The following is a 55,438-nucleotide window of genomic DNA, read 5'->3' as shown; positions in this document are numbered from 1 at the left end:
GAAATGGAGGTGATTCAGTTCCACTCCCTCCGCTAGAGGCCTTAGCGCGAGAGATGCGCTTTAGAGATTCACTGATTGTCCGCAAATACACGGCTCTGTTGTCGACACAGGATGTCGCCATTCAGCGATTCGGTCATGCACAAGTTGAAAAGTTTTATAACAGCGGCCGCCTGCCACAGGTAAACCGGCGAGGCTCCGGCGCCACTGTGCGGCAAGCCTACAGTGCATTGTTTAACGCCAAGTTGCTGGTTGAAGGCATTGGCTTGTTAAACACTCAATCCGCAAGGGTCAGGGAGGTCATTACCGTCGTACAAGCGCAAGAGACTGCGCGAATTGCCCAGGAGCAGGCGCGGTTGGCGGCGGAACACGCCCAGCAGCTTGCTCAGGAACAGGTCCGTGCAGCACAGGATCAAGCGCGCCGGATGGCGGAAGAGTTAGCGCGTATTGCCGCCGCCGATGAAATCAAGCGAGTGGCAGAAGAGCAAGCCCGTTTGGCGGCGCACGCCCGGGAGCAGAAGCTCGCCGAGGAACGGGCAGCGCTTGAGGCGGAAGCTGAAGCACACAGGCTCGCAGAGGAAAAGCGCCGACTGGAAGAAGTCGAACAGGCCAATCGCTCGCTTGAAGACCAGCGACCAAGTCTGGGTCATGGCATACCCCTGCGCCTTCAGGGCAATGTCGCCAACGCCCAGTTGGTCTTTGCGACATCCCGTGGCGCGGTGGCCATTGCTGACAACCTGATGGCGGGATTAGCTGCCGCCATTCGCTCGGCGGTTGGGGAGTTGGCTGGACTGGCTGCAGGAGCGGCGTCTGGCCTGATGGTGGGTGTGGGTGCGTTCATCTACTCACCGACACTGGGCAATGGTGAGTTGCCCGAGCGCTTCTTGCTTAGCCATCCGTTATCGGACCTGCTACCCGGGCCTATGCCGGATCTGCACAGGCTGGCAAGCGAAAGGGCATTGCTGGATTTACCAGTACGTTTAAGTCCCCGGCCATTGACAGGCAATCTGGCGGAACTGCTGGTTGTTCCGGTAGGCGGCAAAAGACTCTTTTCCGGTGTGCGGGTGATTGCAGCGGGCTATAACCCCGGGGATAACACTTACGACACCACGCTTACTGACCTTCCGCCAACAACCGTGGTCTGGACGCCAATAGTTGCGCCGACCGACAGCTCAACGCAGTTGCCCGCCGAGGAGTCAGCTCCACCACGATACTTCGGCGGCAATCTCGTCCCGATTGAAGGGCGGATCGATACCTATCCCGTCCCGGGCAACATTCACTTCGACGACTTCATTCTCGTCTTCCCGCCGGAGTCGGGGCTGCCACCGCAGTACGTCATGTTCCGGGATCGTCGGAATGACGCGGGAGTGGCCAGCGGCTATGGCGAGCCGGTTGTGGGTCGATGGCTTGAGGCGGCTGCGCAAGGTGAGGGGGCGGCCATTCCATCGGAGATCGCTGAGAAGTTGAGAGGGAGGCAGTTCAAAAGCTTCAGGGCTTTTAGAGAGAGATTGTGGAAGGCTGTTTTCCACGAGGAAAGGTTAGCTGAGTTGTTTAATGCGGCGAGTTTAAGCGAAATGAAAAAAGGAAAAGCTCCGGTAGTAAGGGAGAGTGATTCTGTGGGAGCAAGAGTGAAGTACGAACTGCATCATAAGTTGGGGTTGGCAGAGGGTGGAGATTTATATAATGCTGACAATATAAGTATTGTCAGCCCTAAGGCGCATATTGAAATTCATAAAGGGCTTTGATGTGAAATCGATACAGGAAATGAGTGAAGAAAGTTTTCTTGAGTTTGTCAGAAAAATCTATAACTCAGGGTTTCGTACAGAAAAACAGCAAATTGCTGCCATTCTTGAGTTTAAGCGGCTGGTTGAGCATCCTTCTGGCTCAGATTTGATCTACTACCCGGAAGAAGGTAAGGATGGGCCTGAGAAAGTTGTAGTCGAGGTGAAGAAGTGGCGCTCCGCTAACGGTAAACCTGGTTTCAAAGATCAATAGAAACTCCCCCCCTATTGGCACTACCAGCCAATAGGGGCACGCTCAGGTTCAGTTTTCCTTTTTGTGCTCCGCGCCCGGCGTGATCACCTGCACGCTCATCCGTGGCGTCGCCAGATCCAGTCCTGCCTCATCCAGATGGCGCTTGAGCGACAGGTTGAACGCCCGCGAAACTTCCCACTGTTTGATCGGCGCAGTCTTGAACCGCGCGCGCAGAATCGCGCTGCCGGACTCGAAGCTTTCCACGCCCTGGATCTCCAGCGGCGACCAGATGTTGCGCCGCTGCAGCGGGTCGGTGCGCATTTTCTGACCGACTTCGCGCATCAGTTTGATCGCGTCATCGATTTCCATGTTGTACGGCACCGCCACGCGGAAGATCGCGTAGCCGAATTCCCTGGAGTAGTTCTTGATGCTTTTGATTTCGCTGAACGGGATGGTGTGGACGATGCCGTCGATGTCGCGCAGGCGCACGGTGCGGATGGTCAGGCCTTCGACGGTGCCGAGGTGGCCGCCGACGTCGACGTAATCGTCGATCGCCAGCGAGTCTTCGATGATGATGAACAGGCCGGTGATCAGGTCCGCCACCAGCGACTGTGCACCGAAACCGATGGCCAGACCGATCACACCGGCACCGGCCAGCAGCGGGGTGACGTTCATGCCCATGTTCGCCAGGGCGACGATCAGCGCAATGATGAAAATCGCCACGAACAGCACGTTGCGGATCAGCGGCATCATCGTTTGTGCGCGGGCATTGGCCAGGCCTTTGCGCGAGCGGGTAAGGGCGTGATGCACGGCGGTGTCGGCGAGGATCCAGATCAGCCAGGAGAAAATCAGCGTGCCGATCAGGCTGAACAGTTTGACGCTGACGTCGTGCCCTTCGCCCTCGGCAAAACCGATCAGCGACTTGCCCCACACGCGCAGGCCGAGTTCGATGAAGGTCAGCCACACCAACAGGTGGGCGAGGGTGTAGAAGAAGCTTTTCAGGCGTTCCGAATACAGCGCATGACGCTTCGGCCCGCGCTGCGGTTTGAGCGAGTGACGGCGGACGAGGCCGTTGATCACCATGCACATCACCAGCAGCACCGTGCAGATCAGCGACTGACGCAGGGCGGTGCTGGTGTCGCCGGCGGAGACGAAGGTGGCGAACAGCGAGATGCCGACCAGCACCAGCGCCGGCACGTACCAGAAGGTGCCGAGGATATCGATGGTGTCGCTGAGGGCGCGGCGGGTCAGGCGACGGGACAATGGCTGGTTGCGGATCAGGTGCGCGATCGGCCGGCGGAAACGCAGGATGAACAGACCGGTGAACAGCGCCGCGAGGACATTGGTGATGGTTGCGGTGGTGTGCGCCAGGTGCACGCCGAGGCTCTCGACCAGGCGCGGGTCGTTCAGCGCCTCACCGAACGCGGCGAAGCTGCCGATCAGCCACAACGGGCGGAAGGCTTGATGGCGCAGGATATACAGCGCCCGGTGCCGGTGCGGGCCGTCGAGCAGCGAAAAGGCGATCACGCAAATCGCCGAGAAACAGGTGCCGACCACCAGCGCGTAAGCCAGCACCATCGCCAGGCTTTTACCCAGCGACGAGGGCAGCGCGTAGCTCATATAGACGGTGATGACCAACGCAATCAGCCATGGGCCGAGTTTGCGCAGGGCGAAGCGCAGCATATCGAGGGCCTTGGGGTGTTGCGGCAGTTCTTCGGTCAGGCCGAAGCGCATGCGCACCCGGTGCCCGAGCCAGATCAGCGCGGCGGCGAGCAGGCTCCAGACCATCAGGATTACCGCGAAGCCGAAGATGATCGGCAGCCATTCGCTGGCCGGCAGCATCAGGGCGTCGAGTTCGTCCTTGGCCAGATCGAATTCATTGGACCAGCGGGTGAGCGGGCTGTCGGCACCGGAGAACTGCTGTTCGAAACTGGCCAGGGTACCGCCGATCAGGCCCAGCACACCTTCTCCCGGTGAGGCCTGGGCTTTCTTGGTGACGTCGCGCAGCTTTTTAAGATCGGTCAGCAACTGGGCGCGTTGCTTGTCGTTTTCCAGCGACTTGATGACTTCATCCAGCGATTGACCCAGCGGCTCTTGCGCTTCTGGCTGGGTCTTGGTGGTGTTGAGCAGGCCCGGCAAACCGGCCGCATGGGCAGGGGCCAGCGGCAGCAGCGTCATCAGGCAGACAAGGAACAGGCAGGGCAGAGCAAACAGACGAGCGAACACTAGGCGGTCAACCTCGCAAAGGGGCGAATTGAGCGAGTGTACGAGGCAGCCAGAATCAATGCGAGCCGGGCGCGGATTTATTCGTTGAGTTTGGCGAGGATCTTGTAGACCACGGTCGCCAGGATCATCAGCATGCCGATCCACATGGCAAAGACGCCGGCGTTCTTGTCGCGGAAGTTGAAGCCGATCGCCAGCAGGATCATCCCGCTCAGGATCGGAATGAGCATGGCGTGGAAGGAGGACATCGAAATCATGGTGACTGCCTTGTCGAAATGAATGATGTAAGTCTAGGTCGCTTTTGGCGGAGCGGTTCTGATGTGTATCAGAATTGAGTCAGTCCAATGATGAAATTGTGTTGTCTGGACTGCCGCTTTCGCGAGCAAGCCCGCTCCCACAGGTTGAAATGCATTCCAATGTGGGAGCGGGCTTGCTCGCGAAGCTTTTCAGCTTTTACGGCAATTCGCGACTGGCGTAGAACGCGCTCAGCACTTTGACCAGGTGCGCCAGATCGTGGCTGCCGCACAGTTCGCGGATCGAGTGCATGGCGAAGGTCGGCAGGCCTATATCCACGGTGCGCACGCCCAGGTGGCTGGCGGTGATCGGGCCGATGGTCGAGCCGCAGCCCATGTCACTGCGCACCACGAAGCTCTGCACCGGCACTTCTTCGGCCATGCACAGGTGGCGGAAGAACCCGGCGGTTTCGCTGTTGGTGGCGTAGCGCTGGTTGCTGTTGACCTTGATCACCGGGCCGGCGTTGAGTTTCGGGCCGTGGTTGGCGTCGTGCTTCTCGGCGTAGTTCGGGTGCACGCCGTGGGCATTGTCGGCCGAGACCAGCAGCGATTTCTGGATGGTGCGGACGAACTCGTCACCTTCTGGCAGCAGACGGCGCAGGGTCTGTTCGAGCATCGGGCCATCGGCACCGCAGGCCGAGCAGGAGCCGACTTCTTCGTGGTCGTTGCACACCAGCACGCAGGTTTCTTCGGTGTCGGCGGTGAGCAGGGCTTGCAGGCCGGCGTAGCACGACAGCAGGTTGTCCAGGCGCGCACCGGCGATGAAGTCGCCGTGCAGGCCGATGATCGCAGCGCTTTGGGTGTCGTAGAAGCTCAGTTCGTAATCCAGCACCACGTCGGCGTTCAGGCCATGTTCGCGGGCCAGTTGATCGGTCAGTACGGCGCGGAAGTCGACGCGCTCGTCACCGGCGAACTGCGCGAGGATCGGTGGCAGCTCGGTCTGCGCGTTGATTGCCCAACCCTGATTGGCTTCACGGTTGAGGTGAATCGCCAGGTTGGGAATGATCGCGATCGGTGCCTTGAAGTCGATCAGCTGGCTTTCGACCTTGCCGTCGCGACGGAAGGTGACGCGGCCGGCCAGCGACAGGTCGCGGTCGAACCACGGCGCGAGCAGCGCGCCGCCGTAGACTTCAACGCCCAGTTGCCAGAAACCCTGACGTTGCAGTTCCGGTTGTGGCTTGACCCGCAGGCAGGGGCTGTCGGTGTGGGCGCCGACCAGACGGATACCGTCGTGCAGCGGCGAGTTGCGGCCCATTTTGATCGCGACGATCGAGGAGTCGTTACGGGTGACGTAGTAGCGGCCGTTGGCCTCGGTAGTCCACGGCTCGCGCTCGTCGAGGCGCACATAACCGGCGGCCTCCAGACGCTGGACAAGGCTGGCAGTGGCGTGGAACGGGGTAGGGGAGGCCTTGAGAAAGTCGATCAGGCCTTGGTTCAACTCTTCGCGCATAAGAAGCTCCAGACAGCAATGGGCGCGAGTTTAACGCATCGGCCCGGGAATTGAATCCGGACAGGATCGGGGTGGGAGCGGGCTTGCTCGCGAAAGCGGTGGGTCAGATGCAGATTTTTTGGATGACACACCGCTTTCGCGAGCAAGCCCGCTCCCACAGGGAGTGATGTGGATCAGCGGGCGGCTACGCGTTTTTTCAAATAGTTCATGATGACTTTTTCATCTTCCGGTTTATCCGGACGCGGCAACTGTTGCGGCCAGGACTTCTGGCTCAGCAGTTTTTTCTGCTGGCTCTCGTCCCAACGCAGAATTTCCCGGGAAGCACATTCCCACCATTCGTGCCGGCAAACGCTGTAGTACGGATCTTCCGGCGCAGCGCTGCCGTACAGCAGATCGCGACCGACCTTGCGCAACGCACCTTTCTGATTGCGCAGCTTCCATTTGATTTTCAATCGGCGCCAGGCCGACGGGAACGGTTTGACCCGTGGCACGTCGGTACACAGATCCACCAGGCGCTGGCTGAACTGCTCGCCGTGCTGGGAGAAGAAGTACGACTGCATCGCGTGGAAGAAACGTTTTTCCGCGAAGTAGTGGTAGACGTGTTTGCGCGCCTCTACCACCTGACGCTTGCGCATGGCGTACGACAGCGCGATCTGCTCAATGGTATGGATTTCGAAGCCGCCGAGTGTCCATTCATCGATCAGCCGGATCGATTCCTCGAATAGAGCAGAATCACTGTCGGTCACGCCGCACAAACCGCTGTTGTAGAGCTTGAAACCGTTATCCGGCGTCACACCGTGCACGCGCAGATCGCGGCCGAGTTTCTGATAGTCGCTGCGCTGGTGCACATCTTTCCAGTTGTACTCGAAGCGATCCATCACCGAACGGTTAGGCTCGATGAACTTGAACAGACAGTTCGGGTGGCGGGTGAACAGGGTGTCGGTGTCGACGAACAGGGTCTTTTCCGCCCATTGCATACCGGCGGCGATGGCGCAGGCCTTGCGTCGGTGGTGATAGCCATGAGTGCCTTGCCAGCGGGTCTGGGTCGCTTCGTCCAGCAACACCGTGTCGACCGGCCAGCCGGCGTAGTCTTCGGGGCGATCGGTGAGAATCCTGATGGCCGGCCGGTCGCCGTTTTTGGCTTGGGACAGCGCGGTCAGGATGCTGAACTTGGCTTCGCGCCGGTATACATCCTGATTGCCGTAAACCAGGTAAAGCAGTTGATGACGAACTTTCCTGTGGGGTGTTACCAGGGAATCAATACAACTCATCCGAAACTAAATCCTTGTCTTAACTACAGTATTGCCGCTCAGGCAGTACTTAAAACGGTGCCGGGCATTCGAAACGCAGACGCTCGCCGGTTTGCGGGTGGGTGAAGCTCAGCATGCTCGCGTGCAGACACAGGCGAGGCCACGCCGCCAGGGCCTGTTCGTGGGCGTAGAGGCCGTCGCCCAGCAGCGGGTGACCGATGGACAGCATGTGTACGCGCAACTGGTGCGAGCGACCGGTAATCGGCGTCAGTTCCACGCGGCACCAATCGCCACAACGCTCAAGCACGCGCCAGAAGGTCAGTGCATGCTTGCCGAATTCGTGGTCGACCACGTGCCGCGGTTTGGTCGGCGGATCGTAGCGCAGGGGCAGGTCAATGCTGCCGCTGTCCAGTTCCGGCTGACCCCAAGCGAGGGCGGTGTAGGCCTTTTCGGTTTCACGATCGTGAAACTGGCGGGACAGTTCGCGATGGGTATCGGGGTCTCGGGCCAGCAGAATGATGCCGGAGGTTTCCCAGTCCAGGCGATGGACGATGCGCGCTTCCGGGTAGCCGTTTTCCTGCAGGCGAGTGATCAGGCAATCCTTGTTGTCGTCGGCGCGACCGGGCACCGAGAGCAGCAACGTCGGTTTGTCGACCACCAGTACGGCGGCGTCCTGATGAATGATGCGGATGTTGGACAGCGGCATTAAAACAGCCTCGTAACAAATGCCAACGGCGGCTCAGGGCCATTCCGCAAGGGGAATGGCCCTGAGCCGCCGCCGTTCCTGCCGGATCGACTCAGCGATCTGGCAGGGTGATGTTGAGTTCCAGAATCGAGCAACTGCCCTGGCTTTCCAGTGCAACATGTACGTCGTCGTTGCCGATGTTGACGTACTTGCGGATCACGTCGACCAGTTCCTTCTGCAAGGCTGGCAAGTAATCCGGCGTGCTGCGCTGGCCGCGCTCATGCGCCACGATGATCTGTAGACGCTCTTTCGCTACCGAGGCGGTACTTGGCTTTTTGTTGGCACGAAAGAAGTCAAAAAGGTTCATTACCTACCTCCAAACAGGCGCTCGAAGAATCCCTTCTTCGTAACATCGAGGAAACGATGTTCTTTTTCTTTGCCCAGCAGACGATCAACGGCATCGCTGTACGCCTGACCGGCATCGCTCTGGTCGTCGAGAATCACCGGGACGCCCGAGTTGGAAGCTTTCAGGACCGCTTGCGACTCAGGGATGACGCCCAGCAGGGTCACGGCCAGAATTTCCTTCACGTCTTCGACGCCCAGCATCTCGCCATCGCTGACGCGCTGTGGGTTGTAACGGGTCAGCAGGAGGTGTTCCTTGATCGGCTCTTCGCCGTTTTCGGCGCGACGCGATTTGCTGGCCAGCAGGCCCAGCATGCGGTCGGAGTCACGTACCGAGGACACTTCCGGGTTGGTCACGATGATCGCTTCGTCGGCGAAGTACATGGCCAGGTGCGCACCTTTCTCGATGCCCGCCGGGGAGTCGCAAACGACGAAGTCGAAGTCTTCCTTGAGCGCCATCAGGACTTTTTCCACGCCTTCGACGGTCAGCGCGTCTTTGTCGCGGGTCTGGCTGGCGGCCAGCACGTAGAGGTTTTCCAGGCGCTTGTCTTTGATCAGGGCCTGCTGCAGGTTGGCTTCGCCGTTGACCACGTTGACGAAGTCGTACACCACGCGACGCTCGCAACCCATGATCAGGTCGAGGTTACGCAAGCCCACGTCGAAGTCGACGATCACTGTTTTGTGGCCGCGCAGAGCGAGGCCGGTACCGATAGCGGCGCTGGTGGTGGTCTTACCCACACCACCCTTGCCGGATGTAACCACGAGAATCTTGGCCAAGGTGTTTCACCCCTAAGGAAGAAGGACTTTTTAGCCCCTGAAAAACATCTCTTGAAAACTACTGCAGTCGGACAGCCTTGGCTGGAGTTCGGCGCAAGTCGCACTTGCCGGGGGCAAACGCTCCTTGATCCTTTTTCCTACTTCGTTTGAGCCGTTTTCGCTACGTTTTAGAGATGCTTGGAAAATGCGGCAGTATCCGTTAAAGCCGAATGATGTTCAACACGTCGGCCGACAGGCTGACCTGTACACCGGAGCCCCACAGTGGATCGCGGCGCAAATCTTCGGAAACCTTGTAATGCCCGGCGATGGAGATCAGTTCAGCGCTCAATTGCTGACAGAAAATCCGCGCCTTGGTGTCGCCCTTGACACCAGCCAGTGCACGACCGCGCATCGGGCCGTATACATGGATGTTGCCATCGGCAAGAAGTTCCGCCCCCGGACTGACCGAGGAAACCACGACCAAATCGCCACCCTGGGCGTATATCTGTTGGCCACCACGTACTGGCGTGGTGATCACACGGGTCGGTTTGACGGTCGGCTCCGGCGGCTTTTCCGGCTTCTTTTTGACTTCCGGTTCCGGGGCTTCCAGCGGTCGTTCCCGGGCGCCGGACGGCGGCAGCACCGGGATGTCGATGGCGATGGCGGCGGCGATGTCTTCGATACGACTGGCGCGGATCGCCAGGGTGCGCAAGCCATGCTGGCGGCACACGCGCATCAGACCGGGCAGATCGACCGCGCCTTCGCCCGGCGGCAGTTTGTCCAGCGCCAGGACCAGCGGGGCATTGCTGAAGAAGTTCGGGGCCTGGGCGACTTTGGCGGCCAGTTGCCGATCGAGGCTGTCGAGGTCGTTACGGGACAACTCCAGCACCGTAATGGCCAGCATGCTGCCCTTCAACTGGAACACAGGATCTTGATCTGGCGATTCGTTTTGGCTCATATCGGCATACAACGGCTTGTCACTAAAAGTGCCGAGACTTATAACGAGAACGCCCGCGAGCCGCAAGCCGGGTCGAACAATGTAGAATGCGCGGCCACTGAATTTACGGAAGCTTTAATGGATCGCCCGCGTTTTCGAAGAGCCTTTCTTTCTCCCCGCTTCTGGCCGCTCTGGTGCGGTCTGGGGCTGTTGTGGCTGGTCGTGCAGTTGCCGTATGCGGTTTTACTGACGATCGGTCGTATTCTGGGCGCATTGATGTATCGCGTGGCCGGCGACCGGCGGCGCATCGCCAAGCGCAATCTTGAACTGTGCTTCCCGGAAAAATCCGCCGCCGAGCGCAAACGCCTGCTCAAGGAAAACTTCGCCTCCACCGGCATTGCGTTTTTTGAAATGGCGATGAGTTGGTGGTGGTCCCGTGAGCGTCTGGCGAAGCTGGCCCACGTCGAAGGGCTGGAGCATCTGCAACAGGCCCAGCGTGAAGGCAAAGGCGTGATCCTCATGGCCGCGCACTTCACCACCCTGGAAATCGGTGCGGCGCTGCTCGGTCAGCAGCACACCATCGACGGCATGTACCGCGAGCACAAGAACCCGTTGTTCGACTTCGTCCAGCGTCGTGGCCGCGAGCGGCACAACCTCGATTCGCTGGCGGTGGAGCGTGACGATGTGCGCGGCATGCTCAAGCTGCTGCGTTCGGGCCGGGCGATCTGGTACGCACCGGATCAGGACTACGGCGCCAAACAAAGCATCTTCGTGCCGTTGTTCGGCATTCAGGCGGCGACCGTGACCGCCACCACCAAGTTTGCCCGGTTGGGCAAGGCGCTGGTGGTGCCGTTCACTCAGGAACGTCTGGCCGACGGCAGCGGTTACAAACTGGTGATCCATCCGCCGCTGGAGGACTTCCCGGGTGAAACCGAGGAGGCCGACTGCATCCGCATCAACCAGTGGGTGGAAAGTGCATTGCGCGCCTGCCCTGAGCAATACTTGTGGGCGCATCGCCGGTTCAAGAGCCGTCCACCGGGCGAGCCGAAGCTTTACCCGAAACGGCGCGGCTGATTCACTTACCCTTTCAAGCACCATGGAGTGTTGCGATGAGCCCAGCTGAACCGGTCACAGGTTTGATTCTTTCCGGCGGCGGGGCTCGGGCGGCGTATCAGGTGGGGGTGCTGGCGGCGATTGCCGAATTGCTGCCACTGGGTGCGGACAATCCGTTTCCGGTGATCGTCGGCACCTCGGCCGGGGCGATCAACGCGGTCAGCCTGGCCAGTGGCGCCACCGATTTTCGCGCGGCGATCGAACGCCTGACGCTGTTCTGGCAGGGCTTTCGCAGCCATCGGGTGCTGCGCAGCGACTGGCCGGGGGTGATCCGTCAGGCCAGCCGCTTCGTCAGTCACAGCCTGCTGGGTATGGGCCGACACCTGCCGGTGGCGCTGCTCAACAGCTCGCCCTTACGCGATTTACTCAACGAAAAACTGCACATGCCCGGTATCGCCGAATCCATCGCGCGCAAGCAATTGCATGCGGTGGCGGTGACCGCGTTCGGTTATGAGTCGGGGCAAGCGGTCACGTTCTATCAGGGCGGCGGCAAGATCGATGCATGGTTGCGGCATCGCCGTATCGGTGTGCCGACGCAGTTGTCGGTGGACCACTTGCTGGCCAGTTCAGCAATCCCGCTGTTGTTCGCCCCGGTGAAAATCGGCGAGGAATATTTCGGTGACGGCGCAGTGCGGCAATCGGCGCCGATCAGCCCGGCGCTGCACCTGGGTGCGAGCCGGGTGCTGGTGGTGGGCGTCAGCGGCAACCCGCGCGGTTTCGATCCTCAGCAACCGCTGGAGCGCTCCTACACCGGTCAGCAGCCCACCCTGGCGCAGATCGGCGGGCACCTGCTCAACAGCACGTTCATCGACAGCCTGGAGAGCGACATCGAGTTGCTGCAGCGTCTGAACCAGTTCAGCCACCTGATGCCCGAGGGCGTGCCGACTCGGGAGCTGGGGGTGGCGCCGGTGGAGGTGCTGGTGATTGCGCCGAGTCAGCCGATCGATGAAATCGCGGCGCGGCATCGCCAGGAGTTGCCGGCGGCGTTGCGCCTGTTCCTGCGCGGCCCGGGTGCGACCAAGACCAGTGGGGCGGGGGTGTTGAGCTATCTGCTGTTCGAGGCGGGGTATTGCAGCGAGCTGATCGACCTGGGACGGCGCGATGCGTTGGCCAAGCGTGAAGAGTTGTGCCGGTTTCTGGGTATCAGCGAAGCGGTGGTGCCGGCCTGAGATTTGCGGTGCGGCCATTCGCGAGCAAGCCCGCTCCCACATGGGTTCTGTGTCGGTCACAAAACCAGTGTGGGAGCGGGCTTGCTCGCGAAGGCGTCCTTGCAGACGCCACTGATACCAGGATCAGAAGTGGAACTTCACCAGGAAGCTGGTCACGTTCTGATTGGTGGTAAAGCCACGGGAGTCTTCGATCCCGTACTTGTCTTTCCAGTAGTCGTACTCAACACCGACGTACAGCTGCTTCTCGCCAAAATGCAGGGCCTTGCCCAGGTCGTATTTGACCTGCGGGTTGAAGTGCAGGTTGGCGTGATACTCGCCCTTGTTGTTGACGTCGTTGTCGACCACCCAGTCCATGTAGCCGTCGATCAGCACGTTCGAGCTGCCGACCGGAATGGTGTAGGACCAGACCGGAGTGATCTGCCAGACGTTGTCACCCGGACGCGAGCTGTCGGTGTGGCGCTGGTAGAAGTTCAACTGGAAATAGTCGAAACCCGGGATCGCCAGATCGAAGCCAGGACCGATCAGGTACGACTCGACGTCGCCTTCACCGAACTCGTAAGTCATCGCCAGCAACACGTCCTTGATCGGGCCGAATTCGATCTTCTGGTCCAGGACTTTGCCCAGCGAGATGCGTGGCTGGAACTCACCGTAGTAGGTGTTGTTGCCGACGCCGCCATCTGGCTTGCCGTTGTAGAAGATCTTGTCGACGAACAGGAAGTTATCCCCGTATTTCCAGGCGTCGGCGTGTTCGAAGGTGACGGTCTGCTGGATCGCCGGGTTGACCTTGAAGTCTTTGCCGTAGAGGTAGGTCAGGCTGTTGTTCTGCCATTGCAGCAGGCCATCGGCCATGGCCTGACCCCCGGCCAACATCGATCCCGCGAGCATCAGGCTGGTGCACATACGTTTCATTCGGTTGCTCCCAAAGTAGGTGTTCCACGTTTATTTTTTTAAGATCGGCGCTCTGGTGTGGCGCCTTTTTTCGTTGCTGCAAAAGTCATCCGATCGGTCAGCTTCGCTGGTGATAGCAAGAGCTGGGCCAACGCTTTCAGAAAGCAAAAAAACGCCCGTTCGGCTGCTGAAAAACAGTCGATTGCGCGTGTTTTCGGGATGCCTCGGTACTGACCGGGGCCGGGATAAGTTGGCTTTTCGGTCAGGAATTAAATCCGGGCTTTTTTTTAGACCGAATTCAAGAGGCCGCGGAGAATACTGACTCCTCGGCCAGCTCTCAAGTGCCCCGCAACAGAGCACCGACGACAGGTATGGGGCACGGTTGCGGGCCATCTCAGAAGTGCACCTTCACCAGCAGGCTGGCGGTGTTCTGGTTGGTGTCGAGGTTATGGCTGCTTTCGACTCCGTACTTGTTCTTCCAGTAGCTGTATTCGGTGCCGACGTACAGCTGCTTCTGGCTCCAGCCCAGGGCTTTGCCCAGGTCGTATTTGATCTGCGGATTGATGTGCAGGTTGGCGTGGTAGGTGCCGCGCGAGTTCTGGTCGTTGTCGACGACCCAGTCCAGATAGCCGTCGATCAGCAGATCGGAATTGCCTACGGGAACGCTGTACGACCAGCCCGGGGTGATCTGCCACACACCGTCTCCAGGGCGCGGGCCTTCGGTGTGGCGGCGGAAGATGTTCAGGGTCACGTAGTTGAAGCCGGGCACCTTGAGATCGAAGCCGGGGCCGATCAGGTAGGCCTCGCTGTCGCCTTCGCCGTACTCGTAGGTCATCGCCAGCAGCACGTCCTTGATCGGGCCGAACTCGAGTTTCTGGTCGAAGATCTTGCCGAACGAGAAGCGCGGAGTGAATTCGCCGTAGTAGGTGTGCGGGCCTTTGTTGCGGTCGTCCTGGCCGTTGTAGAAGATCTTGTCGACGAACAGGAAGTTGTCGCCGTACTTCCACTTGTCGGCGTGCTCGAACGTCACCGTCTGCTGGATCGACGGGTTGATCGCGAAGTTCTTGCCGTACAGGTAGCTCAGGCTATTGGTCTGCCACAGCAGTAAATCGCCGGCCATGGCCTGACTCGCGGCCAGCAGGCCGCCACTCAACAGAACGTTGGTTTGCGTGCGAATCATCTGTTGCTCCCTCTTGTTTTTATTTTTAAGGCGCAGAGCTGTTTACCTGTCCCTGTGGGAGCGGGCTTGCTCGCGAAAGCGGTGTGTCATTCAACAGGGTTGGTGACTGACACGGCCTCTTCGCGAGCAAGCCCGCTCCCACAAGGTTTTGTGGTGACTTGGTTAATGCTGATGCGCGTGGCAGTCGTTGATCGCTGCGCGTTCGGCGCCGCCGAGGATGTTGAACAGCAGGTTCAGCGTCAGCGCGCTGAGCGTGGCCATGGCGATGCCGCTGTGGGTAATCGGGCTCATCCACATCGGCAGGTGCGCGAAGAACTCCGGACGCACCACCGGTATCAGGCCCATGCCGATGCTCACCGCCACCAACAGTTGGTTGCGACGGTCACCGATGTCGGCTTCCTGAAGGATCTTGATCCCGGTGGCTGCGACCATGCCGAACATCGCGATCGCCGCACCGCCCAACACCGCCGGTGGAATCGACGCCACCAGGAACGCCGCTTTCGGCAGCAGGCTCAGCACGATCAGCAGGCCACCGGCGACGATGGTCACCGAGCGGCAGCGCACGCCGGTCATCTGCACCAGGCCGATGTTCTGCGCGAACGAGGAGTGGGTGAAGGTGTTGAAGAACCCGGCAAAGAACGATGCAGCCGCGTCACACATCAAGCCGCGACGCAGCATGCGCGGGCAGACTTCCTGGCCGGTGATCTTGCCCAGCGCCAGGAACATTCCGGTGGACTCGACGAAGATGATCACTACCACCAGGCACATCGACAGGATCGGCGCGAGTTCGAATTTCGGCATGCCGAAGTGCAGCGGGGTGACGAACTGAACCCATGGCGCGCTGGCCATGCCGCTCAGGTCGACCATGCCGAGCGCGCCGCAAAGTACGTAGCCGAAACACATGCCGATCAGCACGGAAATATTCACCCAGAACCCGCGCATGAAGCGGTGGATCAGCAGAATGGTGGCCAGCACCAGGGCGGCGATGGCCAGATAAATCGGTGAACCGAATTGCGCCGCAGCGGCACCGCCACCGGCCCAATTCACGGCCACAGGGAACAGCGACAAACCGATCGAGGTGATGACTGTGCCGGTCACCAAAGGCGGGAAGAAGCGCACGACTTTGGACATGAACGGTGCGATGAGCATGCCGAAGAACCCGGCGGCGATGGTCGCGCCGAAGATCCCTTGCAGACCGATACCGGGCATGCCGGCCATGGCGACCATGCTGCCGACGGCGGCGAAACTGGCGCCCATCATCACCGGCATGCGGATGCCCATGGGGCCGATACCCAGCGACTGGACGATGGTGGCGATACCGGCGACCAGCAGGTCGGCGTTGATCAGGAAGGCGATTTCTTCACGACTCAGGCCAGCGGCCTGTCCGATGATCAACGGCACCGCGATGGCACCGCCGTACATCAGCAGAACATGTTGCAAACCGACCAGGATCAGTTGCAAAAGGGGCAAACGCTGAATGGCGGGTGCGTCGGGGATGCGCGCTTTGGACAGCTCGGACATGCAACACCTCGGATCTTTTTTATTCTTGTGATTGAACAGCTGCCGGGTGGCTCACAGCTGTCCTTTTGCATCATTGATATTTGTGGCTGCAGAGCTTGTTTGTGGCGAGGGAGCTTGCTCCCGCTGGACTGCGCAGCAGTCCCTGCTCTTCAGGCAAAGAGAGGGGCCGCTTCGCGACCCAGCGGGAGCAAGCTCCCTCGCCACAAAAGCCTGCTTTTACACAGGCTTTTGTCTGGCTCAGTTGGTCTGGGCTCCCTGCGCGATCCATGCACCGATCAGGTCACGTTCCTGCTGGGTCATCTGAGTGATGTTGCCCAGTGGCATGATCTGCGTGGTGATGGCTTGCGCCTGGATCCGCGCCGCGTTCTGGCGGATCTGCTCGGGGGTGTCGAACATCACACCGGCAGGTGCCGCGCTGAACAACGGGCTGGTCGGTTTGGCCGAATGGCAGACCGCGCAGCGTTCCTGGATCACGTTGTGCACCTTGTCGAAGGCCGGACCGGCGTTGGACGCTTGCGCCGGTGCCGCAGCAGGGGCTGCTGCTGGCGCTGCAGGTGCCGCCGCTTCAGCCGGTTTCGCGCCACCGCCCAGTGCCGTTTCCGGCAGTGGCTGGTACTCGATTTTCGCGGGTGCCTTGGCCACGTCCGGTGCGGTCGGCATCGGCGCAGGGCCGGTGACGTACGCCAGGGTGATCATGCCCACCGCTGCCACCGGCAGGGTCCAGGCAAACTTGTGGCTGTCGTGACGGGTGTTGAAGTAGTGACGCACCAACACCGCCAACACCGCAATCCCGGCCAGGATCAACCAGTTGTACTGGCTGCCGTAAGTGCTCGGGAAGTGGTTGCTGATCATGATGAACAGCACCGGCAGGGTGAAGTAGTTGTTGTGACGCGAACGCAGCAGGCCCTTGGCTGGCAGCGCCGGGTCCGGTGTGCGGTTCTCGGCGATGGCCGCGACCAGTGCACGTTGCGCCGGCATGATGATGCGGAACACGTTGCCGACCATGATGGTGCCGATGATCGCGCCGACGTGCAGGTACGCACCACGACCGCTGAACACTTTGCTGAAGCCATACGCCGCGCCGATGATCAGCACGAACAGGATGAAGCCCAGCAGAGCAGGTTTTTTGCCCAGTGGCGAATCGCAGAGGAAGTCGTAGACGAACCAGCCAGCGATCAGCGAACCGATGCCGATGGCCACGCCTTCAGGGCCGGTCAGGCCGCTGCCGGGTGCCACGAGGTAGAGCACGGGGTTGGAGTAGAACACCACGCACAGCAGCGCGATCCCCGACATCCAGGTGAAGTAGGCTTCCCATTTGAACCAGTGCAGGTTCTCCGGCATCGACGGTGGGGCCAGTTTGTATTTTTCCAGGTGATAGATACCGCCGCCGTGGATTGCCCACAGATCACCGGCAAGACCGGTTTTCGGGTTGACGCGGTTGAGGTTGTTCTCCAGCCAGACGAAGTAGAACGACGCGCCGATCCAGGCCACGCCAGTGATCATGTGAACCCAGCGCACGCTCAGGTTCAGCCATTCCAACAGATGTGCTTCCACAGTCTTTACCTCTCGCCTGTCACCCTTGTTGTCGGGTGATCAGACCTTCTCTTATTGGTGGGGGGCGAGGATCAAACGCTCATCCTCTTTGAAAAAATGCTCATCGCAGTTATTGCCTGTGCCACTGCGATCAACCACCAGGAAGTCATCCCGCTTTTCGATCGTCAGCACCGGGTGGTGCCAGACGCCGCGATGGTAATTGATGCCCTGCCTGCCGTTGGTGACGAAGGCGCGGACCAAGCCTGATACAGGTACATCGCCAAGTGGCGCGACCACGATCAGAAAGGGGTTGCCGAGCAGCGGAATGAAAGCCTGGCTGCCCAGCGGATGGCGTTCCAGCATGCTCACGGTCAGCGGCATGTCCTGCGCGTCCGCGCGGAAGATGCTGATGATCGCGTTGTCCTCAGGCGTAGCGGTTTCGACCGTCGCCAGTTTGTGGAAGCGCATGGTCGAACCGTTGTTGATCATGAAGTGGTCGCTGCCGTTGGTTTCGATCACGTCACCGAAGGGGGCGAAGGCTTCTTTGGTCAGCGGTTCAATCGTTAGTGTGCGCATGCTGTTCTTTTCCGAATTCTGTGTTGTTCAACTTGTCAGTGCGTCTTGCGCGATCCCTGTAGGAGCTGGCGAAGCCTGCGATCTTTTGATTTGGCTTTTAAGATCAAGATCAAAAGATCGCAGCCTGCGGCAGCTCCTACAGACTCAGCATTACTTCGCGACCTTGCCCAAAACGCGCAGGCGGCTCACACCACCGTCCGGGAACACGTTCAGACGGATGTGAGTGATCGGGCCCAGTGCCTTGATCTGCTCGACGAAGGTGTGTTCGGCGTGCATTTCCAACTTCTGGCTCGGCAGCAGTTCACGCCAGAACAGCGACTGGGTTTCGATCTGGCTGTCGGTGCCGCCCTTGACGAACGCGCCCTGGATCGAGCAGGAGTCCGGGTAGTTGCCCTTGAAGTGCAGGGTGTCGACGATGATTTTTTCGATCTCGCCCGGGTGGCCCAGCGCGACGATCACCCAGTCATTGCCCGGGGTACGACGACGTGCAGTTTCCCAGCCGTCGCCCATGTTGATGCCACGGCCCGGGTTGAGGATGTTGCTCATGCGGCCGAAGTGTTCGTCGGAGCAGGCGAGGGCGCGGCCACCGTTAAGGGCTGCTGCCAGGTCAACCTGTTCGTTGTCACCAACAGCCGACCAGTCGCGGAACGGAATGCCGTACACGCGCAGACGGGCGACACCGCCGTCCGGGTAGATGTTGAAGCGCAAGTGGCTGAACGCTTGGTCGTTGCTGATTTCGTGGTAGTGGTGGCTGTTGCCTTGCAGCTCGACGGCCGACAGCACTTCAGTCCACTGGGTGTTTTCGTCCGGCTCGCCCGAGGCCAGGAAGCACGCTTCCAGCGAGGCCGATGGCGGGAAGTTGCCGGTGAAGAATGAGGTGTCGATGTCCACGCCTTTGATCGAGCCCGGTACGCCCAGACGGATCACCGCGCTGTCGTAGCCTTCAAAGCGCTTGCGACGCGATTCCCAGCCGTCCATCCACTTGCCGTTGTCGTCGAACACACCCTCCTTCCACACGGCCGGGGTCGGCTGAAACAGACGATTGGCGTCTGCGAACCAGTCATCGGTGACCGAGATGATTTTGGTGCCCAGACGGGCATCGGCCAGGTTGACGAACTTCTCGAAAGGTACGGCGTAAGCTTTCATTCTTCTTGTCTGCCTTTAATAAGTTGGCTGGGGATGCTTGCGAGGCCCTGGGCATTCTCCGCGTCTGACATGCTCGGGCCAGGCTTGCTAAAGAGTCAGTAAACGGAACAGGGCGATCTTGTTGATCTCCGCCAGCGCGCATTTGAATTCGGTGTCGACCGAGTTGTGAATGCGCGTTTCGAACGCCGCGAGGATCTGATGCCGGTTGCTGCCTTTTACCGCCATGATGAAGGGAAACTTGAACTTGGCCTTGTAGGCGTCGTTCAGCTCGGTGAAGCGCTGGAACTCTTCGGCCGTGCATTGGTGAATACCGGCGCCAGCCTGTTCATTGGTGCTGGCTTCGGTCAATTGGCCCTGGACGGCGGCTTTGCCGGCCAGGTCCGGGTGAGCGTTGATCAGTGCCAGTTGACTGGTGTGATCGGCGCTCAACAGGATGTCGCTCATGCGCTGGTGCAGGGTTTCGATCTCGTCGATCGAAGCGTCCGCGCCCAGGTCGTAGGCCTTCTCGGCCACCCATGGCGAATGTTCGTAGATGTCGGCGAAGGCTTTGACGAAGGCGTCGCGGCTCAGGGTCGACGGTTGCAGGGTTTGAAAGCGGCTCATTTGGCGGCCCCTTGGTACGGGTGGGTTGCGTGCCAGTGGCGTGCGATGTCGACGCGACGGCTGAACCACACCTGTTCATGACTTTTAGCGTATTCGATGAAGCGCTTGAGCGAGGCCAGACGCGCCGGACGGCCGATCAGGCGGCAGTGCAGACCGATCGAAAGCATCTTCGGCGCTTCGGCGCCCTCGGCGTAGAGCACGTCGAATGCGTCTTTGAGGTATTCGAAGAAGTCGTCGCCCTTGTTGAAACCCTGAACTTGCGTGAAGCGCATGTCGTTGGTGTCGAGGGTGTACGGGATCACCAGGTGCGGCTTGCCGGTCGGGTTGTTCGGTTCCCAGTAGGGCAGGTCGTCGTCGTAGGTGTCACAGTCGTAGAGGAAACCACCTTCTTCCATCACCAGGCGACGGGTGTTCGGGCCAGTGCGGCCGGTGTACCAGCCCAGTGGGCGCTCGCCGGTGAGTTCGGTGAGGATGCGGATCGCTTCGAGCATGTGCTCGCGCTCCTGCGCCTCATCCATGTACTGGTAGTCGATCCAGCGGTAGCCGTGGCTGCAGATTTCGTGACCGGCTTCGACCATCGCGCGGATCACGTCCGGGTGGCGCTGGGCGGCCATGGCCACGGCGAAGATGGTCAGTGGAATGTCGAATTCCTTGAACAGTTTCAGGATCCGCCAGACGCCGGCGCGGCTGCCATACTCGTAAAGCGATTCCATGCTCATGTTGCGCGCGCCTTGCAGCGGCTGGGCAGCGACCATTTCCGAGAGGAAGGCTTCAGATTCTTTGTCGCCGTGAAGGATGTTGCGTTCGCCGCCTTCTTCGTAATTGAGCACGAACGACAGGGCGATGCGGGCATTGCCCGGCCAGTGTGGGTGAGGAGGGTTACTGCCGTAACCGATCAGGTCGCGTGGGTAGTCAGCGCTCACTGCAGTCTTCCTTCTTGTTCGTTGACAGGTTTGTGTAACGGCATGCACAGGCTGGCGTCACAGCGATGGGCTGATTGTATACAACTTTATTCTCAATTTGTAAGCCTGAATTTTCGCATTTTTAACCGACTGTCATCTTTTGCTGCTAATGGCGTAAACCTGCAAGAAACCTGCCTGATCAGTCAGCTAATGGCTGTGAGGTTCAATAGCCAGGCGCTTTAGGCGCAGATCCGCGGTAAACGCCCGAATGGCGGGGGTGATGCGAAAAATGTCGTTTTTATTGTGTACAATTTTTTTTAAAAGTGTCTTAATTAGTCGCTCGCCGCAACGTTTCGTGCTCCGAATCGGTGCGGTCTCCTTTTTACCTGACTTCGGGAGGCGCAAAGTCTGACTGCTCTTTGCGGCCAGGCGCGCAGAATCAATGGGACGTTTGACAACACACGTTTTGGACGCTGCACACGGTTGCCCGGGCAGCTCGATCAAGGTCGAGCTGTACCGCGTCGAAGGTTCGCACCTGGAATTGGTCGCCAGTGCGATAACCAACAGCGATGGCCGGGTCGATGCGCCGCTGCTGCAAGGCGATGACTACCGCACCGGGGTCTATCAGGTGCAGTTCCACGCTGGCGATTACTACCGCGCCCGTGGCGTTCAGTTGCCGGAACTGGCGTTCCTCGACGTGGTGGTGCTGCGTTTCGGCATCTCCGCCGAACAGGATCACTACCACGTGCCACTGCTGATTTCGCCTTACAGCTATTCCACCTATCGGGGCAGCTGACCCCCAAGCAGCTGCCCCCACCGGGAAGCGACTGCGCATATAGCTTCTTTGGTCTTTCGCCCGCTCACACTGCGGGCTTTTTTTCGCCTGGAGGAAAGTGTCGCCTGTTCTGACGCCTTCGCGAGCAAGCCCGCTCCCACGAGGGAATGCATTCCAAATGTGGGAGCGGGCTTGCTCGCGAAGCTTTGGTTGTTAGCGGCTCAACAGGGAAGCAGCCCCGGCACCACTGAACAACCCGGCACTTACCCGATTGAACCAGCTCTGTCCCTTGCCGCTACGCAGATACCGCGCCGCACCATGCGCGCCCAGCCCGTAAGCCAGTTTGCAGCACAGATCCAGCACCACCCACGTCGCAATCATGATCAGCAATTGCGGCAGGAACGGCTGTTGTGCGCTGAGGAACTGCGGCAGAAACGCGGCGAAGAATAGAATGTCTTTCGGATTGCTCGCGCCCAAGACAAACGCACGCCCGAACAGTGTGCGAAAGCGTGGCACTGGAGCGGCTTGTGGTACTTCGGCACCGACCGCTGGCTGACGCGATTGCTGCCAGCTCTGCCAGGCGAGATAGAACAGGTACAGCGCGCCGACGATCTTCAGGGCGCTGAACAGTTGTTCCGAGGCCAGCAGCAGGGCGCCGAGCCCCAGCGCCGAAGCACTGAGCAGGCAGATCGAGGCGATCACGCCGCCGAGAAATGCCGGGTAAGAGCGGCGCAAGCCGTAGTTCAGACTGTTGCTGATCATCAACAACGACAGCGGCCCCGGAATCAGGATCACCACCAATGCAGCGCCGCTGAACAGCAACCAGGTTTCCAGACTCATCACTTTGCTCCTTTTTTTGTTGTACTCAAGAATGTGCAAAAGCCCCACCCGCGAGGGTGAGGCTGGTTTGACGCTTGAACCGCGTGTCGCTTACAAGAAGATGAACTTGGCGATGAAGATCGCGCAGAGCACCCACAGGCTGACGGAAATTTCCTTGTACTTGCCAGTGCCGGCCTTCAGCGCCACGTAGGTGATGAAGCCCAGCGCAATGCCATCGGCGACCGAGAAGGTCAGCGGCATCATGATCGCGGTGACAATCGCCGGGATGGCGTCAGTGGCCTCATCCCATTCGATGTGCGCCATGCCGCCCATCATCAGCATCGCGACATAAATCAGCGCACCGGCGGTGGCGTAAGCCGGAATCATGCCGGCCAGTGGCGCGAAAAACATCGCGGCTATAAATAGCACACCCACGGTGACTGCGGTAAGACCAGTCCGACCACCAGCCGCTACGCCAGCGGCACTTTCCACATAGCTGGTGACGGGCGGAACGCCGACCACCGCGCCGAAGACGCTGGAGGCGCTGTCGGCTTTCATCGCGCGGGAGAGGTTTTCGATACGCCCGTCAGCGTTGACCAGATTCGCGCGCTGAGCCACGCCCATCAGGGTGCCGGCGGTGTCGAACATGTGTACGAAGAGGAAGGCCAGGACCACGCTGATCATGCTGACGTTGAACACACCGGCGATGTTCATGGCCATGAACGTAGGCGCCAGGCTCGGCGGGGTCGACATGATGCCCGAGTAGTGCACGATGCCCAGGCCCCAACCGGCGAGGGTCACGGTGATGATGCTGATGAGGATCGCGCCGAACACCTTGTGGTAGCTGAGGATCGCGATCATCAGGAAGCAGATCGCGGCGAGCAGCGGGCCGGGCTCGCGCAGGGAGCCGAGTTTGATCAGCGTGGCCGGGCTGTCGACGACGATACCGGCGGTCTTCAGGCCGATCAGCCCGAGGAACAGACCGACACCGGCGCCCATCGCAAAGCGCAGGCTGACCGGGATGCTGTTGAGCAGCCATTCGCGAATGCGCGAGAAGGTCAGGATCATGAACAGCACGCCGGAGACGAATACCGCACCGAGCGCGGTCTCCCAGTTGTAGCCCATGGTGCCGACCACGGTGTAAGTGAAGAATGCGTTGAGGCCCATGCCCGGCGCCAGGCCCACCGGCCAGTTGGCGTACAGACCCATCAGCAGGCAGCCGAGCGCGGCGGCGATGCAGGTGGCGACGAAGGCTGCACCGTGATCGATACCGGCATCGGCCATGATGTTCGGGTTGACGAAGATGATGTAGGCCATGGTGATGAAGGTTGTCAGACCGGCAATCAGCTCGGTCTTCACCGTGGTGCCATGCAAGCTGAGTTTGAAGATACGCTCCAGCACGCCTGTGCGTAAGGGCGGCGAGAGTTCCAGCGTCGATGCTTCGGATTTGCGGCTTTCCACAGCGAGTACTCCTCAAGAGTTTTATTGTTATTTCCAGGGCCGGACCCATGAGGGGTGGCAGCAGCCCTTTGAGGCATACGCGAATTTGTTGACCATGCGGTCAGGAACTCGCACGCAGTGGATTATGCTTTTGTGTACAAATAAAGCAAATATTGTTTTTGGTTTTGTTTACGAAAGGTCAGGCGATAGGGATATATCGTTTGTTCTGGCCCCTTCGGGAGCAAGCCCCCTCCCACAGTGGTTCTCCAGTGGACCTGAATCATGGGTAACCAGCAGGACCCTGTGGGAGGGGGCTTGCTCCCGAAGAGGCCAGCCCAGTCAATCGAGAGGTGACTGAGTGTTCCCAAGCGCCATATTCACCGCCAGCCAGCCATTCACCGCCGCCTCCCCAGCCTCGGCAAACACCCGCTCGAGCAACTTCACCTGCTCACGGCGCAACGCCTGCTCGAACTTCGCACCTTCCACGGTCAATTCCAGCAGACGCTTACGCTTGTCCGCCGCCGACGCCACGCTGTCCACCAGGTGCATTTCCTGCAGTTGGCGCAACGGCATGTTCAGCGCCTGTTTGCTTACGCCGAGCAATCCCAGCAACTCCTTCACACTCAAATTCGGATAACGCGCGATGAAAAACACAATCCGCTGATGCACCCGGGACAGACCGCGGCGCTCCAGCATTTCATCGGCCTTGGCGGTGAACGCCTGATAGCCGAAGAAAAACGCTTCCATCGCCTGTTGCTGGCTGGCGGGGCTTTTAAGGTCAAGCATGTTGACGTACTCGCTCAAGCTGTCGTAGTTTCGGTCAAGCAGTTTGACTCAAATCTCTCCAGCCTCGCTACCGGTGACTCCCATGGCTTTTTCCGAACGTGTCTCGCGCCTTAAAAGTTCTCTGATCCGTGAAATCCTCGCCGCCGCCCAGCGCCCGGAGGTGATGTCGTTCGCCGGTGGCCTGCCCGCCGAAGCCATGCTGCCGAAAGTCGAATGGTCCGAGATGCCGCTGGCGCTGGGTCAGTACGGCATGAGCGAGGGCGAACCGGCGTTGCGTGAAGCGCTGGCGGCGGAGGCGAGGGCGCTGGGCCTGGCGTGCGAGGCGAGTCAGGTGCTGGTGGTCAGCGGTTCCCAGCAGACCCTCGATCTGGCGGCCAAGTTGTACATCGACAAAGGCACCGAAATTCTTCTGGAGGCGCCGACCTACCTGGCCGCGCTACAGATCTTCCAGCTGTTCGGCGCCGAATGCCTGACCGTGCCGCAAGAATCCGATGGCCCCAATCTGGCTCAACTGCGCAGTCGACTTGAGCAACATCGCCCGGCGTTCATCTACCTGATCCCGACGTTCCAGAACCCCTCCGCCGTGCGCTACAGCGAAGCCAAGCGCGCCGCCGTCGCCGCGTTGCTGGATGAATTCGGCGTGACCCTGATCGAAGACGAGCCGTACCGCGAACTGACGTTCGACGGCGGCAGCGCCAAACCGATTGCCGGGCGCCTGCAGAAAGCCAGTTGGATCTACACCGGCACCGTGTCGAAAACCTTGCTGCCGGGTTTGCGCGTCGGCTACCTGATCGCCAGCCCGGACCTGTTCCCGCATTTGCTCAAGCTCAAACAGTCGGCGGATCTGCACACCAACCGCATCGGCCAGTGGCAGGCGCTGCAATGGATTGGTAGTGAAAAATATCAGCAGCACCTGAGCGAGTTGCGCGGTTTTTACCGGCAGCGCCGGGATGCTTTCCAGTCTGCGCTGGAAACGCATTTCTCTGATCTGGCGCACTGGAACATGCCGCAGGGCGGGCTGTTTTTCTGGCTGACGCTAAAGCAACCGCTGGATACGCGAACGCTGCTCAACGCCGCGCTGGCCAATGACGTGGCGTTCATGCCGGGCGAGCCGTTTTTTCCCGATCCGGATAAAAACCTTGGGCATCTGCGTTTGAATTTCAGCCACATTGATCCGGCGCGACTGGATGAAGGGCTTAAGCGATTGGCGACGGTGGTGAGGCAGGCGCAGATAGATAAAGCGGCCTGAAAAACGAATAAACCGGCTCTAGGGCCGGTTTATTTTTGTCTGGGATTTGCGTTGGCTGGGAGGGCCTCTTCGCGAGCAAGCCCGCTCCCACAATGGGCTGTGGCGTTCACAAAACCTGTGGGAGCGGGCTTGCTCGCGAAGGCGTCAGTGAAAGCACTCAATCAATATCAGACTGCAGCAAACCGCTTATCCAGATAATCAATGATTACCTTGGACTCATACATCCAGGTCGTCTGCCCATTCTCCTCAATGCGCAGGCACGGCACCTTGATCTTGCCACCCTGTTCCAGCAGCGTTTGGCGGTCATGCTCGTTGTTCTTCGCGTCCTTGAGCGCCACCGGCACGTTCAGGCGACGCAGGGTGCGGCGGGTTTTCACGCAGAACGGGCAGGCGTGGAACTGGTACAGCGTCAGGTCTTTGGCGGCCGAGTTGACCTGCGCCTGAACTTCGGCCGGACGCTGTTTCTTGCCCGGGCGGGTAATGAAGTCGATGAAGATGATCAGTTGGCCGAGGCCGACACGAAGCGCTTTGACGAACACGTTGAAAGCCTCACGGTGCAAAGAGAGAAGGGCGCGCAGCTTACCCGATTTTTTGCGGGCGAAAAAAAACCGGCGATGAATGCCGGTTTTCTTCGTACCGCGAATTACTTGATCAGGCTGAGAAATTCGCTGCGCGTCGCCGCGTTTTCGCGGAACTCACCGAGCATCACCGAAGTGATCATCGACGAATTCTGTTTCTCGACACCGCGCATCATCATGCACATGTGCTTGGCCTCGATCACCACGGCCACGCCCAGCGCGCCGGTGACTTGCTGCACCGCATCGGCGATCTGGCGGCTGAGGTTTTCCTGGATCTGCAGGCGGCGGGCGTACATGTCGACGATCCGCGCGACCTTCGACAGGCCCAGCACCTTGCCGCTCGGGATATACGCAACGTGCGCCTTGCCGATGAACGGCAGCAGGTGGTGTTCGCACAACGAGTACAGCTCGATGTCCTTGACCAGCACCATTTCGCTGTTGTCGGAGCTGAACAGGGCACCGTTGGTGACCTCTTCGAGCGTCTGTTCATAACCGCGGCAGAGGTACTGCATGGCTTTGGCGGCACGCTTTGGCGTGTCGAGCAGGCCCTCGCGGGACACGTCCTCGCCCAGTTGGCCGAGAATCGCGGTGTAATTCTGTTCCAGGGACATGAAACTACCTGTGGGGATTTTCGCAAAGGGCAAGGGTACGGTGGCGGACACGACCCTGCAAGTTCGGTGTAACGCGATTATTCGTCGCGGCCTTCCATCATGGTGCGTTTGAGCATCACGTACACCGCACCGGCACCGCCATGTTTCGCCTGGCACGAGGTGAAACCGAGCACCTGCGGATGCTGGCGCAGCCAGGTGTTGACGTGGCTTTTGATCATCGGCCGCTTGCCGTCCAGGCGCACCGCCTTGCCGTGGGTGACGCGCACGCAGCGGATTTCGAATTTGGTCGCTTCGGCGAGAAAGGCCCAGAGGGTTTCCCGGGCTTTTTCCACATTCATGCCGTGCAGGTCGAGGCTGCCTTCGAACGCGATCTGGCCGATCTTGAGCTTGCGCATCTGGCTTTCCTGCACCCCGTCGCGGGCCCACATCAACTCGTCTTCGGGGCCGACGTCGATCACGAACTGATCGGACAGGCCATCCACGGTGGTGGTTTCGGTGCGCACGGTGGCGGACTGGCGCAGCTTGGCGATCCGGGCGCGGTCAGCCTTGGGTTTGCCGGTGTCGGCGCGGTCGTGCTTGATCGGCTTGACGCCTTGGATCGCACTTTTGAACAGGGAAAAATCGTCGTCTTGCATGTCAGCCTCCGCGAAGGGCGGCCAGTTTACCCAAGTCGAAACAAAACGGCCCGGCAAAAAGCCAGGCCATCACCTCAGTCGTGTTTTTTCATCAGGTGCGGGGACATGTTCAGTTCCCGCGATTGCCGGGCGCGACGCCGGCATCGACGCCACAGCGCCACGCCGAAGTACAGGAACAACAAACCGACCGCCAGAATGATCGCCGAACCCGTCGGCGTGGCATTCAAGTCGCCGAGCGCCGGCGGGCGCCCCAGCAGGCTGGCGGCTCCGGCCATCGCCAGCAACACACCGAACGTCGCCAGAATGGCGGCGATCGCTGCGCCGAATCGAAAACGCCAGTTGCTTTGGCCTTTGGGCCGCAAGCGGCGTGCGTCAAATCCATCGGATAACTTCATTCCGACCTTCCTCAATGGGTATCGGCCCTTCGACCGGGAGTTGACCGGGTTGTTCCTGAGGCTAAGGCAATTGAAGCAAATGCGAGGCTTTTGCGGATGAGCGGCGCGGTGAGCCGCTCATCAGAGCAGATCAGATCAGATCTTGAGTCAGGGCGAGGGTGGCGAAGTTGTCGGCCATGATCGCCATTTCCGCTTCCTGCACCACGGCGGCGCTGAGCACGCGGCCCTTGAACGGCAGGTCACGGGTGGCGCAGGCGTCTTCGACCAGGGTGCAACGGAAGCCCAGGTTCTTCGCCGCGCGCACGGTGGTGCTGACGCTGGAATGGCTCATGAAGCCGCAGACGATCAGGTCCAGCGAGCCGAGGTTTTGCAGGCGATCAAGCAGTTCGGTGCCATGGAACGCGCTCGGCAGCAGTTTGCCGATGATGGTTTCATCACCCTGTGGCTCAAGGCCGGGGATGAACTCGCCACGTTCGCCTTGCGGGTCGAACAGGCCACCGACGGTGCCGAGATGACGCACGTGCACGATCGGCCGACCGGCTGCACGGGCCGCGGCGACCAGTTGTTTGATGTTCGCGACGGCCGCGTCCATGCCGCTCAGGGCCAGCGGGCCACTGAGGTACTCTTTCTGGGCATCGATGATGACCACGGTGGCATGGCTCAGGGTGGCCGCTGCGTAACCGCGGCCGCTGAGTTGAAACATCGTTTTTGGAACGGACATTCGGGGCTCCTTGGGGTGGGGCTTTTGCGGCATTGTCCTCTGGCTGAGCGGTTCTGTGAACCGCTACCATCGTAGGCGCCGTCGTTACTGGCCTGCAGCCTTGTCAAGTTACACGTTCTGTTCAATAGCTGATGCAAAAATCAGAAAAGTCCTACTGTTGCTCCGCTGATTTTCCTGCGTCGTCGGCGGGCGTTTTGGCTGGTAGAATCGTCAGTCGTTTTTTCTGGAGTTCTGCCCCGTGATCACTTCCCGACTTCGTACCCTGCGCGACCACATCCGTTGGGCCGTCAGCCGCTTCCATGGGGAGGATCTGTTTTTCGGTCATGGCACCGACAACGCCTGGGATGAAGCCCGGCAACTGGTGCTCGGTGCCCTGCACCTGCCGTGGGAAATTGCCGACAGCTACCTCGATTGTGCGCTGGAAGACGACGAACTGGTCAACCTGCAACGCCTGCTCAAGCGCCGCATTGAAGAGCGCATCCCGACGGCGTACCTGCTGGGCGAGGCGTGGTTCTGCGGCATGTCGTTCATCGTCGATGAGCGCGTGCTGATCCCGCGTTCACCGATCGGCGAACTGATCGAAAACCGCTTTGCACCGTGGATCGGCGACGAGCCTGCGCGGATTCTCGACCTGTGCACCGGCTCCGGTTGCATCGGCATCGCCTGCGCCTACGAATTCCAGAACGCCGAAGTGGTGCTGGCGGATCTGTCGTTCGAAGCGCTGGAAGTGGCCAATCAGAACATCGAGCGTCATGGCGTCGATGAGCGCGTTTATACCGTGCAGGGCGATGGTTTCGATGGTTTGCCGGGGCAGCGTTTTGACCTGATCGTGTCGAACCCGCCGTACGTTGACGCGGAAGATTTCGCCGACATGCCGGATGAATACCAGCACGAACCGGAGCTGGGCCTGGCCTGCGGTGATGACGGTCTGAACCTGGTACGGCGGATGCTCGCCGAAGCGGCGGATCACCTGACCGAGAAGGGCTTGTTGATTGTCGAAGTGGGCAACAGCCAGGTGCACGTCGAAGCGCTGTACCCGGAAGTCGACTTCGCCTGGCTCGAATTCGAGCGCGGCGGGCATGGCGTGTTCATGCTGACGGCGGAGCAGTGCCGCGAGCATCAGGCGCTGTTCGCTTCCCGCGTTTGACCTGACTGACTTCTGTGGCGAGGGAGCTTGCTCCCGCTGGTCTGCGAAGCAGACCCAAAATATGCAATGACGGTGCACCAGACATACCGCATGCGCATGTTTTACGACTGCTTCGCAGCCGAGCGGGAGCAAGCTCCCTCGCCACAGGTCATCGCTGATTTCAGCGGTGCGTAGCAATCCAGATCAGCAACCCCGCCTGAAACACCGCAAACGCCACCAGACAGGTAATGGTGAAGCGCAACCCGGCGTCTTCACGCTTGAACTTGCTGACTTTGTCTTCCTGCTTCTTCAGCTTCACTTCCTGCTCGGCCAGGTTCTGCTCGGCCTGTTGCAGCATCTGCGCCGCTTCAAGAATCTCGACGATCTGCAGCTTTTCGCTGTTCCAGTCGCCCAGCAAGTCACCGACTTGCACCTCTTTGACGCTGCCCTTCAGATGCTGGGCATCGGCGTACACCACATCAAAACCATGCACGCGCAAGAAGTGATCGCGACGCAGGCGGGTGTCTTCGTTCAGCGCGTCCTTGTTGTTCAAGTCCATGCCGTCGACGGTGTAGGCGGGCCAGCGTTTTTTCGCCCAGTTGATGCCTTGCGCGGCCATGAAACGACCGATGCCACGGTTCAGCGGTTCGATCTGCAAGCCGCTGTCCGGGCCGAAATGCACACGTTTGCTGGTGTGATTGACCCACACGTCGAGCTGGTTCTGCTCCTTGCGCACGCGTTGGCCGGGCAGTTTGATCGCCATGCGCATCAGGCTGTGTTCTTTGCTGTTGCGCTCGGCATAGCCGAACTCGACAAAGCGCAGCGGCCGGCCACCGGTGTTGCGGTCGGTCTGCAGCGGGGCCAGGCGGAGCATCTTGTGGTGCTCGACGCTGACGTCCGCCCATGGCAGCTCGACCGCTGGCGGTGCGTCTTTTTCAGCGGTGGTGTCGGGTGAAGTCGGGGTATCAGTCATAACGGCGAGATCCTGTCCAAGCCCTGCTTGTCGCCAGCCGGTACGCTGGCGACAAAGGCTTATCGGCCGTTTTTTCCAGGACTGGAGGGCAAAAAGCCCTTAACGGGTGCGAAGTCCGTCAATAAATTCGATGAGTTTGCCGCCCAGCTCCGCTGCCAGTGGCAAATTCGGGTCCTTGTACGAGGCCAATTGCCGCTTCACGTCGGCGGGAACGATGCGCATGACATGGTTCATGCCTTCGATCACCACCAGTTGGGCCTCGGGTCTGGCGGTTTTCAGTGCCTGCGCATCGCCTACGCCGACCTGCATATCGTGGGTGCCATGAATGATCAGCGCCGGCATTTTCAGTTGCGCGAAGGCCTTGGCCGGATCCTGGCGAAACAGGGAAATCAGGTAAGGCTGCACACTCGGACGGAAAATCGCTTGAAGCGGCGCCGGCACGTTGTCGTCGGTGTGGCCGGCCTTGAGGCTGTCGAGAATTTCATTGCTGCGCAGCATCAACGGCGGTGGCAGGCTGCGCGCCAGTTGCTCGCGGATCACCTGATCCACCGGGCGGGCGCTGCCGGACAGCGAAATCAGCGCGGCGGCGTCGGCACGGGGGGCGGCGAGGGTGGCAATCAGTGCGCCTTCGCTGTGTCCGAGCAGAATCAACGGGCCGAAACGCGGATCGCTTTTCAGCTTCTGGCTCCAGGCCACCGCATCGTTGACGTAGGCTTCCACCGACAGATTGCGCTCGTCGGGCGTGGCCGCCAGGCTTGCGGCCACCCCGCGCTTGTCGTAGCGCACGCTGGCGATGTTGTGTTTGGCCAGCACCCAGGCCAGCCGCTTGAGGCTGTCATTGCGCCCGCCATCGGGATTGTTGCCGTCACGATCCGTCGGACCGGAACCCGCAAGGATCAGGACAACCGGCACCGGGTTGTCGGATTTTGGCAGCAGCAGCGAGCCGAAAAGTTCTCCGCTGCCGGTCTCCAGAGAGATCGGTCTTTGCAGGACAGTCGCGTGGGCAAAACCGGTAAACAGGGTAAGACTCAAGATCAGAACTCGCAGCATCATCACGCCATCATTCGCCAAGGTGCGGGTTGGACTCACCAACACCACTAAGGTTCGAGGATGAACTAGTCGGTTAGCCTGCGTATACTGGCGCGCATCACGAATTTGGGTTTGATTTCACGGAGCGTCCTGCATGTCCGGCAATACCTACGGCAAGTTGTTCACTGTCACCACCGCTGGCGAAAGCCATGGTCCGGCGTTGGTCGCCATTGTCGACGGCTGCCCGCCGGGCCTGGAGATCTCCCTTGAAGACCTGCAGCGCGACCTCGATCGCCGCAAGCCGGGCACCAGCCGCCACACCACCCAGCGCCAGGAAGCCGACGAAGTCGAAATCCTTTCCGGCGTGTTCGAGGGGCGCACCACCGGTTGCTCGATTGGTCTGCTGATCCGCAACACCGACCAGAAGTCCAAGGACTACTCGGCGATCAAAGATCTGTTCCGCCCGGCACACGCCGACTACACCTACCACCACAAATACGGTGAGCGCGATTACCGCGGCGGCGGTCGCAGCTCGGCGCGGGAAACCGCGATGCGCGTGGCGGCCGGGGCGATTGCGAAGAAATTCCTCGCCACCCAGGGCATCGTCATCCGTGGCTACATGAGCCAGCTCGGCCCGATCGAAATCCCGTTCAAGACCTGGGACTCGGTGGAAGAGAACGCCTTCTTCAGCCCGGATCCGGACAAGGTTCCGGAGCTGGAAGCCTACATGGACCAGTTGCGCCGCGATCAGGACTCGGTCGGGGCGAAGATCACGGTGGTCGCCGAAGGCGTGATGCCGGGTCTCGGCGAGCCGATTTTCGACCGCCTCGATGCCGAACTGGCCCATGCGCTGATGAGCATCAACGCAGTGAAAGGTGTGGAAATCGGCGCCGGTTTCGCCTGCGTCGCCCAGCGCGGCACCGAGCATCGCGATGAACTGACCCCGGAAGGTTTCCTCAGCAACAACGCTGGCGGCATCCTCGGCGGCATCTCGTCCGGTCAGCCGATCGTCGCGCATCTGGCGTTGAAACCGACGTCGAGCATCACCACTCCGGGCCGTTCGATCGACATCCACGGCAATCCGGTCGACGTGATCACCAAGGGCCGTCACGACCCGTGCGTCGGCATCCGTGCTACGCCGATCGCCGAAGCGATGATGGCCATCGTGCTGATGGACCACTTGCTGCGTCATCGTGGGCAAAACGCCGACGTGCGCGTCAGCACCCCGGTACTGGGTCAGCTTTGATGGTTGATCGCCAAGCCGTCGCGGTCTGAGCGTGGCGGCGCTCCCGTACTGGCGGCTGTCCAGTTTCTATCTGTTCTATTTCGCCTTGCTTGGTTCGACAGCGCCGTTTCTGGCGCTGTACTTCGATCACCTCGGCTTCAGCCCTGCGCGGATCGGCGAACTGGTGGCGATTCCGATGCTGATGCGCTGCGTGGCGCCGAACATCTGGGGCTGGCTCGGCGACTACACCGGCAAGCGCCTGGCCATCGTGCGCTTCGGCGCGGTGTGCACGTTGCTGACGTTCTCGCTGATTTTCGTCAGCAAAACCTACGCCTGGCTGGCGATGGTCATGGCCCTGCACGCGTTTTTCTGGCACGCGGTGCTGCCGCAGTTCGAAGTCATCACCCTCGCGCACTTGCAGGGGCAGACCTCGCGCTACAGCCAGATTCGCCTGTGGGGCTCGATCGGTTTCATAATCACCGTGGTCGCGCTGGGCCGTTTGTTCGAATGGCTGAGCCTCGACATCTACCCGGCGGCGCTGGTGCTGATCATGGCCGGCATCGTCCTCAGCAGCTTGTGGGTGCCGAATGCGCAACCACCGCAAGGTAACCGGCCGAGCGGGGAAGGGTTCCTTAAGCAGCTGCGCAGCCCCGGTGTGCTGGCGTTTTACGCCTGCGTCGCGCTGATGCAGATGAGCCACGGCCCGTATTACACCTTTCTGACCTTGCACCTTGAACGCCTCGGTTACAGCCGTGGCGTGATCGGCATGCTCTGGGCCGTGGGCGTGGTCGCCGAAGTGCTGATGTTCATGGCGATGAGCCGGATTCTCGCGCGGTTTTCATTGCGCCGCGTGCTGATGGCGAGTTTTCTGCTGGCGGCGTTGCGCTGGTTACTGCTAGGTTCGTTCGCCGAATTCCTTTGGGTGCTGTTGTTCGCCCAGGTGCTGCACGCGGCGACCTTCGGCAGCTTTCATGCCGCTGCCATCGCGTTCGTGCAACGTAGCTTCGGTGCGCGTCAGCAAGGTCAGGGCCAGGCGCTATATGCGGCGCTGGCCGGCACCGGTGGCGCGCTGGGTGCGTTGTATTCCGGTTACAGCTGGAACGCCCTCGGCGCGACATTGACCTTTAGTATTGCCAGTCTCGCGGCGCTCGCTGCTGCCGTTATCATTGCCACACGTATGCAAGAGGACAGGCCATGAGCCTTACGCGTGAACAGCTCGCCCAGCAGATCGTCGACGCCGGGCGTTTTCTTTATGGTCGCGGCTGGTCGCCGGCCACCAGCAGCAATTACTCGACGCGTCTGTCGCCGAGCGAAGCGCTGCTGACCGTGTCCGGCAAGCACAAGGGCCAGTTGGGCCTGGACGACGTGCTCGCCACCGATTTGTCCGGCAACAGCCTGGAACCGGGCAAAAAGCCCTCCGCCGAAACCCTGCTGCACACTCAGCTGTATAGCTGGCGCGCGGAGATCGGCGCGGTGCTGCACACCCATTCGGTGAATGCCACGGTGCTGTCGCGCCTGACGCCGGAAGACTTCATCGAGTTCGAAGACTACGAGCTGCAAAAAGCCTTCAGCGGCATCTCCACCCACGAATCCCGGGTGCGCGTGCCGATTTTCGACAACGATCAGGACATTGCGCGCCTCGCCGCCAAGGTGCAGCCTTGGCTCGACGCCCATCCCGATTGCGTCGGTTACCTGATTCGCGGCCACGGCCTCTACACCTGGGGTGCGCAGATGAGCGATGCCCTGCGGCAGATCGAGGCCTTTGAATTCCTGTTTGAATGCGAGTTGAAAACCCGCAGCGTCATGAACCGCCAAGGCTGACTTCACCAGAAGCCGCCCATTCGCCTGATGAAATGCACTGCCCGACCGGTCTGCAAGAGCCGGACGGCAAGGCCGATACCGAGGAATTGCCCATGAGCAGCCTGTCCGTCTATCACGTTTCCAGCCCCGAGATTCCGAACAAGGTGCTGACCCATTTCGAAGACATCGCCTCGACGCTCGCCGAGCAGGGCGTACGCTTCGACCGCTGGCAAGCCGCAGCGAAGATCCAGCCCGGCGCGAGCCAGGAAGAAGTGATTAGCGCCTATCAGGAGCAAATCGACAAACTGATGACCGAGCGCGGTTACATCACCGTCGATGTGATCAGCCTCAACAGCGACCACCCGCAAAAAGCCGAACTGCGCGCCAAGTTCCTTGAAGAACACCGCCATGGCGAAGACGAAGTGCGCTTTTTCGTCGCTGGCCGTGGCCTGTTTACCCTGCACATCGACGATTACGTCTACGCGGTGCTGTGCGAGAAGAACGACCTGATCTCGGTGCCCGCCGGCACCAAGCACTGGTTCGACATGGGCGAGCACCCGCACTTCGTGGCGATTCGTCTGTTCAACAACCCCGAAGGCTGGGTCGCGAATTTCACCGGCGAAGACATCGCCGGGCGCTTCCCGCGTCTGGAGGACTGAGCCGATGTCGATCAAAGTCATCCTCACCGATATCGAAGGCACCACCAGCGCGGTGAGTTTCGTCTTCGACGTGCTGTTCCCCTACGCCGCCAAACATCTGCCGGACTTCGTGCGGCAGAACGCCGAGCGCGCCGATGTCGCCGAGCAGATCGCCGCCGTGCGTCGTGACAGCAACGAGCCGCAGGCCGATGTTGAACGGGTGGTGGAAATTCTCCTGAGCTGGATCGCCGAAGACCGCAAGGCCACGCCGCTGAAAGCGCTGCAAGGCATGGTCTGGGAGCAGGGCTATCAGGCCGGGCAGTTGAAAGGCCACGTTTACCCGGATGCTGTTGAAGCGCTCAAGCAATGGCATCAGGCCGGTTATCAACTGTTTGTGTATTCGTCGGGCTCGATCCAGGCGCAGAAGTTGATCTTCGGCTGCTCCGAAGCGGGGGATCTGACGCCGCTGTTCAGCGGGTATTTCGATACCACGTCGGGGCCTAAACGCGAAGAACAGTCCTATCGCAACATTCAACAGGCGATTGGCGTCGAACCGCAGGACATTCTATTCCTGTCCGACATCGTGCAGGAACTCGACGCCGCGCAAGCGGCAGGTCTGCAAACCTGCGGCCTGGCCCGCGAGGGTGGGGAGCTGGAAGGGCATATCACTGTCGACAGCTTCACCGCGATCGAGCCGGAAGCCTTCTAAACACACATAGCTCTAATGTGGGAGCGGGCTTGCTCGCGAATGCGGTGGATCATTCAACATTGATGTCGACTGACACGACGCCTTCGTCGGAACGCCGCCCGGAGCAAGCCCGCTCCCACAATGGGTCAGCCATAAAAAACAGGCCAGGCAGTTAAAACTGCCCGGCCTGTTTTGTTCAAGACTTCGAATCAGTTACAGCGAGTGATACGTCGGCAGTGCAAAACGCTGCTGGCTCTGCAGCATCGCAATCTGCGGCAGTTCGCTGGCTTCTTCAGCTAGGTCACGACGAATCGCGCTGATCGCCCACGACAGTTGGTCGGCGTTGTGCATTTGCTGATATGTCAGGGCGCGCTTGAACACTTTGCCTTCACTGCTGCGCAAGGTCAGCAAAATCCCGCCATCGGGACGTGGCGCAGTGGTGACGTTGAAGTTGGAGAACAGCGAGGTAAATTTTTCTTGGATCAGGCTCATGTCTTTCAGCTCCGTATGCACTTGAATGGCAAGCATGCAAAGGAGATTGCAGTGATTGTGCCAGCACGCTGAAAAAATAAAATCCTTATAAATCAATAGGTTAAAAATCGTGAAATCTGCAATGGTCGTGCAATCTGCATGAATGGCCATCGTGCATCCTGCATTTTGCGGGATCGTCACGGATTAAACGGAACCAAACGGCAAAGGCGCAATCACCGCCGCCAGATGTGACAGGGCGGATACAAAACATTGCAAAAACCGCGTGTACAGGCCGAGAAGCGCTGACGTATTTTCGGACTCGACCTTGCCCACAACGCAGGTAATGCCCACAGCCCGAACAATAAAAAACGGCCAACCAGGCCGACCGGGGAGCTGCCATGAGTCACGCGCCGAGCGACACGATTACCTGGGGCATGATGCTCCGCAAACTGCCGACGATCGCCAAAGCCATCCCAAGGGTGGTCAAAGGCATGAAAGTCGCCAACGTCACGGATCCGACCCAAACGTGTGGCCTCGGCTGGACCTTCGAGCAGGCAACGCTGCGTAACCCCGAAGGCCTGGCGATCTTGCAGGACAGCGTCTTGCTGACCTATGCGCAGGTCAACCAGTGGGCCAACAGGATTGCCCACTATCTGAGCGCGCAGGGGATCGGCAAGGGTGATGTGGTGGCGGTGTTCATCGAGAACCGTCCGGAACTGCTGGTGACCATTCTGGCGCTGGCCAAGGTCGGTGCGGTCAGTGCGCTGCTCAATACTTCGCAGACCCGCGATACGCTGATCCACAGCATAAATCTGGTGGCGCCGGTGGCGGTTGTCCTTGGTGAGGAACTGCAGCCGGCGTTTGCCGCGATCCGCGAGCAAGTGTCGATCCCGGCGCAACGCACCTGGTTTATCGCCGACCGTGACACCTACAGCCAGCCCGGTATTGCCCCCGAGGGCTACGTCAACCTGATCAGCGCCAGCGCCGAAGCGCCCGGTGACAACCCGGCCAGCAGCGGCGAAGTGTTCTTCAACGACCCGTGCTTTTACATCTACACCTCCGGCACCACCGGCCTGCCCAAGGCCGGCGTGTTCAAGCACGGTCGCTGGATGCGCAGCTCGGCCAGCTTCGGCATGATCGCCCTGAACATGACCCCCGACGATGTCGTCTATTGCACCTTGCCGCTGTACCACGCCACTGGGCTCTGTGTGTGCTGGGGCTCGGCGATCAACGGTGCTTCGGGGTTCGCGATCCGCCGCAAGTTCAGCGCCAGCCAGTTCTGGCCTGATGTGCGTCGCTATAACGCGACCACCCTCGGGTATGTCGGCGAATTGTGCCGCTATCTGGTCGATCAACCGGCCAGCGCCGAGGACAGCCGTCACCGGGTGCGCAAGATGATCGGCAACGGTTTGCGCCCCGGCGCCTGGGCCGAGTTCAAGACCCGGTTTGCCGTCGAGCACATCTGTGAGCTGTACGCGGCGAGCGACGGCAATATCGGCTTCAGCAATATCCTCAACTTCGACAACACCATCGGTTTCTCGCTGATGGCCTGGGAGCTGGTGGCGTACGACCACGACAGCGGGCAGGCGCTGCGCAGCGCCGACGGTTTCATGCGCAAGGTCGGCAAAGGCGAGCAGGGCTTGCTGCTCGCGCGGATCGACGAAAAAGCTCCGCTGGATGGCTACACCGATCCGCAGAAAACCGCCAAGGTGGTGCTGCACGACGTGTTCAGCAAGGGCGACCGCTACTTCAATACCGGCGACCTGCTGCGCAATATCGGTTTTGGCCATGCGCAATTCGTCGATCGGCTCGGCGATACCTATCGCTGGAAGGGCGAAAACGTCTCGACCACTGAAGTGGAAAACCTGTTGCTGCAGCATCCGCATATCTCCGAGGCCGTCGCCTACGGCGTGGAAGTGCGCAACACCAACGGTCGCGCCGGGATGGCCGCAATCACGCCCGCCGAATCCCTGGCGACCCTGGATTTCGCCGAATTGCTGGCGTTCGCCCGTCAGCGCATGCCGGCCTATGCGGTGCCGCTGTTTCTGCGGGTGAAGGTGAAAATGGAAACTACCGGGACTTTCAAATACCAAAAGACTCGACTGAAAAACGAAGGCTTCGACCCCGGCCAGACGGGCGATGATCCTGTCTACGCCTGGCTGCCCGGCACCCAGACGTACGTGCAGGTGACGGATCAGGTGTTGGCCGATATTCATCAGGGCAAGTACCGCTATTGAGATTGGCTATGACACGTCTTGAGAAAAAGGGGGTGACAGCCATCGTCGCGCTCGGGAAACTGTCGGCTTTGCGAATAACCGAAAGTGGAGTTGCCAATGTCTGACCAAAGCCGCCAGATGACCCCTGAAGAAGCTGCCGAATTCACCGAGCAGGTTTTCAACAAGGCACGCGACGGTGATGCGCTGATGCTCGATCGGCTGATCAGCGCCGGTTTGCCGGTGAACCTGAAAAACAGCAAGGGCGACACGCTGTTGATGCTCGCCAGCTACTACGGTCACGTCGACGCGGTACAGGTGCTGCTCAAACACAAGGCCGACCCGGAGCTGCGTAACGGCAACGGCCAGAGCCCGATTGCCGGCGCGGCGTTCAAGGGCGATCTGGCCGTGGTCAAGGCGCTGGTGGAAGCGGGCGCCGAGATCGAAGGTTCGTCCTTCGATGGCCGCACCGCGCTGATGATGGCGGCGATGTTCAATCGCGTGGAAATCGTCGATTACCTGATCAGCAAGGGAGCGGATCCGAAGGCCAAGGATGCCAACGGCATCACCGCGCTGGATGCGGCCCGCACCATGGGCGCAGTCGATACCACGGCGCAGCTGGAAAAACTGCTGGCCTGAGGACTGTCGAGACTCTGTGGCGAGGGAGCTTGCTCCCGCTCCAGTGCGCAGCGCTGGCAAAAATGCTGAGCCCACTGTTTTTCGGGCCGCTTCGCAACCCCGCGGGAGCAAGCGCCCTCGCCACAGGTGTCGGATGCGCAACGGAATGCGCTATTCTCCGCGCCCTCGAATTCAACCTTCCACAGGATCCGCCCCCATGAAAGCCGCACTCGTCGAACTCATCAGCAAAATCAGCTCCGGCTGCATGGGCGAGGACGAGATCCTGAATGTGGCCGACGAAGCCGCGCAGGCTTACGCCGATGCCGATGCGTTTCTGGCGGCCAACCCGGACATCAACTACGACGACACCTTCCCGATCCCGCTGGGCGAGTGGGTCGTGGTCGGCAGTCTGCCGGAAACCGTGTTGTTCCAGGCCGACACCTACTTTGACCTGTTCGCGCAGATCGTCGCCTCGTTCGGCCCGGGCGTGGATTTCAACCTCAAGCCCAAACAACTGGCCAAGACCGAAGCGCTGACCGCGCTTAACCGCATCCAGGTGCAGATGAGCAGCCTGAACAAGGAAAACGGCGGTTACACGTTGATGAATTTCAGCCAGTTGCTCGACGACGAGCTGCAAGTGGTGCTGGTCTACGGCAACGACGTGCCTCGGGTGCTGGAACTGTGCGCCGAAGTCGGTATCGCTGCCGCGCCGTCGCTGGAAGCGTTGAAGGTCGCCGTTCACGTTTGAACGCAATAAAAGGGAACCCTGCGCGCGACCGTCTATCCTAAAAGTGCATGCCACTATTCTGGAGCGACACCATGGGTTCCACGTTCAACGGTCTGATTGGTCTGATCATCCTTGCCCTCGACATCTGGGCCATCATCAACGTGCTGAAAAGCGGCGCCGAGACCGGGATGAAAATCCTCTGGGTCCTGCTGATCATCCTCCTGCCGGTGCTGGGCCTGATCATCTGGGCAATTGCCGGGCCGCGGGGCAATGTGCGGATCTAGCCACAACTTTGAATGCACCCCATAACCTGTGGGAGCTGGCTTGCCAGCGATAGCATCGCAGCGGTTTCACTGAGAGACCGCGTCGACTGCATCGCTGGCAAGCCAGCTCCCACAAGGTTATGCGGAATGTCGATGAACAGAGGTTCGACCTGTCATCTTCAGCAACGTAGAATGCGCGCCTTTCCCGGGCAATCGTTTCCACGATTGACGCCCGCGCATTCATCGGAGCACTTGACCATGACCGTCACCAAGACCAGCGAGTACCTGGAAACCCTCTACGAAGGCTACGGCCAGCGTTTTCGCATGGAAAAACTGCTGCACGAAGTGCGCACCGAACACCAGCACCTGGTGATCTTCCAGAACCCGCGCATGGGTCGGGTAATGGCGCTGGACGGCGTGATCCAGACCACCGAAGCCGATGAATTCATCTACCACGAAATGCTCACCCACGTGCCGATCCTCGCCCACGGCACTGCCAAGCGCGTGCTGATCATCGGCGGCGGCGACGGTGGCATGCTGCGCGAAGTGACCAAACACGCGAGCGTCGAGCACATCACCATGGTCGAGATCGACGGCACCGTGGTCGACATGTGCAAGGAATTCCTGCCGAACCACTCCAAGGGCGCCTACGACGACCCACGGCTGAACCTGGTGATCGACGACGGCATGCGTTTCGTCGCCACCACCACGGAAAAATTCGACGTGATCATTTCCGACTCCACCGACCCGATCGGCCCGGGCGAAGTGCTGTTCTCGGAGAACTTCTACCAGGCGTGCCACCGCTGCCTGAACGAAGGCGGGATCCTCGTGACTCAGAACGGCACGCCGTTCATGCAGATCGATGAAGTCAAAACCACTGCCGGCCGCCTGCACAGCCTGTTCCCGGACTGGCACTTCTATCAGGCGGCCGTGCCGACCTACATCGGCGGTTCGATGACTTTCGCCTGGGGCTCGACCAATCCGGCCTACCGCAAGCTGAGCCGTGAAACCCTGCAACAGCGCTTCATCGGCAGCGGCATCGTCACCCGCTACTACAACCCGGAAATCCACATCGGCGCGTTCGCGTTGCCACAGTACGTGCTGCAGGCGATCAACAAGCCAAGCAACGACTGACCAGGCCGATGGATTCCTTGTGGCGAGGGAGCTTGCTCCCGCTTGAGTGCGCAGCACTCACAAAGTCTGCGATCGCAAAATATTTTGGGGCCGCTTCGCAGCCCAGCGGGAGCAAGCTCCCTCGCCACACAATTTTCCAGCCATGAAAATGATGTTTTTTTCATGTTCGTCTGCTGCAATCCTTTTGAACGATCAATCTCGCCAAAAGTCGAGATAGAAGTAAGCCCATTTGCGGGTTTGATCGAGGAGGCACCGATGCAAAAGTGGAAAGTCACTTTCGTGGACGATCATGGTGAAATTGTCGATGAGGTGTTCGAGCGCGCGGAATGCCCCAGCGACGACGAGGCTGCACGCCTGATCAAGGAACGGCTCCTGCCGGTGGCCGCCGAACTGGATATGAATGATCTGGAAGGGCGAACCCCGGATGCAGGTGCGAAAAATCTGAAAGCCCAGAACAGCATCGAAATCCGCAGCATCACTCCAATCTGAAATTCTTCCTGTCACTTGAAGTACCAGGCCTTGGCAGCGCCTCTGTCTTGGGGCTACTCTGCAAGCGAGATCAGCGAAACAATCGCTAAGGTCTGGTCTTGTCAGCTACATGCTTGTTTCCCGCCGGCAACCCTGTTGCCGATGCACTTCGGCCTGTAAGGCCCGGGGCGGGAATACGGAAAGTCTATCCATCTATGCGAGGGGGACGTTTCATGAGCACAGCCTATCAAGAAGACATCAGCAGCAACGTACTGCGCCGCATGAAAGAAGGCGGTTTCGACTTTTCCCGGTTCCATCCCATCGAGTTCTACGCCATTTTCCCGGACGAGGAGCGGGCGCGCAGGGCGGCAGGTAAATTCCGTGGTGAATCCATCAATGCCCAGGTCAGTGCGCGCGACGATGGCGCCTGGTCGCTGGAACTGAGCAAAGTGATGTACGCAACGTATGACGACATTGGCGATTTCGAGCAGGGATTTTCTGCCGTGGTCGAGCCGCTGGGCGGCATCATCGAGGGCTGGGGCGTGAAGCAGGAGGTGCGCAATCGCTATCGTCTTAACTGATTCAGCGCAACTATTGTCGAGCAACGGCTGACCTTTGGGTCGGCCGTTGTCGTTTCCGGCCCTGAGAATGCTCTGGCAAAACCCTGAAACAAGAATCCCGGGCAAAAAAAAGCCACCGGAGAGGGTGGCTAAAAGGGAAGACCGATAAGGAGAGGAAACCGGTCAGGGTTACGGCCTGCGGGGACTGCGCTGGCAGTCCGGATCAGTTGGGCTGAAGCCTTCAACAAGGAAGTTTTCAGCGGATGCGCCGATTATCCGCAGCCCGACCCACGCAGTGAAATCAACTCTGACTATGCTGGTAATAGGCGACAGCACTGCGTCGCAATGAGGCGGGGGCAATCAGCTTGGGGCATTTGTCGCACAGGAATGGTGCGGTGCTTGCGGCGTGATTATCCAAGCGATTGAAATCAAAGCGTTTATGCCGATGGCACGGGCCTTGCGAAGGCCTGTAGGTCCGGGTGACAAGGAGTACGGCATGATCCGCACCTATTTTGATGAAATGTACGATGTCGGCGGCCAGGTCCGCCCGCATTACCGGGAGTTCGCCCGCTGGCTGGCCGACACGCCTGACGAGTTGCTGGCACAACGGCGACGTGAGGCCGATCTGCTGTTCCACCGGGCCGGAATCACCTTCACGCTCTATGGGGACGAGCAGGGCACCGAGCGCCTGATTCCTTTCGACACCATTCCGCGCAGCATTCCCGCCAGCGAGTGGCGGATCGTCGAGCGTGGCTGCATCCAGCGGGTCAAGGCGTTGAACATGTTTCTCGCCGACCTCTATCACGAGCAGCGCATCATCAAGGCCGGGATCATCCCCGCCGAACAGGTGCTGGCCAACGAGCAGTATCAGTTGGCGATGCAGGGCCTGGACCTGCACCGCGACATCTATTCGCACATCTCCGGCGTCGATCTGGTGCGCGATGGCGACGGCACTTATTACGTGCTCGAAGACAACCTGCGTACGCCGAGCGGCGTCAGCTACATGCTCGAAGACCGCAAGATGATGATGCGCCTGTTCCCGGAGCTGTTCGCCGCCCAGCGCATTGCGCCCATCGACCACTACCCGAACCTGTTGCTCGACACGCTGAAGAGCTCCAGCCCGATCGACGACCCGAGCGTGGTGGTGCTGACGCCGGGGCGCTTCAACAGTGCGTTCTTCGAACATGCCTTTCTGGCGCGGGAAATGGGCGTTGAACTGGTGGAGGGCGCCGATCTGTTCGTGCGCGACGACAAGGTCTTCATGCGCACCACCGACGGGCCGAAAGCGGTGGACGTGATCTACCGCCGTCTCGATGACGCGTTCCTCGATCCATTGGCGTTCAATCCCGATTCGATGCTCGGTGTACCGGGACTGTTGTCGTCGTATCGCTCGGGCAACGTGGTGCTGGCCAATGCCATCGGCACCGGGGTTGCGGATGACAAATCGGTGTACCCGTTTGTCACCGAGATGATCCGTTTCTACCTCGACGAAGAACCGGTTCTGAAGAACGTGCCGACCTGGCAGTGCCGCAACCCCTCTGAACTTTCCCACGTACTGGCCAATCTTCCGGATCTGGTCGTCAAGGAAACTCAGGGCTCCGGCGGTTACGGGATGCTGGTGGGGCCGGCGTCGACGACGGCGGAAATCGATGCGTTCCGCGAGCGGATCAAAGCCAAGCCTCACGCGTATATCGCGCAACCAACGCTGTCGCTGTCGACCTGTCCGACCTTTGTCGAAAACGGCATTGCGCCGCGCCATATCGACCTGCGTCCATTTGTGCTGTCGGGCCGCGAAACCCGGGTTGTGCCCGGTGGTTTGACCCGTGTTGCCCTGCGCGAAGGCTCCCTGGTAGTGAACTCCTCTCAGGGTGGCGGAACCAAGGACACCTGGGTGGTCGAGGATTGAAGGAAGCTTGCCATGTTAAGTAGAACTGCCTCGGATCTGTACTGGATGTCGCGTTACCTGGAGCGGGCGGAAAATCTCGCGCGCATGCTCGATGTCAGCTATTCGCTGTCGCTGATGCCGCAGGACGGTCGCGGCGACGGTCTGCACGAACTGGCCATGCCGCTGTTGATCACCGGCACCCTCGACGATTACCTGGAGCGTCACGGCGAACTGCACGCCGAACGCCTGCTGCACTTCTTCGCCCTCGATGCGGCCAACCCCGCGAGCATCTACAGCTGCCTCGGCGCGGCGCGGGCCAGTGCGCATGCGGTGCGTGGACGGATCACCGCGGACATGTGGGAAAACATCAACGCCACCTGGCTGGAGATTCGCGGCATTGCCGAACAGGGCCTCAGCCGCTACGGCATGAGCCGCTTCTGCGAGTGGATCAAGGAGCGTTCGCACCTGTTCCGTGGTGCGTCCTACGGCACGATCATGCGCAACGATGCATTCCGCTTCATTCGTCTGGGGACGTTTATCGAGCGTGCGGATAACACGCTGCGCCTGCTCGATGCGCGCTATGAAATGGCTGGCGATCAGGCCGAGGCCGTCAGTGACGGCACCGCCCACGCCTACTATCAATGGAGTGCGCTGCTGCGGGCGTTGTCGTCGTTCGAGGCCTACACCGAGATCTACCGCGACGCACCCGGCGCCCGGCATGTCGCCGAGCTGTTGCTGTTGCGCGCCGATGTCCCGCGCTCGTTGCGTGCCTGCACCGAGGAAATCGACCAGATCCTCGCCCAGTTGCCGGGCGCCAACGGCCGTCCGGCACAACGCCTCGCCGCTGAGATGGACGCGCGGCTGCGTTACACCGGCATCAACGAAATCCTCGCCGAAGGCCTGCACGCCTGGCTCACCGAATTCATCCCGCTGGTGCGCCAGTTGGGCAACGCGATTCACAGTTCATACCTGGAGGCTGCATGAGACTTTCCATTAGCCACGAGACCACCTATCACTATGAAGATCAGGTGCGGGCGAGCATCCAGTATCTGCGCCTGACCCCGCACGACAGCGAGCGTCAGCACGTGTTGAGCTGGCAGCTCGACTTGCCGCGCCCGGTGCGCGCCCAGCTCGATCCGTTCGGCAATATTCTGCATGTGCTGACCATGGACGAGCCGCACGAAGCGATCATCATCGGCGCCCGGGGGCAGGTCGATATCGATGAATTGCGCGAAGCCGAGCATGAGAGCCAGTCGGCGCTGCCGTTCTTGCGCTTCACCCGTTTGACCGAGGCGGACGAGGCGCTACGGGCGTTCGCGGCAAGATCCTGCAAGCAGCGGCGTGATCGCACGGCGCTGATCGACCTGATGCATGGCTTGAATCAGCACATGACCTACACGCCGGGTTCGACCGAAGTCGACACCAGCGCCGCCGAAGCCTTCGCCGGGCGCGCCGGGGTTTGCCAGGATCACACCCATGCATTTCTGGCGTGCGCACGCAGCCTGGGGATTCCGTCGCGTTATGTGTCGGGTTATCTGTACAGCGAGGACGCCGAGCACCTGGCCAGTCACGCCTGGGCCGAAGCGTGGCTGGATGACGCCTGGTACAGCTTTGATGTGACCAACCAATTGGCCCGACCTGAGCGGCACTTGAAACTGGCGGTGGGCCTGGATTATCTGGACGCCTGCCCGGTACGCGGCATGCGCCGGGGCGGCGGGAGTGAGCAGATGCATGCGAAGGTGTTCGTGTCGCCGACGCCGGTTATCTCCGTGCAACAACAGTAATTTGCTTCACACAAAACCCTGTAGGAGCGAGCCTGCTCGCGAAAGCGGTCGTCAGTTGAAGGATCAGTGACTGACACTCCGCTATCGCGAGCAGGCTCACTCCTACAGGGGAATGTCGTCAGGGCTTAACCTTGCGCCCAGCCATGTGTTGCAAATAGCCGATCAACAACTGCAAATCCCTCTCCGGCAACACCTCTGCCGAAAATCCCGGCATCTTCGCCTGAGGCCACTGGCGCAAGCTCTGTGGATCGCGAATGTAGCGCTTGAGGAAATCGGCGCCGAAATACTCTGTGGGGTTATACGGAATGTTCAGGTCCGGCCCAAATTGCGCATCCCCCGCGCCGTTCAGGCGATGACAAGCCAGGCAGTTTTTCTGAAACAGGGCAAAACCCTGATTCACCGGGTCATCCGCTTTCAGCTTGGGATCCGGCAGCAGCGCGGGGAAGCGCTCGGCCACCGGCGCCATGCGCTTGATGCTCGCTACTTCGAACGGCCATTGCTCTGGGCTGATGTTGCCGGCCTGCGGGTCGGTCCACACCAGATAGAACGGCCCGGCGCTGTGCTTGCCTTCCGACAGCGGCGGCCACGGCTGCGCCGGGTCCTCAATCGCCAGCCACGCCCGCGCCCCTTTGCTGTTGAGCAGCGGTGCAGCACTCAATTCTGCGGCAAAACCGTCCAGCGCCACGGCTTGCAAGTGATCGTCGGGCTTGATGCCTGTGAGCAGCGCCGCCACAGGCACGACGCGATAAGTCATGTCCTTCTTGTAGGACACATCGTTGTTGATGGTGAGGGTTTGCACCTGCGGATGCTTGAGCAATTCTTCGGTCTGCCAGGTGCGACTATTCGCGCCCAGCTCCAGCGTGAGCTGCGCCGCAGACAAGGGCATGCTCAGCAGCAAGGCCCAGAACGCAATGAGCGTTTTCAAATGTTCGCCGTGCATGTCGTGGAAGTGCACAAAGGTTGGCACAGCCAGGCTGGCCCGGGTAGCGGGCCAGTCACATTTTCATTGGCGATAACGGGCGCCTGCCGCTTGAGTCAGCCAATCACCTTGGTCAGATTGGGCAAAATCAACAACAGCGTCGTGGCGAAAAGAATGAGTCCTGCTTGACGAACTTTCGGTTGTTTGAACATGGCTTGACCGCCTTTTTTGTTATTTCCTGATGTTTGCCTGCATATCCATGACGGCAAACGCTGCACTTCCTGTTGAAGGACGTCGGCCCCGGCAAAACCCGACGACCCTGACGTACATGTACTACCTTAGAGGCCGCGTCACGCTTGGCTTAGATCCATTTCATATGTATTAGCTGCCGTTTGCGATAAAAAACGCATGAGGCGTATTGCCAGCTTCTTCGCCGCCCGCTTGCTAGACAACTCGCTGACCTGAACCGGTTCACCTGCGGGTGGATGACCGTCCGTCTGAGCGTGCGCGTCAACGTCATTGAGCGCTGTGGTCATTGAATCCATGAGCGCTCGGGCCAACAGTGACACTACGAATTTCACTCACCGCACAGGTTCGAGGACGTCATGACCCAAGCTTTGATTTTCGATGCGTTACGCACGCCCCGCGGCAAAGGCAAGGCCGACGGCGCGTTGCACAGCGTCAAACCGGTGAATCTGGTCGCCGGGTTGTTGACCGCGCTGCAACGCCGCACGGCGCTGGACACCAGCCAGGTCGATGACGTCGTGCTCGGCTGCGTCACGCCGATCGGTGATCAAGGCTCCGACATCGCCAAGACAGCGGTGCAGGTGGCCGACTGGGACGTCAGCGTGGCCGGCGTGCAGATCAACCGTTTTTGCGCCTCGGGTCTGGAAGCGGTCAACCTCGGCGCGATGAAAGTGCGCTCGGGCTTCGAGGATCTGGTGGTGGTCGGTGGCGTCGAGTCGATGTCGCGAGTGCCGATGGGCAGCGACGGCGGCGCCTGGGCACTGGACCCGCAGACCAACCTGCACAGCCACTTCACTCCGCAGGGCGTCGGCGCCGACCTGATCGCCACTCTTGAAGGTTTCAGCCGCCACGACGTCGATGCCTACGCGTTGCACTCGCAACACAAGGCTGCGCGGGCGCGGGCTTACGGTTCGTTCAACAAGTCGCTGGTGCCGGTGCAGGATCAGAACGGCATCATCCTGCTCGACCACGACGAATTCATTCGCGCCGAATCGACGATGGAAGGCCTCGGCAAACTCAAGCCGAGTTTCGAAATGATCGGCCAGATGGGCTTTGATGCCACAGCGCTGCGGGTTTACAGCCACGTCGAGCGGATCAACCACGTGCACACGCCGGGCAACAGCTCCGGGATCGTCGACGGTGCGGCACTGATGTTGATCGGCTCCGAAGCCAAGGGCCGCGCGCTGGGCCTTCAACCGCGGGCGCGCATCGTCGCCACGGCGGTCACCAGCACCGACCCGACGATCATGCTCACCGGTCCGGCGCCGGCTACGCGCAAGGCCCTGGCCAAGGCGGGTCTGCGCGTGGAAGACATCGACCTGTTCGAGGTCAACGAGGCGTTTGCCTCGGTGGTGTTGAAGTTCATCAAGGACATGGCGGTGGACCCGGACAAGGTCAACGTCAACGGCGGCTCGATTGCCATGGGCCATCCGCTGGGCGCCACCGGTTGCGCGATCCTCGGCACCCTGCTCGATGAACTGGAAGCCCGGCGTCTGCGCTACGGCCTGGCGACGCTGTGTGTCGGCGGCGGCATGGGCATTGCCACCATCATCGAACGCCTCTGAGCCCCGAATTCAAGGAACCTTGTTATGAGCGAAGCCATTCGTTACGAAAAAGGCCAGGACGGCATTGTCGTCCTCACCATCGACATGCCGGGCCAGAGCGCCAACACCATGAACGCCGTGTACCGCGAGGCTATGGGCACCTGCGTTGCGCGGCTGGTGGCGGAAAAAGACAGCATCGCCGGGGTGATCATCACCTCGGCGAAGAAAACCTTCTTTGCCGGCGGCGACCTCAATGAGCTGATCAAGGTCGGCAAACCCGAAGCCAAAGCCTTCTATGACATGGTGCTGAGCCTCAAAGCGCAATTGCGCACTTTGGAAACCCTCGGCAAACCGGTGGTTGCGGCGATCAACGGCGCGGCGCTTGGCGGTGGCTGGGAAATCTGTCTGGCCTGCCATCACCGGGTGGCGCTGGACGATGCGGCGGTGCAACTCGGTCTGCCTGAAGTGACGCTGGGCCTGTTGCCGGGTGGTGGCGGGGTGGTGCGCATGGTGCGCATGCTCGGCATCGAAAAGGCACTGCCGTATCTGCTCGAAGGCCAAAAGGTGCGCCCGCAACAAGCGTTGCAGGCTGGTTTGATTGATGAGCTGGCGGCGGATCGTGACGAGTTGCTGGCCAAGGCCCGTGCGTGGATTGTCGCCAACCCGAGCGCGGTGCAGCGTTGGGACGTGAAGGGCTATCAGATCCCCGGCGGCACACCGTCGAATCCGAAAGTCGCGCAAATGCTGGCGATTGCGCCGTCGATCCTGCGCAGTAAAACCCAGGGCACGTTGCCGGCTCCGGAGAAAATCCTCTGCGCGGCGGTGGAGGGCGCGCAGGTCGATTTCGACACCGCACACCTGATCGAAACCCGTTACTTCACCGAACTGACCACTGGGCAGATCTCGAAAAACCTGATCGGCACCTTCTGGTTCCAGCTCAATGAGATCAACGCCGGTGGCTCGCGTCCTCAAGGATTCGCGCCTTACGTCACGCGCAAGGTCGGCGTGCTCGGTGCGGGCATGATGGGTGCTGGGATCGCTTTCGTCAGCGCCTCGGCCGGCATCGACGTAGTGCTCAAGGACATCAATCTGGCGGCGGCCGATAAGGGCAAGGCCCATTCGGCGGCGCTGCTCGACAAGAAAGTCGCCCGTGGGCAGATGACGGCTGAAAAACGCGAGGCGGTGCTGGCGCGGATTCAGACCAGCGAAAGCGATGCCGATCTGGCGGGTTGCGACCTGATCATCGAGGCGGTGTTCGAGGATCGTGAACTCAAGGCGACGGTCTCGTCGGCAGCGCAAAAAATAGTGGGTTCTGATGCAGTGATTGCCTCCAACACTTCAACCTTGCCGATCACTGGACTGGCGACCGCAGTACCCGATCAGAGCAAATTCATCGGCCTGCATTTCTTCAGTCCGGTGGACAAAATGCCGCTGGTGGAAATCATCAAAGGCGCGCAGACCAGCGCTGAAACCCTGGCTCGGGGTTTCGACTTCGTTCTGCAGATCAAGAAAACCCCGATCGTGGTCAACGACAGTCGTGGTTTCTTTACCTCGCGGGTGTTCGGCACCTTCACCAATGAAGGCATTGCCATGCTCGGCGAGGGCGTGAGCGCGCCGATGATCGAGACCGAAGCGCGCAAGGCCGGGATGCCGGTCGGGCCTCTGGCGATCTCCGACGAAGTTTCCCTTAGCCTGATGAGCCATATCCGTCAGCAAACGGCCAAAGACCTGCAAGCGGAAGGGAAACCGCTGATAGAACACCCGGCCTTCGCCGTGATTGACTTGCTGCTCAACGAATACAAGCGTCCGGGCAAAGCCGCCGGCGGTGGATTCTACGATTACCCGGCGGGTGGTCAGAAGCATCTGTGGCCGGAGTTGAAGACGCGCTTCGAGAAGGCCGACGGGCAGATTTCACCCAAGGATGTGCGTGACCGGCTGTTGTTCGTGCAGGCCCTTGAAACCGTGCGCTGTGTGGAGGAGGGCGTGCTGACCTCGACGGCGGATGCCAACGTCGGCTCGATCTTCGGCATCGGTTTTGCGCCGTGGACCGGCGGTGCGTTGCAGTTCATCAACCAGTACGGGATGCAGGACTTCGTCGCACGCGCGCAGTACCTGGCTGAGCAGTACGGCGAGCGCTTTGCACCACCGGCGCTGCTGCTGGAAAAAGCCGCGAAAGGCGAGCTGTTTTAAGTGATCGGGTGAACGCTGCGGGGCTTGCCTTGCCGGGGTGTTTCAAGGCAGGCTCTGGGGTGTTCATTATTCCCATCACGTGTCAGGTATTTTTTATGTCGCTACGCATCTGCATTCTGGAAACCGACATCCTGCGTCCGGAACTGGTCGATCAATATCAGGGTTACGGGCAGATGTTTCAGCGCCTGTTCTCGCAGCAACCGATTGCTGCCGAGTTCACCGTGTACAACGTGATGCAGGGCGAATACCCCAGCGACGATCAGACCTTCGATGCGTACCTGGTTACCGGCAGCAAGGCCGATTCGTTCGGCACCGACCCGTGGATCCAGACCCTCAAGCAATACTTGCTGACCCGTTACGAGCGCGGCGACAAGCTGCTCGGCGTGTGTTTCGGCCATCAATTGCTGGCGCTGCTGCTGGGTGGCAAGAGCGAGCGCGCCACTCAGGGCTGGGGCGTCGGCACCCATAACTACAAACTCGCGGCCAAGGCGCCGTGGATGAGCCCGGTGCGTGAAGAGCTGACGCTGCTGATCAGTCACCAGGATCAAGTGACGGCGTTGCCGGAAAACGCCACGGTGATTGCCTCCAGCGATTTCTGTCCGTTTGCTGCGTACCACATCAACGATCAGGTGCTGTGCTTCCAGGGCCACCCGGAATTCATTCACGACTATTCGCGGGCGCTGCTGGATCTGCGTCAGGACGCGCTGGGTTCGCAGATCTACTCGAAAGGTGTGGCCAGCCTGGAGCAGGAGCACCATGGCACCACGGTAGCGGAGTGGATGATGCGGTTTGTGGCGCACAAGCCAGAAGCCGAAGCGATTTAAGACCTGACATTTACCTATGTGGCGAGGGAGCAAGCTCCCTCGCCACAGGACTACAACCATCCCGACTTCTTGAAACTCGCCCACAAACTCACACACCCCACCGTGATAAACCCCAGCACGGCGAAATAGCCGTAGTGCCAGCTCAGCTCCGGCATGTTCTGGAAGTTCATCCCGTAAATCCCCGCCACCGCCGTCGGGAACGCCAGAATCGCCGCCCACGCGGCAAACTTGCGCTGCACCACGCTCTGCCGCGAGGCCTCAAGCAGCACGCCGACCTCGATGGTCTGGCTGGCGATATCTGCCAGCGTGGTCAGGTCTTCCATCTGCCGGGTGACGTGAATCTGCACATCGCGGAAGTACGGGCGCATGTTCTTGTCGATGAACGGGAAGCTCAGCTTCTGCAGCTCCTCGCCAATCTCCACCATCGGCGCTGCGTAACGGCGCAGGCGCAACACATCGCGGCGCAGGCCGTGAAGCTTCTGGATGTCATGCTCGTTTAGAGCGCTACACAGCACGTTGCGCTCCAGTTCATCGATCTCGGCATGAATCGCTTCGCCCACCGGCTGGTAGTTTTCGATGACGAAATCCAGCAGCGCATAGAGCACGAAGTCTTCCCCATGCTCGAGCAACAGCGGTCGTGCCTCACAGCGCTGGCGGACATGCGCGTAGGACGCCGAGTGGCCGTTACGCGCGGTGATGATGTAGCCCTTGCCGGCGAAGATATGCGTTTCGATGAACTGCAAAATCCCGTGTTCGCGGATCGGCGAGTAGGTGACGATAAACAAAGCGTCGCCAAAGGTTTCCAGTTTCGGTCGGCTGTGTTTTTCCAGGGCATCTTCAATCGCCAGTTCGTGCAGGTTGAACTGGCGCTGCAGGTTGGCCAGCTCCTGAGCGTCCGGCTCTTCCAGGCCGATCCAGACAAAGTGCCCGGTTTTCGCGGCCCAGGCGGCGCCCTCATCGAGGGTAATATTGGTGACTTTCTTACCGGCGCTGTAAACCGCAGCAGCAACAACTCGACCCATGGTGGTGGTTCACTTCTTCTTGGCAGATGGCAGGGAATACAAGGCTTCAGCTTAGCCGTGTCGCTGCTTGAGAGTCAGTGAAATCTGTACAGTTCACCCGGCAAAAGAAAACCCGCACGAGGCGGGTTTGTTTTTTACGCAGCTTGCAGCTGCTGATCCATTGCGGCGATGCATTCACGCATCTGTTCGCGGCACTGGCTCATAAGCATGGGCATGTCATCCATGGTCAGTCCTGCTGTAGGAATCGCCGGCAGCGAGCGTATGAGGATTTTCCCGCTGCGCCAGCTGTTCAGGCGCATGTGCTTGATGTAGCTGCTGACGCACACCGGCACGATCGGCACTCCTGCGGCGATCGCCATCTGGAACGCGCCTTTCTTGAACGGCAGCAGTTCTTCGCCGAGGTTGCGCGTGCCTTCCGGGAATACCCAGATCGAGGTGTCCTCGTGTTGCAGGGTGTGGGTCGTGGTAAGCATCGACTTGCGCGCCTTGTGCGCGTTCCCACGATCGATCAACACATTGCCCGCGAGCCAAAACAGTTGCCCGAACAGCGGCACCCATTTCAGGCTTTTCTTGCCGATGCACACGGTCCGGCGCGGTACCACGTTGCCGAACACGAACAGGTCGTAGTTGGACTGATGATTGGCGACGATCACGCAGCTGTCGGGCTTGTTCATCAACGGGCCGACGTCGGCCTTTACCCGCAAGCGCAAAATGCACATGGCTGGAAGCGCGTAGAGGCGGGCGCAGAGACGACTGTTGTCCGGGTTGAAGGGACGGCACAGACCAAGGATCACTCCGAGCACACCGGCCAGGACAAAGTGCAAGCCCATCAACAACATACGCAACAAAAACAGCATTTTCAGGGCCTGCCTGGACAAAAGGTGGCGCAGTGTACGGATGTGCACTGTTTTGGGCAATTGCTGCTATAGAGTCCGGAGATAGGCGATGTTTAAGCGCATGTTTCCGAGTTGATCGTCAGACGCGTCCTAGAGCTGTCGGCGGATGGTCAACCGAACACGCAAGAAAAAGCCCGACACGACGGTCGGGCTTTTCTTCGGCTCGGGAAGCGTGGGCTCAGCCCAGGTGCTCCTGATCCTGGATGATCGCGTTGTCGAGGGCTTCAAGCAGCGCCTTGCGCACTTTGAGCTTGGTGTTCTTGTGCGCGTTCATGTTGATTTTCTTCAACTGACGCGCCGCCGCCAGCGCAGCGCCTTGCAGCTCTTCGGCAGACACCACTTTGTCGAGGAAGCCGGCATCCACTGCGCTCTTGGGATCAAACATCTCGCCGTTGATCACCGAACGGTGGAACGCCGAACGACGCAGGCGATCACGCGCCAGCTCGATGCCGGCGTGGTGCATGGTCATGCCGATCTGCACTTCGTTCAGACCGATGCTGAACGGGCCATCGACACCAATGCGGTAGTCGGCGGACAACAGAATGAATGCGCCCTTGGCAACGGCATGGCCCGGGCAGGCCACGATCACCGGGAACGGGTGGGAGAGCAGGCGACGGGCGAGGGTCGAACCAGCGGTCACCAGTGCCACGGCTTCTTTAGGGCCGGCGGTCATCACCTTCAAGTCATAGCCGCCAGACAGAATCCCCGGCTGACCGGTAATGATCACAATGGCACGATCAGTCACCGCCTGATCCAGCGCCGCGTTGAACGCCGCAATCACGTCCGGGGAAATGGCATTGACCTTGCCGTTGTTCAAGGTCAGGGTCGCGATACCGTCTTCGAGGTGGTAGGCAATCAACTCACTCATGACGCTATTCCTTGTAAGAAAGATGGGCAGACGTTACCCACCGCCGTAGGCCAGGTAAAGCGCTGTGACTGACTCGCCGGTCACCGTTTCCGGCCGCGCCCGGCGTAGCACACCGTTCTGCTTCTATATAGAAGGGTGGCCGTCACCAGAGATTGGCCGGTTTGCCATCGCCCAAGGTGGGGCGAAACGCCTTTTTGTCTTAACCGCATGAAAATTCTGAAAAAAAGTTTGCCATCAGAAAAGCTTTCGACTACATTAGCGCGCCTCGACAGACAGAACATGTTTGAAGAGATACGGTGAAGTGTCCGAGTGGCTTAAGGAGCACGCCTGGAAAGTGTGTATACAGGAAACTGTATCGAGAGTTCGAATCTCTCCTTCACCGCCATATTCAGTAAACGCAAACCCCTGATTTTCCTAGAGAAAGTCGGGGGTTTGTGGTTTTTGGTGCCTGAAAAAAGGCCATATGGGACTGAGATGGGACTGGGGCACTGTTTTGGTGCGTAAATAGAGACCGCCGAATGGTTAAATGACCTTCGCCGCCGAAGCGATGAGCTAGGCTTTTTCGAGCCCACCCTCAAGGACGACTTCCATGCCATCTGACTCACAATCAAACGTTGCCGCGGCAGATGCTCTGACATTGCTTCTGCATAACCAACATGCCTTGGCGGCCGCAATAGAGGAGGTCACCGCATGGCTTGCAGCTAATGGCGTAGGGACTGT

General features: G+C 60.1%; 57 protein-coding genes and 1 tRNA gene (2 of these 58 running past the window's edge). 27 read left to right on the top strand and 31 right to left on the bottom strand.

The features are described from left to right. On the top strand, nt 1-1,742 hold the 3' portion of the coding sequence (locus LCH64_RS12145) for an S-type pyocin domain-containing protein (RefSeq protein ID WP_226500384.1). The gene continues 205 nt to the left of window position 1, outside the view; the window shows 1,742 of its 1,947 coding nt (coding positions 206-1,947); its start codon lies beyond the left edge, outside the window; it ends in the stop codon at nt 1,740-1,742. 19 nt (nt 1,743-1,761) lie between these two features. Beyond that, a complete protein-coding gene (locus LCH64_RS12140; RefSeq protein ID WP_260525054.1) occupies nt 1,762-1,992 on the top strand; it encodes a bacteriocin immunity protein in 231 nt (76 codons plus the stop codon). A gap of 48 nt (nt 1,993-2,040) precedes the next feature. On the opposite strand, the gene LCH64_RS12135 is transcribed toward LCH64_RS12140, so the two are convergent. The 8 genes from LCH64_RS12135 to minC all read right to left on the bottom strand — a co-directional run bounded on the left by LCH64_RS12135 (nt 2,041) and on the right by minC (nt 9,988). Then, complete coding sequence (locus LCH64_RS12135; protein WP_226500383.1) at nt 2,041-4,197, bottom strand: mechanosensitive ion channel family protein; 2,157 nt, start codon at nt 4,195-4,197, stop codon at nt 2,041-2,043. 77 nt (nt 4,198-4,274) lie between these two features. Continuing rightward, nucleotides 4,275-4,451 (bottom strand): hypothetical protein, encoded by a 177-nt coding sequence (locus LCH64_RS12130; protein WP_016773747.1) that lies wholly within the window; start codon nt 4,449-4,451, stop codon nt 4,275-4,277. Between the two features lie 196 nt (nt 4,452-4,647). Then, nucleotides 4,648-5,937, bottom strand: a complete 1,290-nt coding sequence (locus tag LCH64_RS12125; protein WP_003223140.1) for a M18 family aminopeptidase — start codon at nt 5,935-5,937, stop codon at nt 4,648-4,650. 173 nt (nt 5,938-6,110) lie between these two features. Continuing rightward, nucleotides 6,111-7,208 carry a hypothetical protein gene (locus LCH64_RS12120; RefSeq protein WP_226500382.1) on the bottom strand — a complete coding sequence of 366 codons (1,098 nt, stop codon included), beginning with the start codon at nt 7,206-7,208 and terminating at the stop codon, nt 6,111-6,113. Between the two features lie 49 nt (nt 7,209-7,257). Next, the gene (locus tag LCH64_RS12115) at nt 7,258-7,893 is read right to left on the bottom strand and encodes an RluA family pseudouridine synthase (RefSeq protein ID WP_003223144.1); all 636 of its coding nucleotides are present in this window, start codon (nt 7,891-7,893) and stop codon (nt 7,258-7,260) included. 91 nt (nt 7,894-7,984) lie between these two features. After that, nucleotides 7,985-8,239, bottom strand: a complete 255-nt coding sequence (gene minE / locus LCH64_RS12110; RefSeq protein WP_003223146.1) for a cell division topological specificity factor MinE — start codon at nt 8,237-8,239, stop codon at nt 7,985-7,987. Continuing rightward, complete coding sequence (minD, locus tag LCH64_RS12105) at nt 8,239-9,051, bottom strand: septum site-determining protein MinD (RefSeq protein WP_003223148.1); 813 nt, start codon at nt 9,049-9,051, stop codon at nt 8,239-8,241. The genes minE and minD overlap by 1 nt, the downstream gene beginning before the upstream one ends. 199 nt (nt 9,052-9,250) lie before the next feature. Then, nucleotides 9,251-9,988: a septum site-determining protein MinC gene (gene minC / locus LCH64_RS12100; RefSeq protein ID WP_045122352.1), complete on the bottom strand. Its 738-nt coding sequence runs from the start codon at nt 9,986-9,988 to the stop codon at nt 9,251-9,253. 117 nt (nt 9,989-10,105) lie between these two features. Here minC and LCH64_RS12095 point away from each other — a divergent pair, with 117 nt between their 5' ends. Beyond that, on the top strand, nt 10,106-11,041 hold the full coding sequence (locus LCH64_RS12095; protein ID WP_103485989.1) for a lipid A biosynthesis lauroyl acyltransferase: 936 nt from the start codon (nt 10,106-10,108) through the stop codon (nt 11,039-11,041). A 35-nt stretch (nt 11,042-11,076) separates the two neighbouring features. Beyond that, on the top strand, nt 11,077-12,249 hold the full coding sequence (locus LCH64_RS12090) for a patatin-like phospholipase family protein (RefSeq protein ID WP_226500381.1): 1,173 nt from the start codon (nt 11,077-11,079) through the stop codon (nt 12,247-12,249). Between the two features lie 123 nt (nt 12,250-12,372). On the opposite strand, the gene LCH64_RS12085 is transcribed toward LCH64_RS12090, so the two are convergent. From LCH64_RS12085 to puuE, 8 genes are all read right to left on the bottom strand, one after another. Next, nucleotides 12,373-13,158, bottom strand: a complete 786-nt coding sequence (locus LCH64_RS12085) for an outer membrane protein OmpK (protein ID WP_226500380.1) — start codon at nt 13,156-13,158, stop codon at nt 12,373-12,375. A gap of 373 nt (nt 13,159-13,531) precedes the next feature. Continuing rightward, nucleotides 13,532-14,317: an outer membrane protein OmpK gene (locus LCH64_RS12080; protein ID WP_226500379.1), complete on the bottom strand. Its 786-nt coding sequence runs from the start codon at nt 14,315-14,317 to the stop codon at nt 13,532-13,534. 162 nt (nt 14,318-14,479) lie between these two features. Next, the gene (locus tag LCH64_RS12075) at nt 14,480-15,838 is read right to left on the bottom strand and encodes a nucleobase:cation symporter-2 family protein (protein ID WP_201138330.1); all 1,359 of its coding nucleotides are present in this window, start codon (nt 15,836-15,838) and stop codon (nt 14,480-14,482) included. Nucleotides 15,839-16,075: 237 nt separating this feature from the next. Next, nucleotides 16,076-17,392, bottom strand: a complete 1,317-nt coding sequence (locus LCH64_RS12070) for a urate hydroxylase PuuD (protein WP_201138329.1) — start codon at nt 17,390-17,392, stop codon at nt 16,076-16,078. Between the two features lie 51 nt (nt 17,393-17,443). Further along, complete coding sequence (locus LCH64_RS12065) at nt 17,444-17,947, bottom strand: ureidoglycolate lyase (RefSeq protein WP_226500378.1); 504 nt, start codon at nt 17,945-17,947, stop codon at nt 17,444-17,446. A 150-nt stretch (nt 17,948-18,097) separates the two neighbouring features. Next, nucleotides 18,098-19,093 carry an allantoicase gene (gene alc, locus LCH64_RS12060; protein WP_226500377.1) on the bottom strand — a complete coding sequence of 332 codons (996 nt, stop codon included), beginning with the start codon at nt 19,091-19,093 and terminating at the stop codon, nt 18,098-18,100. A gap of 87 nt (nt 19,094-19,180) precedes the next feature. After that, complete coding sequence (uraD, locus tag LCH64_RS12055; protein WP_003223167.1) at nt 19,181-19,696, bottom strand: 2-oxo-4-hydroxy-4-carboxy-5-ureidoimidazoline decarboxylase; 516 nt, start codon at nt 19,694-19,696, stop codon at nt 19,181-19,183. Further along, on the bottom strand, nt 19,693-20,619 hold the full coding sequence (gene puuE / locus LCH64_RS12050) for an allantoinase PuuE (protein WP_003223169.1): 927 nt from the start codon (nt 20,617-20,619) through the stop codon (nt 19,693-19,695). The genes uraD and puuE overlap by 4 nt, the downstream gene beginning before the upstream one ends. Before the next feature lie 421 nt (nt 20,620-21,040). On the opposite strand from puuE, the gene uraH reads away from it, so the two are divergent. Further along, nucleotides 21,041-21,394: a hydroxyisourate hydrolase gene (gene uraH, locus LCH64_RS12045; RefSeq protein ID WP_226500376.1), complete on the top strand. Its 354-nt coding sequence runs from the start codon at nt 21,041-21,043 to the stop codon at nt 21,392-21,394. Nucleotides 21,395-21,586: 192 nt separating this feature from the next. On the opposite strand, the gene LCH64_RS12040 is transcribed toward uraH, so the two are convergent. The 3 genes from LCH64_RS12040 to LCH64_RS12030 all read right to left on the bottom strand — a co-directional run bounded on the left by LCH64_RS12040 (nt 21,587) and on the right by LCH64_RS12030 (nt 24,418). Beyond that, complete coding sequence (locus LCH64_RS12040; protein ID WP_003223174.1) at nt 21,587-22,213, bottom strand: LysE family translocator; 627 nt, start codon at nt 22,211-22,213, stop codon at nt 21,587-21,589. A gap of 90 nt (nt 22,214-22,303) precedes the next feature. Then, nucleotides 22,304-23,653, bottom strand: coding sequence for an NCS2 family permease (locus LCH64_RS12035; RefSeq protein WP_003223176.1), 1,350 nt, complete (start codon nt 23,651-23,653; stop codon nt 22,304-22,306). A gap of 318 nt (nt 23,654-23,971) precedes the next feature. Beyond that, the gene (locus tag LCH64_RS12030) at nt 23,972-24,418 is read right to left on the bottom strand and encodes a MarR family transcriptional regulator (RefSeq protein WP_045122353.1); all 447 of its coding nucleotides are present in this window, start codon (nt 24,416-24,418) and stop codon (nt 23,972-23,974) included. An 82-nt stretch (nt 24,419-24,500) separates the two neighbouring features. On the opposite strand from LCH64_RS12030, the gene LCH64_RS12025 reads away from it, so the two are divergent. After that, nucleotides 24,501-25,667 (top strand): PLP-dependent aminotransferase family protein, encoded by a 1,167-nt coding sequence (locus LCH64_RS12025; protein ID WP_226500375.1) that lies wholly within the window; start codon nt 24,501-24,503, stop codon nt 25,665-25,667. Nucleotides 25,668-25,834: 167 nt separating this feature from the next. Here the strand turns inward: LCH64_RS12025 and LCH64_RS12020 are convergent, their stop codons facing one another. The 5 genes from LCH64_RS12020 to LCH64_RS12000 form a co-directional block, all read right to left on the bottom strand. Then, on the bottom strand, nt 25,835-26,206 hold the full coding sequence (locus LCH64_RS12020; protein ID WP_226500374.1) for a glutathione S-transferase N-terminal domain-containing protein: 372 nt from the start codon (nt 26,204-26,206) through the stop codon (nt 25,835-25,837). A 104-nt stretch (nt 26,207-26,310) separates the two neighbouring features. Continuing rightward, on the bottom strand, nt 26,311-26,856 hold the full coding sequence (gene folE, locus LCH64_RS12015) for a GTP cyclohydrolase I FolE (RefSeq protein ID WP_003204506.1): 546 nt from the start codon (nt 26,854-26,856) through the stop codon (nt 26,311-26,313). Nucleotides 26,857-26,933: 77 nt separating this feature from the next. Beyond that, complete coding sequence (locus tag LCH64_RS12010) at nt 26,934-27,491, bottom strand: Smr/MutS family protein (RefSeq protein ID WP_226500373.1); 558 nt, start codon at nt 27,489-27,491, stop codon at nt 26,934-26,936. A 74-nt stretch (nt 27,492-27,565) separates the two neighbouring features. Continuing rightward, complete coding sequence (locus LCH64_RS12005) at nt 27,566-27,886, bottom strand: hypothetical protein (protein ID WP_003223191.1); 321 nt, start codon at nt 27,884-27,886, stop codon at nt 27,566-27,568. Between the two features lie 130 nt (nt 27,887-28,016). Next, nucleotides 28,017-28,607, bottom strand: a complete 591-nt coding sequence (locus tag LCH64_RS12000) for a cysteine hydrolase family protein (RefSeq protein ID WP_003223193.1) — start codon at nt 28,605-28,607, stop codon at nt 28,017-28,019. Nucleotides 28,608-28,845: 238 nt separating this feature from the next. Between LCH64_RS12000 and prmB the strand changes: the two genes are divergently transcribed. After that, complete coding sequence (prmB, locus tag LCH64_RS11995; RefSeq protein WP_003223196.1) at nt 28,846-29,754, top strand: 50S ribosomal protein L3 N(5)-glutamine methyltransferase; 909 nt, start codon at nt 28,846-28,848, stop codon at nt 29,752-29,754. A 160-nt stretch (nt 29,755-29,914) separates the two neighbouring features. Here prmB and LCH64_RS11990 read toward each other — a convergent pair whose 3' ends face one another. After that, nucleotides 29,915-30,706, bottom strand: a complete 792-nt coding sequence (locus LCH64_RS11990; protein ID WP_003223198.1) for a hypothetical protein — start codon at nt 30,704-30,706, stop codon at nt 29,915-29,917. A 99-nt stretch (nt 30,707-30,805) separates the two neighbouring features. Beyond that, nucleotides 30,806-31,759, bottom strand: a complete 954-nt coding sequence (locus LCH64_RS11985; protein ID WP_226500372.1) for an alpha/beta fold hydrolase — start codon at nt 31,757-31,759, stop codon at nt 30,806-30,808. A gap of 130 nt (nt 31,760-31,889) precedes the next feature. Here LCH64_RS11985 and aroC point away from each other — a divergent pair, with 130 nt between their 5' ends. From aroC to mtnC, 5 genes are all read left to right on the top strand, one after another. Next, nucleotides 31,890-32,981: a chorismate synthase gene (gene aroC, locus LCH64_RS11980; RefSeq protein WP_003223202.1), complete on the top strand. Its 1,092-nt coding sequence runs from the start codon at nt 31,890-31,892 to the stop codon at nt 32,979-32,981. Nucleotides 32,982-33,012: 31 nt separating this feature from the next. Then, complete coding sequence (locus tag LCH64_RS11975) at nt 33,013-34,158, top strand: MFS transporter (RefSeq protein WP_103486001.1); 1,146 nt, start codon at nt 33,013-33,015, stop codon at nt 34,156-34,158. Then, nucleotides 34,155-34,781: a methylthioribulose 1-phosphate dehydratase gene (locus tag LCH64_RS11970; protein ID WP_095139982.1), complete on the top strand. Its 627-nt coding sequence runs from the start codon at nt 34,155-34,157 to the stop codon at nt 34,779-34,781. Before LCH64_RS11975 ends, LCH64_RS11970 begins: the two co-directional genes overlap by 4 nt. Nucleotides 34,782-34,873: 92 nt before the next feature. Further along, nucleotides 34,874-35,419, top strand: a complete 546-nt coding sequence (locus tag LCH64_RS11965) for an acireductone dioxygenase (RefSeq protein ID WP_027613329.1) — start codon at nt 34,874-34,876, stop codon at nt 35,417-35,419. A gap of 4 nt (nt 35,420-35,423) precedes the next feature. Next, a complete protein-coding gene (gene mtnC / locus LCH64_RS11960) occupies nt 35,424-36,107 on the top strand; it encodes an acireductone synthase (RefSeq protein ID WP_226500371.1) in 684 nt (227 codons plus the stop codon). 192 nt (nt 36,108-36,299) lie between these two features. On the opposite strand, the gene LCH64_RS11955 is transcribed toward mtnC, so the two are convergent. After that, the gene (locus tag LCH64_RS11955; RefSeq protein ID WP_027613327.1) at nt 36,300-36,578 is read right to left on the bottom strand and encodes a DUF3509 domain-containing protein; all 279 of its coding nucleotides are present in this window, start codon (nt 36,576-36,578) and stop codon (nt 36,300-36,302) included. Nucleotides 36,579-36,955: 377 nt separating this feature from the next. On the opposite strand from LCH64_RS11955, the gene LCH64_RS11950 reads away from it, so the two are divergent. The 10 genes from LCH64_RS11950 to LCH64_RS11905 all read left to right on the top strand — a co-directional run bounded on the left by LCH64_RS11950 (nt 36,956) and on the right by LCH64_RS11905 (nt 46,209). Next, nucleotides 36,956-38,794, top strand: a complete 1,839-nt coding sequence (locus LCH64_RS11950; RefSeq protein ID WP_226500369.1) for a long-chain-acyl-CoA synthetase — start codon at nt 36,956-36,958, stop codon at nt 38,792-38,794. Nucleotides 38,795-38,890: 96 nt separating this feature from the next. Next, on the top strand, nt 38,891-39,409 hold the full coding sequence (locus LCH64_RS11945; protein ID WP_003223216.1) for an ankyrin repeat domain-containing protein: 519 nt from the start codon (nt 38,891-38,893) through the stop codon (nt 39,407-39,409). A gap of 196 nt (nt 39,410-39,605) precedes the next feature. Continuing rightward, a complete protein-coding gene (locus LCH64_RS11940; protein ID WP_226500368.1) occupies nt 39,606-40,136 on the top strand; it encodes a hypothetical protein in 531 nt (176 codons plus the stop codon). Nucleotides 40,137-40,207: 71 nt separating this feature from the next. Beyond that, a complete protein-coding gene (locus LCH64_RS11935; RefSeq protein WP_003223221.1) occupies nt 40,208-40,399 on the top strand; it encodes a PLDc N-terminal domain-containing protein in 192 nt (63 codons plus the stop codon). A 237-nt stretch (nt 40,400-40,636) separates the two neighbouring features. After that, nucleotides 40,637-41,512: a polyamine aminopropyltransferase gene (speE, locus tag LCH64_RS11930; protein ID WP_226500367.1), complete on the top strand. Its 876-nt coding sequence runs from the start codon at nt 40,637-40,639 to the stop codon at nt 41,510-41,512. A gap of 255 nt (nt 41,513-41,767) precedes the next feature. After that, nucleotides 41,768-42,001 carry a hypothetical protein gene (locus LCH64_RS11925; protein WP_003223224.1) on the top strand — a complete coding sequence of 78 codons (234 nt, stop codon included), beginning with the start codon at nt 41,768-41,770 and terminating at the stop codon, nt 41,999-42,001. A gap of 212 nt (nt 42,002-42,213) precedes the next feature. After that, nucleotides 42,214-42,561 carry a ribonuclease E inhibitor RraB gene (locus LCH64_RS11920; RefSeq protein WP_003223226.1) on the top strand — a complete coding sequence of 116 codons (348 nt, stop codon included), beginning with the start codon at nt 42,214-42,216 and terminating at the stop codon, nt 42,559-42,561. A gap of 475 nt (nt 42,562-43,036) precedes the next feature. Beyond that, the gene (locus LCH64_RS11915; protein WP_226500366.1) at nt 43,037-44,446 is read left to right on the top strand and encodes a circularly permuted type 2 ATP-grasp protein; all 1,410 of its coding nucleotides are present in this window, start codon (nt 43,037-43,039) and stop codon (nt 44,444-44,446) included. Nucleotides 44,447-44,458: 12 nt separating this feature from the next. Further along, entirely contained in the window at nt 44,459-45,409 is a 951-nt protein-coding gene (locus LCH64_RS11910) for an alpha-E domain-containing protein (protein WP_007960702.1), read from the top strand. Continuing rightward, nucleotides 45,406-46,209, top strand: coding sequence for a transglutaminase family protein (locus LCH64_RS11905; protein WP_045122354.1), 804 nt, complete (start codon nt 45,406-45,408; stop codon nt 46,207-46,209). Before LCH64_RS11910 ends, LCH64_RS11905 begins: the two co-directional genes overlap by 4 nt. Nucleotides 46,210-46,327: 118 nt before the next feature. On the opposite strand, the gene LCH64_RS11900 is transcribed toward LCH64_RS11905, so the two are convergent. Further along, nucleotides 46,328-47,149 carry a cytochrome c gene (locus tag LCH64_RS11900; RefSeq protein WP_226500484.1) on the bottom strand — a complete coding sequence of 274 codons (822 nt, stop codon included), beginning with the start codon at nt 47,147-47,149 and terminating at the stop codon, nt 46,328-46,330. 584 nt (nt 47,150-47,733) lie between these two features. On the opposite strand from LCH64_RS11900, the gene LCH64_RS11895 reads away from it, so the two are divergent. From LCH64_RS11895 to LCH64_RS11885, 3 genes are all read left to right on the top strand, one after another. Beyond that, complete coding sequence (locus tag LCH64_RS11895) at nt 47,734-48,939, top strand: acetyl-CoA C-acetyltransferase (protein WP_226500365.1); 1,206 nt, start codon at nt 47,734-47,736, stop codon at nt 48,937-48,939. 24 nt (nt 48,940-48,963) lie between these two features. Further along, entirely contained in the window at nt 48,964-51,108 is a 2,145-nt protein-coding gene (locus LCH64_RS11890) for a 3-hydroxyacyl-CoA dehydrogenase NAD-binding domain-containing protein (RefSeq protein ID WP_226500364.1), read from the top strand. 95 nt (nt 51,109-51,203) lie between these two features. Continuing rightward, nucleotides 51,204-51,932, top strand: coding sequence for an amidotransferase (locus LCH64_RS11885; RefSeq protein WP_201138304.1), 729 nt, complete (start codon nt 51,204-51,206; stop codon nt 51,930-51,932). 50 nt (nt 51,933-51,982) lie between these two features. Here the strand turns inward: LCH64_RS11885 and LCH64_RS11880 are convergent, their stop codons facing one another. The 3 genes from LCH64_RS11880 to LCH64_RS11870 form a co-directional block, all read right to left on the bottom strand. Beyond that, nucleotides 51,983-52,954, bottom strand: a complete 972-nt coding sequence (locus tag LCH64_RS11880) for a magnesium and cobalt transport protein CorA (RefSeq protein ID WP_226500363.1) — start codon at nt 52,952-52,954, stop codon at nt 51,983-51,985. Between the two features lie 134 nt (nt 52,955-53,088). Beyond that, nucleotides 53,089-53,811, bottom strand: coding sequence for a 1-acylglycerol-3-phosphate O-acyltransferase (locus LCH64_RS11875; protein ID WP_003223239.1), 723 nt, complete (start codon nt 53,809-53,811; stop codon nt 53,089-53,091). A gap of 217 nt (nt 53,812-54,028) precedes the next feature. Further along, nucleotides 54,029-54,718 (bottom strand): crotonase/enoyl-CoA hydratase family protein, encoded by a 690-nt coding sequence (locus tag LCH64_RS11870; protein ID WP_103521258.1) that lies wholly within the window; start codon nt 54,716-54,718, stop codon nt 54,029-54,031. A 295-nt stretch (nt 54,719-55,013) separates the two neighbouring features. On the opposite strand from LCH64_RS11870, the gene LCH64_RS11865 reads away from it, so the two are divergent. Together LCH64_RS11865 and LCH64_RS11860 are read left to right on the top strand one after the other, a co-directional pair. After that, a tRNA-Ser gene (locus LCH64_RS11865) sits at nt 55,014-55,103 on the top strand. A 204-nt stretch (nt 55,104-55,307) separates the two neighbouring features. Beyond that, nucleotides 55,308-55,438: the 5' portion of a hypothetical protein gene (locus LCH64_RS11860; protein WP_226500362.1), read on the top strand. 85 nt of this gene lie beyond the right edge of the window; the window shows 131 of its 216 coding nt (coding positions 1-131); its start codon is at nt 55,308-55,310; its stop codon lies beyond the right edge, outside the window.

The organism is Pseudomonas sp. MWU16-30322 (assembly GCF_020515535.1).
Taxonomy (GTDB): Bacteria; Pseudomonadota; Gammaproteobacteria; order Pseudomonadales; family Pseudomonadaceae; genus Aquipseudomonas; species Aquipseudomonas fluorescens_H.
The sequence above is the reverse complement of the archived record's forward strand: the minus strand, read 5'-3'. Positions and strand labels throughout refer to the sequence as shown.

Excerpts from the sequence above, each read along its gene's own strand:
- LCH64_RS12140 (WP_260525054.1), top strand. The coding sequence starts at position 1,762 with ATGAGTGAAGAAAGTTTTCTTGAGTTTGTCAGAAAAATCTATAACTCA.
- LCH64_RS12005 (WP_003223191.1), bottom strand. The coding sequence starts at position 27,886 with ATGAAGTTATCCGATGGATTTGACGCACGCCGCTTGCGGCCCAAAGGC.
- LCH64_RS11915 (WP_226500366.1), top strand. The coding sequence starts at position 43,037 with ATGATCCGCACCTATTTTGATGAAATGTACGATGTCGGCGGCCAGGTC.
- LCH64_RS11945 (WP_003223216.1), top strand. The coding sequence starts at position 38,891 with ATGTCTGACCAAAGCCGCCAGATGACCCCTGAAGAAGCTGCCGAATTC.
- mtnC (WP_226500371.1), top strand. The coding sequence starts at position 35,424 with ATGTCGATCAAAGTCATCCTCACCGATATCGAAGGCACCACCAGCGCG.
- LCH64_RS11935 (WP_003223221.1), top strand. The coding sequence starts at position 40,208 with ATGGGTTCCACGTTCAACGGTCTGATTGGTCTGATCATCCTTGCCCTC.
- LCH64_RS11905 (WP_045122354.1), top strand. The coding sequence starts at position 45,406 with ATGAGACTTTCCATTAGCCACGAGACCACCTATCACTATGAAGATCAG.
- LCH64_RS11875 (WP_003223239.1), bottom strand. The coding sequence starts at position 53,811 with ATGCTGTTTTTGTTGCGTATGTTGTTGATGGGCTTGCACTTTGTCCTG.
- LCH64_RS12040 (WP_003223174.1), bottom strand. The coding sequence starts at position 22,213 with ATGAGTCTGGAAACCTGGTTGCTGTTCAGCGGCGCTGCATTGGTGGTG.
- LCH64_RS12115 (WP_003223144.1), bottom strand. The coding sequence starts at position 7,893 with ATGCCGCTGTCCAACATCCGCATCATTCATCAGGACGCCGCCGTACTG.
- LCH64_RS12125 (WP_003223140.1), bottom strand. The coding sequence starts at position 5,937 with ATGCGCGAAGAGTTGAACCAAGGCCTGATCGACTTTCTCAAGGCCTCC.
- LCH64_RS12120 (WP_226500382.1), bottom strand. The coding sequence starts at position 7,208 with ATGAGTTGTATTGATTCCCTGGTAACACCCCACAGGAAAGTTCGTCAT.
- minE (WP_003223146.1), bottom strand. The coding sequence starts at position 8,239 with ATGAACCTTTTTGACTTCTTTCGTGCCAACAAAAAGCCAAGTACCGCC.
- LCH64_RS12080 (WP_226500379.1), bottom strand. The coding sequence starts at position 14,317 with ATGATTCGCACGCAAACCAACGTTCTGTTGAGTGGCGGCCTGCTGGCC.
- aroC (WP_003223202.1), top strand. The coding sequence starts at position 31,890 with ATGTCCGGCAATACCTACGGCAAGTTGTTCACTGTCACCACCGCTGGC.
- LCH64_RS11985 (WP_226500372.1), bottom strand. The coding sequence starts at position 31,759 with ATGATGCTGCGAGTTCTGATCTTGAGTCTTACCCTGTTTACCGGTTTT.
- LCH64_RS11870 (WP_103521258.1), bottom strand. The coding sequence starts at position 54,718 with ATGAGTGAGTTGATTGCCTACCACCTCGAAGACGGTATCGCGACCCTG.
- LCH64_RS12000 (WP_003223193.1), bottom strand. The coding sequence starts at position 28,607 with ATGTCCGTTCCAAAAACGATGTTTCAACTCAGCGGCCGCGGTTACGCA.
- LCH64_RS11910 (WP_007960702.1), top strand. The coding sequence starts at position 44,459 with ATGTTAAGTAGAACTGCCTCGGATCTGTACTGGATGTCGCGTTACCTG.
- LCH64_RS12065 (WP_226500378.1), bottom strand. The coding sequence starts at position 17,947 with ATGCGCACACTAACGATTGAACCGCTGACCAAAGAAGCCTTCGCCCCC.
- LCH64_RS12090 (WP_226500381.1), top strand. The coding sequence starts at position 11,077 with ATGAGCCCAGCTGAACCGGTCACAGGTTTGATTCTTTCCGGCGGCGGG.
- LCH64_RS12030 (WP_045122353.1), bottom strand. The coding sequence starts at position 24,418 with ATGCTTGACCTTAAAAGCCCCGCCAGCCAGCAACAGGCGATGGAAGCG.
- LCH64_RS11990 (WP_003223198.1), bottom strand. The coding sequence starts at position 30,706 with ATGACTGATACCCCGACTTCACCCGACACCACCGCTGAAAAAGACGCA.
- uraD (WP_003223167.1), bottom strand. The coding sequence starts at position 19,696 with ATGAGCCGCTTTCAAACCCTGCAACCGTCGACCCTGAGCCGCGACGCC.
- LCH64_RS11965 (WP_027613329.1), top strand. The coding sequence starts at position 34,874 with ATGAGCAGCCTGTCCGTCTATCACGTTTCCAGCCCCGAGATTCCGAAC.
- LCH64_RS12010 (WP_226500373.1), bottom strand. The coding sequence starts at position 27,491 with ATGCAAGACGACGATTTTTCCCTGTTCAAAAGTGCGATCCAAGGCGTC.
- LCH64_RS11920 (WP_003223226.1), top strand. The coding sequence starts at position 42,214 with ATGAGCACAGCCTATCAAGAAGACATCAGCAGCAACGTACTGCGCCGC.
- LCH64_RS11900 (WP_226500484.1), bottom strand. The coding sequence starts at position 47,149 with ATGCACGGCGAACATTTGAAAACGCTCATTGCGTTCTGGGCCTTGCTG.
- LCH64_RS11950 (WP_226500369.1), top strand. The coding sequence starts at position 36,956 with ATGAGTCACGCGCCGAGCGACACGATTACCTGGGGCATGATGCTCCGC.
- uraH (WP_226500376.1), top strand. The coding sequence starts at position 21,041 with ATGGGACGTTTGACAACACACGTTTTGGACGCTGCACACGGTTGCCCG.
- minC (WP_045122352.1), bottom strand. The coding sequence starts at position 9,988 with ATGAGCCAAAACGAATCGCCAGATCAAGATCCTGTGTTCCAGTTGAAG.
- alc (WP_226500377.1), bottom strand. The coding sequence starts at position 19,093 with ATGAAAGCTTACGCCGTACCTTTCGAGAAGTTCGTCAACCTGGCCGAT.
- speE (WP_226500367.1), top strand. The coding sequence starts at position 40,637 with ATGACCGTCACCAAGACCAGCGAGTACCTGGAAACCCTCTACGAAGGC.
- LCH64_RS11955 (WP_027613327.1), bottom strand. The coding sequence starts at position 36,578 with ATGAGCCTGATCCAAGAAAAATTTACCTCGCTGTTCTCCAACTTCAAC.
- LCH64_RS12130 (WP_016773747.1), bottom strand. The coding sequence starts at position 4,451 with ATGATTTCGATGTCCTCCTTCCACGCCATGCTCATTCCGATCCTGAGC.
- LCH64_RS11890 (WP_226500364.1), top strand. The coding sequence starts at position 48,964 with ATGAGCGAAGCCATTCGTTACGAAAAAGGCCAGGACGGCATTGTCGTC.
- LCH64_RS11925 (WP_003223224.1), top strand. The coding sequence starts at position 41,768 with ATGCAAAAGTGGAAAGTCACTTTCGTGGACGATCATGGTGAAATTGTC.
- LCH64_RS12075 (WP_201138330.1), bottom strand. The coding sequence starts at position 15,838 with ATGTCCGAGCTGTCCAAAGCGCGCATCCCCGACGCACCCGCCATTCAG.
- LCH64_RS12095 (WP_103485989.1), top strand. The coding sequence starts at position 10,106 with ATGGATCGCCCGCGTTTTCGAAGAGCCTTTCTTTCTCCCCGCTTCTGG.
- LCH64_RS11885 (WP_201138304.1), top strand. The coding sequence starts at position 51,204 with ATGTCGCTACGCATCTGCATTCTGGAAACCGACATCCTGCGTCCGGAA.
- LCH64_RS12025 (WP_226500375.1), top strand. The coding sequence starts at position 24,501 with ATGGCTTTTTCCGAACGTGTCTCGCGCCTTAAAAGTTCTCTGATCCGT.
- LCH64_RS11970 (WP_095139982.1), top strand. The coding sequence starts at position 34,155 with ATGAGCCTTACGCGTGAACAGCTCGCCCAGCAGATCGTCGACGCCGGG.
- LCH64_RS11895 (WP_226500365.1), top strand. The coding sequence starts at position 47,734 with ATGACCCAAGCTTTGATTTTCGATGCGTTACGCACGCCCCGCGGCAAA.
- LCH64_RS11880 (WP_226500363.1), bottom strand. The coding sequence starts at position 52,954 with ATGGGTCGAGTTGTTGCTGCTGCGGTTTACAGCGCCGGTAAGAAAGTC.
- LCH64_RS12085 (WP_226500380.1), bottom strand. The coding sequence starts at position 13,158 with ATGAAACGTATGTGCACCAGCCTGATGCTCGCGGGATCGATGTTGGCC.
- folE (WP_003204506.1), bottom strand. The coding sequence starts at position 26,856 with ATGTCCCTGGAACAGAATTACACCGCGATTCTCGGCCAACTGGGCGAG.
- LCH64_RS11940 (WP_226500368.1), top strand. The coding sequence starts at position 39,606 with ATGAAAGCCGCACTCGTCGAACTCATCAGCAAAATCAGCTCCGGCTGC.